Annotated in this window: 55 protein-coding genes, 1 tRNA gene and 1 riboswitch (1 of these 57 cut by a window edge); of the genes, 27 read left to right on the forward strand and 29 right to left on the reverse strand. The window is 74.1% G+C overall.

Translation table 11 applies throughout. From position 1 onward, the window contains the following. Positions 1–229 precede the first annotated feature (229 nt). The gene (locus tag ABD774_RS14335) at positions 230–1,615 is read right to left on the reverse strand and encodes an MBL fold metallo-hydrolase RNA specificity domain-containing protein (protein ID WP_345042494.1); all 1,386 of its coding nucleotides are present in this window, start codon (positions 1,613–1,615) and stop codon (positions 230–232) included. Positions 1,616–1,715: 100 nt separating this feature from the next. Then, positions 1,716–1,804 (reverse strand) — tRNA-Ser (locus ABD774_RS14340). A gap of 180 nt (positions 1,805–1,984) precedes the next feature. Here ABD774_RS14340 and ABD774_RS14345 point away from each other — a divergent pair. Continuing rightward, complete coding sequence (locus tag ABD774_RS14345) at positions 1,985–2,560, forward strand: protoglobin domain-containing protein (RefSeq protein WP_345042496.1); 576 nt, start codon at positions 1,985–1,987, stop codon at positions 2,558–2,560. Positions 2,561–2,593: 33 nt separating this feature from the next. Here ABD774_RS14345 and ABD774_RS14350 read toward each other — a convergent pair whose 3' ends face one another. Both ABD774_RS14350 and ABD774_RS14355 read right to left on the reverse strand, forming a co-directional pair. Then, positions 2,594–3,751: an NAD(P)/FAD-dependent oxidoreductase gene (locus tag ABD774_RS14350; RefSeq protein ID WP_345042498.1), complete on the reverse strand. Its 1,158-nt coding sequence runs from the start codon at positions 3,749–3,751 to the stop codon at positions 2,594–2,596. Between the two features lie 25 nt (positions 3,752–3,776). Next, positions 3,777–4,226 (reverse strand): beta/alpha barrel domain-containing protein, encoded by a 450-nt coding sequence (locus ABD774_RS14355; RefSeq protein WP_345042501.1) that lies wholly within the window; start codon positions 4,224–4,226, stop codon positions 3,777–3,779. Positions 4,227–4,486: 260 nt separating this feature from the next. Here ABD774_RS14355 and ABD774_RS14360 point away from each other — a divergent pair, with 260 nt between their 5' ends. Next, positions 4,487–5,302 carry a Sir2 family NAD-dependent protein deacetylase gene (locus ABD774_RS14360; RefSeq protein ID WP_486327323.1) on the forward strand — a complete coding sequence of 272 codons (816 nt, stop codon included), beginning with the start codon at positions 4,487–4,489 and terminating at the stop codon, positions 5,300–5,302. Between the two features lie 10 nt (positions 5,303–5,312). Here the strand turns inward: ABD774_RS14360 and ABD774_RS14365 are convergent, their stop codons facing one another. Genes ABD774_RS14365 through tadA form a run of 3 tightly spaced genes read right to left on the reverse strand, consistent with a single transcriptional unit; the run spans position 5,313 to position 7,367 of the window. Beyond that, a complete protein-coding gene (locus tag ABD774_RS14365; protein WP_486327322.1) occupies positions 5,313–6,506 on the reverse strand; it encodes a cytochrome P450 in 1,194 nt (397 codons plus the stop codon). A 47-nt stretch (positions 6,507–6,553) separates the two neighbouring features. After that, on the reverse strand, positions 6,554–6,820 hold the full coding sequence (locus ABD774_RS14370) for an acylphosphatase (protein WP_345042506.1): 267 nt from the start codon (positions 6,818–6,820) through the stop codon (positions 6,554–6,556). Between the two features lie 58 nt (positions 6,821–6,878). Then, positions 6,879–7,367, reverse strand: a complete 489-nt coding sequence (gene tadA / locus ABD774_RS14375; protein WP_425554561.1) for a tRNA adenosine(34) deaminase TadA — start codon at positions 7,365–7,367, stop codon at positions 6,879–6,881. Between the two features lie 59 nt (positions 7,368–7,426). Between tadA and upp the strand changes: the two genes are divergently transcribed. Then, the gene (upp, locus tag ABD774_RS14380) at positions 7,427–8,065 is read left to right on the forward strand and encodes a uracil phosphoribosyltransferase (RefSeq protein WP_345042508.1); all 639 of its coding nucleotides are present in this window, start codon (positions 7,427–7,429) and stop codon (positions 8,063–8,065) included. Positions 8,066–8,078: 13 nt separating this feature from the next. On the opposite strand, the gene ABD774_RS14385 is transcribed toward upp, so the two are convergent. Further along, positions 8,079–8,789: a trimeric intracellular cation channel family protein gene (locus ABD774_RS14385; RefSeq protein WP_345042511.1), complete on the reverse strand. Its 711-nt coding sequence runs from the start codon at positions 8,787–8,789 to the stop codon at positions 8,079–8,081. 63 nt (positions 8,790–8,852) lie between these two features. Then, complete coding sequence (locus ABD774_RS14390; protein ID WP_345042513.1) at positions 8,853–10,178, reverse strand: O-succinylhomoserine sulfhydrylase; 1,326 nt, start codon at positions 10,176–10,178, stop codon at positions 8,853–8,855. An 8-nt stretch (positions 10,179–10,186) separates the two neighbouring features. Continuing rightward, a riboswitch (SAM riboswitch) is annotated at positions 10,187–10,283 on the reverse strand. A 151-nt stretch (positions 10,284–10,434) separates the two neighbouring features. On the opposite strand from ABD774_RS14390, the gene ABD774_RS14395 reads away from it, so the two are divergent. After that, complete coding sequence (locus ABD774_RS14395) at positions 10,435–11,442, forward strand: alpha/beta hydrolase (RefSeq protein WP_345042516.1); 1,008 nt, start codon at positions 10,435–10,437, stop codon at positions 11,440–11,442. 11 nt (positions 11,443–11,453) lie between these two features. Here ABD774_RS14395 and ABD774_RS14400 read toward each other — a convergent pair whose 3' ends face one another. The 3 genes from ABD774_RS14400 to ABD774_RS14410 all read right to left on the reverse strand — a co-directional run bounded on the left by ABD774_RS14400 (position 11,454) and on the right by ABD774_RS14410 (position 14,441). Continuing rightward, complete coding sequence (locus ABD774_RS14400; protein WP_486327324.1) at positions 11,454–13,157, reverse strand: MFS transporter; 1,704 nt, start codon at positions 13,155–13,157, stop codon at positions 11,454–11,456. A 38-nt stretch (positions 13,158–13,195) separates the two neighbouring features. After that, positions 13,196–13,699, reverse strand: a complete 504-nt coding sequence (locus ABD774_RS14405; RefSeq protein WP_345042521.1) for a MarR family winged helix-turn-helix transcriptional regulator — start codon at positions 13,697–13,699, stop codon at positions 13,196–13,198. A 223-nt stretch (positions 13,700–13,922) separates the two neighbouring features. Then, the gene (locus ABD774_RS14410) at positions 13,923–14,441 is read right to left on the reverse strand and encodes a DinB family protein (protein ID WP_345042523.1); all 519 of its coding nucleotides are present in this window, start codon (positions 14,439–14,441) and stop codon (positions 13,923–13,925) included. A 63-nt stretch (positions 14,442–14,504) separates the two neighbouring features. On the opposite strand from ABD774_RS14410, the gene moeB reads away from it, so the two are divergent. Genes moeB through mobA form a run of 4 tightly spaced genes read left to right on the forward strand, consistent with a single transcriptional unit; the run spans position 14,505 to position 18,089 of the window. Continuing rightward, entirely contained in the window at positions 14,505–15,728 is a 1,224-nt protein-coding gene (gene moeB, locus ABD774_RS14415) for a molybdopterin-synthase adenylyltransferase MoeB (protein WP_345042526.1), read from the forward strand. 21 nt (positions 15,729–15,749) lie between these two features. After that, positions 15,750–17,033, forward strand: a complete 1,284-nt coding sequence (locus ABD774_RS14420; protein WP_345042528.1) for a molybdopterin molybdotransferase MoeA — start codon at positions 15,750–15,752, stop codon at positions 17,031–17,033. 5 nt (positions 17,034–17,038) lie between these two features. Continuing rightward, positions 17,039–17,509, forward strand: coding sequence for a cyclic pyranopterin monophosphate synthase MoaC (gene moaC, locus ABD774_RS14425; protein WP_345042746.1), 471 nt, complete (start codon positions 17,039–17,041; stop codon positions 17,507–17,509). Between the two features lie 4 nt (positions 17,510–17,513). Next, positions 17,514–18,089, forward strand: a complete 576-nt coding sequence (gene mobA / locus ABD774_RS14430) for a molybdenum cofactor guanylyltransferase (protein ID WP_345042531.1) — start codon at positions 17,514–17,516, stop codon at positions 18,087–18,089. A 33-nt stretch (positions 18,090–18,122) separates the two neighbouring features. Here mobA and ABD774_RS14435 read toward each other — a convergent pair whose 3' ends face one another. Beyond that, positions 18,123–18,599, reverse strand: a complete 477-nt coding sequence (locus ABD774_RS14435; protein ID WP_425554565.1) for a MogA/MoaB family molybdenum cofactor biosynthesis protein — start codon at positions 18,597–18,599, stop codon at positions 18,123–18,125. 665 nt (positions 18,600–19,264) lie between these two features. Between ABD774_RS14435 and ABD774_RS14440 the strand changes: the two genes are divergently transcribed. From ABD774_RS14440 to ABD774_RS14465, 6 genes are all read left to right on the forward strand, one after another. After that, positions 19,265–20,500: an MFS transporter gene (locus ABD774_RS14440; RefSeq protein ID WP_345042536.1), complete on the forward strand. Its 1,236-nt coding sequence runs from the start codon at positions 19,265–19,267 to the stop codon at positions 20,498–20,500. Between the two features lie 58 nt (positions 20,501–20,558). Next, positions 20,559–24,338 (forward strand): nitrate reductase subunit alpha, encoded by a 3,780-nt coding sequence (locus ABD774_RS14445; protein ID WP_345042538.1) that lies wholly within the window; start codon positions 20,559–20,561, stop codon positions 24,336–24,338. Between the two features lie 51 nt (positions 24,339–24,389). Further along, positions 24,390–26,210, forward strand: coding sequence for a nitrate reductase subunit beta (gene narH, locus ABD774_RS14450; protein ID WP_345042540.1), 1,821 nt, complete (start codon positions 24,390–24,392; stop codon positions 26,208–26,210). Continuing rightward, positions 26,207–26,905 carry a nitrate reductase molybdenum cofactor assembly chaperone gene (narJ, locus tag ABD774_RS14455; protein WP_345042543.1) on the forward strand — a complete coding sequence of 233 codons (699 nt, stop codon included), beginning with the start codon at positions 26,207–26,209 and terminating at the stop codon, positions 26,903–26,905. Before narH ends, narJ begins: the two co-directional genes overlap by 4 nt. Continuing rightward, positions 26,902–27,681: a respiratory nitrate reductase subunit gamma gene (narI, locus tag ABD774_RS14460; protein WP_345042545.1), complete on the forward strand. Its 780-nt coding sequence runs from the start codon at positions 26,902–26,904 to the stop codon at positions 27,679–27,681. The genes narJ and narI overlap by 4 nt, the downstream gene beginning before the upstream one ends. A 280-nt stretch (positions 27,682–27,961) precedes the next feature. Beyond that, a complete protein-coding gene (locus tag ABD774_RS14465) occupies positions 27,962–29,080 on the forward strand; it encodes a maleylacetate reductase (protein ID WP_345042548.1) in 1,119 nt (372 codons plus the stop codon). 66 nt (positions 29,081–29,146) lie between these two features. Here ABD774_RS14465 and ABD774_RS14470 read toward each other — a convergent pair whose 3' ends face one another. Together ABD774_RS14470 and ABD774_RS14475 are read right to left on the reverse strand one after the other, a co-directional pair. Further along, the gene (locus tag ABD774_RS14470; RefSeq protein WP_345042550.1) at positions 29,147–29,842 is read right to left on the reverse strand and encodes a hypothetical protein; all 696 of its coding nucleotides are present in this window, start codon (positions 29,840–29,842) and stop codon (positions 29,147–29,149) included. Next, positions 29,839–30,204: a PadR family transcriptional regulator gene (locus tag ABD774_RS14475; RefSeq protein ID WP_345042552.1), complete on the reverse strand. Its 366-nt coding sequence runs from the start codon at positions 30,202–30,204 to the stop codon at positions 29,839–29,841. The genes ABD774_RS14470 and ABD774_RS14475 overlap by 4 nt, the downstream gene beginning before the upstream one ends. Before the next feature lie 138 nt (positions 30,205–30,342). Between ABD774_RS14475 and ABD774_RS14480 the strand changes: the two genes are divergently transcribed. The 7 genes from ABD774_RS14480 to ABD774_RS14510 all read left to right on the forward strand — a co-directional run bounded on the left by ABD774_RS14480 (position 30,343) and on the right by ABD774_RS14510 (position 37,726). Then, on the forward strand, positions 30,343–30,771 hold the full coding sequence (locus tag ABD774_RS14480) for a TOBE domain-containing protein (protein ID WP_345042555.1): 429 nt from the start codon (positions 30,343–30,345) through the stop codon (positions 30,769–30,771). Continuing rightward, a complete protein-coding gene (locus tag ABD774_RS14485; protein ID WP_345042557.1) occupies positions 30,768–31,568 on the forward strand; it encodes an LLM class flavin-dependent oxidoreductase in 801 nt (266 codons plus the stop codon). Before ABD774_RS14480 ends, ABD774_RS14485 begins: the two co-directional genes overlap by 4 nt. Next, positions 31,565–32,419 (forward strand): molybdate ABC transporter substrate-binding protein, encoded by an 855-nt coding sequence (modA, locus tag ABD774_RS14490; protein WP_345042559.1) that lies wholly within the window; start codon positions 31,565–31,567, stop codon positions 32,417–32,419. Before ABD774_RS14485 ends, modA begins: the two co-directional genes overlap by 4 nt. Positions 32,420–32,466: 47 nt before the next feature. Beyond that, positions 32,467–33,243, forward strand: coding sequence for an ABC transporter permease (locus ABD774_RS14495; RefSeq protein WP_345042749.1), 777 nt, complete (start codon positions 32,467–32,469; stop codon positions 33,241–33,243). Continuing rightward, positions 33,240–34,349: a sulfate/molybdate ABC transporter ATP-binding protein gene (locus tag ABD774_RS14500; protein WP_345042562.1), complete on the forward strand. Its 1,110-nt coding sequence runs from the start codon at positions 33,240–33,242 to the stop codon at positions 34,347–34,349. Before ABD774_RS14495 ends, ABD774_RS14500 begins: the two co-directional genes overlap by 4 nt. Positions 34,350–34,478: 129 nt before the next feature. Then, on the forward strand, positions 34,479–36,281 hold the full coding sequence (gene ctaD / locus ABD774_RS14505; RefSeq protein ID WP_345042564.1) for an aa3-type cytochrome oxidase subunit I: 1,803 nt from the start codon (positions 34,479–34,481) through the stop codon (positions 36,279–36,281). Positions 36,282–36,355: 74 nt separating this feature from the next. Beyond that, entirely contained in the window at positions 36,356–37,726 is a 1,371-nt protein-coding gene (locus ABD774_RS14510) for a hypothetical protein (RefSeq protein WP_345042567.1), read from the forward strand. Here the strand turns inward: ABD774_RS14510 and ABD774_RS14515 are convergent. From ABD774_RS14515 to ABD774_RS14530, 4 genes are all read right to left on the reverse strand, one after another. Then, on the reverse strand, positions 37,643–38,179 hold the full coding sequence (locus tag ABD774_RS14515) for a hypothetical protein (RefSeq protein ID WP_345042569.1): 537 nt from the start codon (positions 38,177–38,179) through the stop codon (positions 37,643–37,645). The genes ABD774_RS14510 and ABD774_RS14515 overlap by 84 nt on opposite strands. After that, positions 38,176–38,721 (reverse strand): DUF4352 domain-containing protein, encoded by a 546-nt coding sequence (locus ABD774_RS14520; RefSeq protein ID WP_345042572.1) that lies wholly within the window; start codon positions 38,719–38,721, stop codon positions 38,176–38,178. The genes ABD774_RS14515 and ABD774_RS14520 overlap by 4 nt, the downstream gene beginning before the upstream one ends. Beyond that, positions 38,718–39,332 (reverse strand): hypothetical protein, encoded by a 615-nt coding sequence (locus ABD774_RS14525; protein WP_345042574.1) that lies wholly within the window; start codon positions 39,330–39,332, stop codon positions 38,718–38,720. Before ABD774_RS14525 ends, ABD774_RS14520 begins: the two co-directional genes overlap by 4 nt. Before the next feature lie 88 nt (positions 39,333–39,420). After that, positions 39,421–39,765: a DUF488 domain-containing protein gene (locus ABD774_RS14530; RefSeq protein WP_345042577.1), complete on the reverse strand. Its 345-nt coding sequence runs from the start codon at positions 39,763–39,765 to the stop codon at positions 39,421–39,423. Between the two features lie 384 nt (positions 39,766–40,149). On the opposite strand from ABD774_RS14530, the gene ABD774_RS14535 reads away from it, so the two are divergent. The 4 genes from ABD774_RS14535 (at position 40,150) to ABD774_RS14550 (ending at position 43,165) form a co-directional block, all read left to right on the forward strand. Further along, positions 40,150–40,635, forward strand: coding sequence for an OsmC family protein (locus ABD774_RS14535; RefSeq protein WP_345042579.1), 486 nt, complete (start codon positions 40,150–40,152; stop codon positions 40,633–40,635). Positions 40,636–40,826: 191 nt separating this feature from the next. Further along, entirely contained in the window at positions 40,827–41,531 is a 705-nt protein-coding gene (locus tag ABD774_RS14540; protein ID WP_345042581.1) for an ABC transporter ATP-binding protein, read from the forward strand. Next, positions 41,528–42,850: an FtsX-like permease family protein gene (locus ABD774_RS14545; protein WP_345042583.1), complete on the forward strand. Its 1,323-nt coding sequence runs from the start codon at positions 41,528–41,530 to the stop codon at positions 42,848–42,850. The genes ABD774_RS14540 and ABD774_RS14545 overlap by 4 nt, the downstream gene beginning before the upstream one ends. A gap of 78 nt (positions 42,851–42,928) precedes the next feature. Next, on the forward strand, positions 42,929–43,165 hold the full coding sequence (locus tag ABD774_RS14550; protein WP_345042586.1) for a hypothetical protein: 237 nt from the start codon (positions 42,929–42,931) through the stop codon (positions 43,163–43,165). A gap of 3 nt (positions 43,166–43,168) precedes the next feature. Here ABD774_RS14550 and ABD774_RS14555 read toward each other — a convergent pair whose 3' ends face one another. The 9 genes from ABD774_RS14555 to ABD774_RS14595 all read right to left on the reverse strand — a co-directional run bounded on the left by ABD774_RS14555 (position 43,169) and on the right by ABD774_RS14595 (position 52,997). Beyond that, positions 43,169–45,076, reverse strand: a complete 1,908-nt coding sequence (locus ABD774_RS14555) for a DUF429 domain-containing protein (RefSeq protein ID WP_345042588.1) — start codon at positions 45,074–45,076, stop codon at positions 43,169–43,171. A 95-nt stretch (positions 45,077–45,171) separates the two neighbouring features. After that, complete coding sequence (locus tag ABD774_RS14560) at positions 45,172–46,293, reverse strand: bifunctional 2-methylcitrate synthase/citrate synthase (RefSeq protein WP_345042590.1); 1,122 nt, start codon at positions 46,291–46,293, stop codon at positions 45,172–45,174. A gap of 53 nt (positions 46,294–46,346) precedes the next feature. Then, complete coding sequence (prpB, locus tag ABD774_RS14565; RefSeq protein WP_345042593.1) at positions 46,347–47,249, reverse strand: methylisocitrate lyase; 903 nt, start codon at positions 47,247–47,249, stop codon at positions 46,347–46,349. After that, positions 47,249–48,775: an MmgE/PrpD family protein gene (locus tag ABD774_RS14570; RefSeq protein ID WP_345042595.1), complete on the reverse strand. Its 1,527-nt coding sequence runs from the start codon at positions 48,773–48,775 to the stop codon at positions 47,249–47,251. The genes prpB and ABD774_RS14570 overlap by 1 nt, the downstream gene beginning before the upstream one ends. Further along, positions 48,772–49,467 (reverse strand): GntR family transcriptional regulator, encoded by a 696-nt coding sequence (locus tag ABD774_RS14575; RefSeq protein WP_345042597.1) that lies wholly within the window; start codon positions 49,465–49,467, stop codon positions 48,772–48,774. Before ABD774_RS14575 ends, ABD774_RS14570 begins: the two co-directional genes overlap by 4 nt. A 398-nt stretch (positions 49,468–49,865) precedes the next feature. Further along, entirely contained in the window at positions 49,866–50,894 is a 1,029-nt protein-coding gene (locus ABD774_RS14580) for a hypothetical protein (RefSeq protein WP_345042600.1), read from the reverse strand. Between the two features lie 84 nt (positions 50,895–50,978). Next, on the reverse strand, positions 50,979–51,350 hold the full coding sequence (locus ABD774_RS14585; RefSeq protein WP_345042602.1) for a cupin domain-containing protein: 372 nt from the start codon (positions 51,348–51,350) through the stop codon (positions 50,979–50,981). Positions 51,351–51,465: 115 nt separating this feature from the next. Further along, positions 51,466–52,482, reverse strand: coding sequence for a magnesium transporter (locus tag ABD774_RS14590; protein ID WP_345042605.1), 1,017 nt, complete (start codon positions 52,480–52,482; stop codon positions 51,466–51,468). After that, entirely contained in the window at positions 52,479–52,997 is a 519-nt protein-coding gene (locus ABD774_RS14595) for a flavodoxin domain-containing protein (RefSeq protein WP_345042607.1), read from the reverse strand. Before ABD774_RS14595 ends, ABD774_RS14590 begins: the two co-directional genes overlap by 4 nt. Before the next feature lie 238 nt (positions 52,998–53,235). Here ABD774_RS14595 and ABD774_RS14600 point away from each other — a divergent pair, with 238 nt between their 5' ends. Together ABD774_RS14600 and ABD774_RS14605 are read left to right on the forward strand one after the other, a co-directional pair. Beyond that, positions 53,236–53,931 (forward strand): hypothetical protein, encoded by a 696-nt coding sequence (locus ABD774_RS14600; RefSeq protein WP_345042611.1) that lies wholly within the window; start codon positions 53,236–53,238, stop codon positions 53,929–53,931. Beyond that, complete coding sequence (locus ABD774_RS14605) at positions 53,931–54,248, forward strand: hypothetical protein (protein ID WP_345042613.1); 318 nt, start codon at positions 53,931–53,933, stop codon at positions 54,246–54,248. The genes ABD774_RS14600 and ABD774_RS14605 overlap by 1 nt, the downstream gene beginning before the upstream one ends. On the opposite strand, the gene ABD774_RS14610 is transcribed toward ABD774_RS14605, so the two are convergent. Then, positions 54,245–55,267: the 3' portion of an FGGY family carbohydrate kinase gene (locus ABD774_RS14610; protein ID WP_345042615.1), read on the reverse strand. 543 nt of this gene lie beyond the right edge of the window; 1,023 of the gene's 1,566 nt are visible here — the last part of the coding sequence; its start codon lies off the right edge, out of view — the gene reads right to left on this strand; it ends in the stop codon at positions 54,245–54,247. The two genes, ABD774_RS14605 and ABD774_RS14610, sit on opposite strands and share 4 nt — an antisense overlap.

Consider the following 55,267-nt stretch of genomic DNA (forward strand, 5'->3'; position numbering starts at 1 on the left):
CACCCCCTCCGGGCACACCTACCGGCGCGAACCCAACGGCACCGTCACCCTCATCGCCGTCCACCACCCCCACCACGCCCAGCCCGAACCCCTCCACGACGAGAACGACGACCCACCACCCTTCTGAGTGCGGCCGGGCCGGCGAAGAGCCACCCGGACACCGTCCGAGCCGCAGGAACGTCAACCCGTCGCGGTAAGGCCGACGTTCAGCCGGCGGTGAGACTCACGTTCACCCCACTCGGACCCGCTCGCCGCGGCGCGGGACCACGACCGTCCAGTCAAGCTCGTCACGCACCCGCTGGGCCAGCGCCTCCGAGGCTTCCGGCTCTCCGTGCACGACGTACAACGTCTCCGGCGCCTCCGGCAGGGACCTGAGCCACTGCATCAGCTCGTCGGCGTCCGCGTGAACGGAGAACTCCTCGTCCTGGACGATCTCCGCCCGGACCGGCAGGTACCGACCGTGCATCTTGATCTCGTGCGCGCCGTCGATCAGCGCTCGGCCACGAGTGCCGGCCGCCTGGTAACCCGTGAGCACGACGGCGTTACGCCGGTCGGGAAGCAAGTGCCGCAGGTGGTGCACCACTCTCCCCCCGGTCGCCATGCCGGAGGCCGAGATGATGACGCAGGGCGTTCGCGGGTTGTTCAGGCGCATGGACTCCTCAGGGGTACGGGCTGCCTCCAGGTGCGGGAGGTGGACGAGCTCGGGGACGACGCCATCCCGCAGCTCGGACCGCATCTCCGGCATCCGGTAGACGTCGAGGGCCGCGAGCGCCATCGGGCTGTCGACGAACACCGGGACCTTGGGGATCCGCCCGTCCCGCATCAGCTCGGAGAGCACCAGCAGGACCAGCTCCGTGCGGTCCACCGCGAACGCCGGGATCAGCACCGAACCGCCGCGCCCCACCGTGCGGCGGACGACGTCCGCGAGGGCCTCGTGGGACTGACCCTCGGGCTCCTGATGGGCACGGTCGCCGTAGGTGGACTCCACGACGACGGTCGCAGCAGCCGGCGGCACCGCGCGCGGCCGGAGCAACGGGTGCGACGGCCGCCCGAGGTCACCGGAGAAGAGCGCCTCCGCGCCACCCATGCGCACGCTCACGCTCGCTGAACCCAGCACGTGACCGGCCCGCGTCAGTCGTACGCCCACGTCGCCGGCCAGCTCGGCGTCGTCGTCGAAGCGGAGCGTACGGAACTGCCGGATAGCCTGCTCTGCGTCCGCCACCGTGTAGAGCGGCAACGGCGGGTCGTGCCGCGAGTACCCGTCGCGACGGGCGTCCTCGGCGTCCCGCTCCTGCAGGAGCGCGCTGTCGCGGAGGACGATCTCGGTGAGTGCCTGAGTGCCCTCGCTCATCCAGATCGGGCCGTCGTAGCCCTGACGCACCAGCGCGGGCAGGTACCCGCAGTGGTCCAGGTGGCAGTGAGTGAGCATCACGTGTGCGAGGCCGGCCGGGTCGAGGTCCGGCGCCTCCCAGTTCTGGCGCCGCCACCGGCGCTCCCCCTGGAACAGCCCGCAGTCCACGAGCACCCGGGTGCCCTCGTGCTCGAGAAGGAACTTGCTGCCGGTGACCGTCTCGGTACCGCCGAGGAAGGTGAGGGTCGTGTGCCCGCCGCTCATGCCTTCACGGTGGGCCGCCGACCGCCCCTCGGCAAGAGCGGAAGGTCCCGATCACAATCGCAGGAATGACGAAGGGCCCCGGATCCCGGGGCCCTTCGGCTGGCGGTAGCGGTGGGATTTGAACCCACGGAGGCTGTTAACCTCACACGCTTTCGAGGCGTGCTCCTTAGGCCGCTCGGACACGCTACCTCGCCGGACGATGCTACCGGTCGGCGTCGTCACCGCCCAAACCGGCCGGAGTGCGACCCGTCACCCCGAGGCCGTCCGCGCTCCCGACCACCCGCCCTCCGCTCGCCCCCGGCCGGTCTTCCGTCGCCCACCCACCCGGCGTACCGTCCGACTCAAGGACGTCCTGCTCAAGGAGGAGACATGACGACCATCTCGGGTTACGACTACGAGACCGCCACCGCATCGCCGGTGTCCGTCGAGGAGCTCAACCTCCTCAAGGCGAGCGTGCTGTTCGGCCCCGAGGACGAGGCTGCGCTGCGCAAGGCCGGGGAGGTCCTCGCCGACCAGGTCGAGGACGTGCTCGACGTCTGGTACGGCTTCGTCGGGCGCCACCACCACCTGCTCGCGCAGTTCTCCGGGCCCGACGGCGAGCCGATCAGCAGGTACCTCACCGCGGTCCGAGGGCGGTTCGGGCAGTGGATCCGCGACACCTGTGAGCGCCCGTGGGACGAGCAGTGGCTCGCGTACCAGCACGAGATCGGGCTGCGGCACACGCCGTACAAGAAGAACCGCACCGACCGCGTGGAGTCGACGACGCATGTGCCGCTGCGCTACCTCATCGCCCTGATCTACCCGATCACGGCGACGGTGCGGCCGTTCCTGGAGAGCTCCGGACGTCCGGCCGAGGAGATCGACGCGATGCACGAGGCCTGGCGCAAGGCCGTGATCCTCCAGGTGGCGCTCTGGACCCGGCCGTACGCGCCCGGTCCCTGGTAAGTCGGTAGGCGGCGGGCCGCCTCGCCCCGCCGCTCAGCGCCCGAGCAAGTGCTCCCGCAGCTCCGCCCCGCCGGCGAAGCGCTCCAGCGAGAAGGACGCGACGTCGTCGTCCGGGGTCGCGCCCTCGGCCAGGTCGGCCAGCACGATCCCCATGAGGGCGGAGAACTTGAACCCCTCGCCGGAGTCGCCGCACGCCACGACGACGCCGCCGGGAAGCCGGTCGATCACGAACCGGCCGTCGGGCGACATCGTCCACGAGCACACCTGCGCGTCCAGCGCGCGCGGCGTCAGCGACGTCAGGTCCCGCTGCACGCGCTCGACGATCAGGCCCGTCAGCGTCTGGTCCGGCGTCCGGTCCTCGTCCCCGGGCAGCAGGTCGCGCACGGACCGGTCGAGACCGAGCTTGTAACCGACGCCGGGCGTGGGCATCGAGTACATCCCCGGCTCGTCCGCGCCGCCGCCAGCACCGGGCCGAGGCCCGTCGAACAGGCACGGCAGCTGGTCCGCCGCACCAGGCTCCGCCGGATCGCCCACGTGCACCACCTGCTCCAGCCGCGGCCGCAGCGCCAGCTCGACGCCGAGCGTGGCCAGCAGCGGCTGTGCGCCGGGCCCCGGCGCGAGGACGACGACGTCGCCCGAGAAGGTCCTCCCGTCGGCACAGACCACCTCGGCGCCGTGCGGGGTCGTGCGCACCTCCCGCACCTCAGCACCGGTCTCGACGACGCCCCCGCCCGCCTCGAGCAGCGCCGCCTGGGCCCGCATCGACGCCGCGGCCAGGACGGGTCCGGCGTCGTCCTGCCAGACCGCCCCTCGACCGTCGGGACGCAGCCCCGGGAAGTACCGTGCGACGTCGTCGGGCGCCACGACATCGTGCGGCACGCCCTCCGCCTCGAGCGCCGAGACCACGCCGGGCAGGCTGAGGTCGTCGCGCCAGAGCAGCCCACGCCGCAGGAACACCTCCGTCCCGGAGCGGCTCGCCAGCCGCTCCATCGCCTCGACGCTGCGTCGCGCGAGGCGCACGCGCACCGCATCCGGGTGCGTCAGCCGCCACAGGCGGGTCGGACCCGAGGACGAGGAGAGCGCGTTCGCGATCCCGTACCGGTCCAGCAGCACCACGTCGTGCCCCCGGCCGACCAGCTCCGCCGCCGCGGGCAGGCCCCACGCCCCCGCTCCCACCACGATGCACCGCATGCGGGCGAGGGTAGTCGCTGAACGTTCAGAAGCCCTGGGTCAGCTCTCGCCAGGACCGCAGCAGGGGGCGGAGGTCCTCGTCGAGCAGGCGGACCGCCTCGCCCTCGACCCGCTCGGCGTCGTCCTCGTCGAAGTCGTCGGCCGTCACGATCGAGTGCACCAGCTCGCGCACCTGGTTCTCGCGCGCCAGGTAGACCTGCGGCTGCCTCGCCGGGTCGGCGCTGAACCGGACGAACGCCCACCAGCCGTCGGGGAACACGGTCGGGGGACGGCGCGCGTACGCCCACGGCACCAGCCAGCCGGCCGAGTCGGTGACCGTCACCCGGATCCGCCGGTGCTCCCCCGCCTCGTTGAGGATCTCGATGAGGTCCTCGTCCTCGGCCATCCAGGTCACGTCCACACCGGCGAGGTAGGAGGTCACGACGTCACGTCCGCGTGCGTAGAGGTCCTCCGGCGCCTTGCGCTCCGTGTCCATGACAGGACGGTAAATCTCCGCGGGGTGGCGCACCAGCGCGCGCGCCGACGCGGGCCGCGCGGGTTGCCGGGCCGACGTAGCCTGGGCAGGTGGGCGAGCCCGAGGATCCCGTCCGCCTGCCGCGGCACGGCCACCACAGCGTGGCCGAGCTGTTCCCGCAGACCCACGCCCGGACGGCGCCGCGCCTGGTCATCAAGCCCGCCCCCGTCGCGCCGCCCGCGGCCGGCCAGGTCCCGGACCCGGACGACGTCGGAGCCGCCCTGGCACCCGTGGTCGAGGTTCTCGCCGGACGCCGGGTCGCGGCACTGACCGGCGCGGGTATGTCCACCGACTCGGGCATCCCCGACTACCGCTCCCCCGGGTCGCCGCCGCGCCACCCGATGACGCACCAGCAGTTCGTCTCCTCGCCCGCCTTCCGCCGGCACTACTGGGCGCGCAACCACCTGGGCTGGCGCCACCTCCTCGCGGCCCGCCCGAACGCCGGCCACGCCGCGCTGGCGAGCATGGAGCACGCCGGCGTCGTCACCGGGCTCGTCACGCAGAACATCGACCTGCTGCACCTGCGCGCGGGCTCCCGCCGACTCGTCCACCTGCACGGCCGTTACGACCGCGTGGTGTGCCTGAGCTGCGCGACGGTCGTTCCCCGGGCCGAGCACGACGCCGCGCTGGTGGCCCTGAACCCGCACTGGCGCGAACGCTTCCAGCACGTGGCCGACCTCGAGATCGCCCCGGACGCCGACGTCATCCTCGACTCCACCGCCGACTTCCGGGTCGCGGACTGCCCTCGCTGCGGCGGCATCCTGAAGCCCGACGTCGTGTTCTTCGGCGACAACACGCCCCGCGCACGGGTCGAGGAGGCGTACTCGATCGTGGACGACGCCGAGGCGCTGCTCGTCGCGGGCTCCTCCCTCGCCGTCATGAGCGGCCTGCGGTTCGTCCGCCGCGCGCACAAGGCGGGCAAGCCGGTCGCCGTGGTCAACCGGGGTCCGACGCGGGGGGACGACCTGGCCACGGTCCGCGTGCACGTGGGCACCAGCGAGGCGTTGCCCGTGCTGGCGCGAGAGCTCGGGGCCTAGCGCGACGGCGTCAGCGGATGCGGAGCGGCAGGCGCGAGAACCCGCTGCCCGGGTACTGCGCGCGCACCGGGCGGGCGCCCTCGGCCGGCTCGATCGCCGTCGTCCCGGCGAACAGCTCCTCCAGCACCAGGCGCAGCTCCAGGCGGGCGAGCGGGGCCCCCGGGCAGTAGTGGATCCCGGTGCCGTACAGCAGGTTCTGCGCCGGGTCGCGGTCGAGACGGAACTCGTCGGGGTTGCCGAAGACACGCTCGTCGCGGTTGGCCGAGGCCCACAGCACCATCACCCTCTCGCCGGCGGGGATCTCCTGGCCGCCGAGGGTGACGGCCCGCGTGGTGCGGCGCCGGTTCGCGATCAGCGGAGCGTTGATGCGCAGGATCTCGTCACTCGCACGCTCGAGGTCCGCCGGCTGCTCGCGGAGCTGCTGCTGGACGTGGGGGTGGGTGGCGAGGAACTCCGCCATGATGCCGACGCTGGCCGCGATGGTCCCCAGCTCGCCGACCGTCCAGTTGCGGACGATCGAGACGATCTCCTCGTCGGTGAGCGGCCGGCCGCCGACCGTCTCGCGCAGCAGCGCGGTCGTGGTGTCGGCGGGGGCGTCAGTGCCGGCGGCCCGACGCTCGTCGAGCTGCTCGCGGATGTACCCGTCGAACTCCAGCGCGACGGCGGACATCGCCTCGCGGTCCATGGCGAGGGTGGCCTCGTGGTTCTTCCTGGTCCACTGCCGCAGCGGATCGTGCAGCCGGTCGGGCCAGCCCATGAAAGCGCACTGGACACGGTTGGCGAAGGGCTCGGCCAGGTCGGACATGATCTCGACGTCATTCTCGCGGGGCAGGGCCGCGACAAGCTCCCGCGTGATCTGCCGGCAGACCGGCTCGAAGGCCGCCATGCGCTCCGGGGTGTAGTACCGGTCGACGATCTGCCGGTACCTCGTGTGCTCGGGCGGGTCCATCCCGTTGGGCACAGAGGCGTGGTGCGACACCACGTTGGAGTAGGTCTCGTGGTCCTCCAGGATCCCCACCACGTCCTCGTGCCGGAAGGCGGTCCAGTTCCCGTACGGGCTGTGGGCGACCGGGCATCTCGCGCGCATCTCGTCGTAGGCGGCGACCTGGTCGGACAGCACCTCAGGGGATCGCGGGTCCCACTCGGTGCGCTGCGTCTTCTTCACGAGCACTTCCTCCCCCGGCACGACCGGCGCTGCGTCCATCGTTTTTCACGGAACGCTCCGATATTACGCCCGTCATTCTCCCGGCATCAGTAGCTCACGAAGCCGCCCAGCCCCTCGGGCTCCTCCTCGTGCACCTCGACCCGGGCGACGTCGGCGTGCCGCGGTCCCTGCCGGCACCACTCGAGCAACGAGTCGACGGCGGAACGGTCGCCCTCTGCGACGACCTCGACCGTGCCGTCGTCCTTGTTGCGCACCCAGCCGCTCACCCCGAGACGTTCCGCGACCGCCTCGCAGGAGTAGCGGTACCCCACGCCCTGCACCCGGCCGTGGACGACGATGCGACGGCGGACCATGGGGCCAGTCTGGCGCGGGCACCGAGCCACGGCCACCGCGAGAGCGGCGGCTGCACGGTCAGCGGCGCTCGCCGAAGAACTCCCGCAGCAACCGGGCGCTCTCCTCCCCGCGCAGCCCGGCGACCACCTCGACCCGGTGGTTCAGGCGGGAGTCGCGCACGACGTCGCGCACGGACCCCGTCGCGCCGGCCTTGGGGTCCCAGGCACCGAGGACCACCCGCTCCACCCTCGCCAGCACGATCGCGCCCGCGCACATCGTGCACGGCTCGAGCGTGACCACCAGCGTGCAGCCCTCCAGCCGCCACGTCCCCAGGGCGGCGGCCGCCTCCCGCAGGGCGAGGATCTCGGCGTGGGCGGTGGGGTCGCCGTCGGCCTCACGCCGGTTCCGGCCCCGCCCGACGACGGAGCCGTCGGGCGCGAGGACGACGGCACCGACCGGGACGTCGCCGTCGCCGACCGCCTCGCGTGCCAGCTCCAGGGCGAGCCGCATCGCGTCGTCGAGCACCGCGTCGGTCGGCGGCGCGGCACCCGGGCCCGTGGCGGTCATGGGAGCCATGATGGCGCACGCCGTGCGGCGGGCCGGGCGACGGACGGTACGTTGGGCGCATGCGCCTGCACGTCGCGGACCACCCGCTGATCGCCCACAAGCTGACCGTCCTGCGCGACGAGACCACAGAGTCCCCGACGTTCCGGCTCCTCGTGGACGAGCTCGTCACCCTCCTGGCCTACGAGGCCACGCGCGACGTCCGGGTGACCCAGATCCAGGTGACCACCCCGGTGGCGACGACGACGGGCACGCACCTCGCCTCGCCGCGCCCGATCGTGGTGCCGATCCTGCGGGCGGGCCTGGGCATGCTCGAGGGCATGACGCGGCTGCTCCCGACGGCGGAGGTGGGCTTCCTCGGGCTGCAGCGCGACGAGAAGACCTACGAGGCGATCACCTACGCCAACCGCCTGCCCGACGACCTCTCGGGCCGCCAGTGCTTCGTGCTCGACCCGATGCTCGCCACCGGTCACACGCTCGTCGCGGCCATCGACTACCTCCTGGAGAAGGGCGCGCGGGACGTCACCGCCATCTGCCTGCTCGCGGCCCCGGAGGGCCTGCGCACGCTCGACGAGGCGATCGGTGAGCGCGGCGACGTCACCATCGTCACGGCCGCCGTCGACGAGCGGCTCAACGAGCACAAGTACATCGTCCCCGGCCTCGGCGACGCGGGCGACCGCCTCTACGGCGTCGTCGACTGACGCCGGGGTCGCCTCAGCCGGGCTCCCGCGGCAGGTGCCGCCGCCACCAGCGCTGCAGCCGGCTCGGGACGGGCAGCCGGACCGCCTCCGCGTCGGGGAGGACCCAGCGGCGCCAGTGCGCCAGGATGCTCACGCCGGCGCCCACCACGATCGCGGCGACCATCCCCGCCGTCTCGTACCCCCAGGAGTACAGGGCGGTCATCGCCAGGCAGGCGAACACGGCCGACGTCGCGTAGAGGGTGTTGCCGCCGAAGATGGACGGCACCTGCCCGACGACGACGTCGCGGATCATGCCGCCGCCGACGGCGGTGGTCACCCCGAGGAGGACCGCCGGGAGCGCACCGAGGCCGGCCGCGAGCGCCTTGGCCGTCCCGGTGGCGGCCCAGCAGCCCAGCACGACGCCGTCGGCCAGCAGGAACGTCCGGTTCCACCACCGCCCGCCCAGCGGGACGAAGAAGGCGACGACGGCGCCCGCCAGGGCGGTGCCGAGGTAGTACGGGTCCGTCAGGGCCACCGGCGGGCCCGCCTGCAGGAGGGTGTCGCGCAGCATGCCGCCGCCGAGCGCGGACACGATCGCGAGGATCGCGAAGCCCACGAGGTCGAAGCGGCGCTGACGCGCGATGGTCCCGCCCAGCACCCCGTTGAGGAGCACGCCGGTGAGGTCGATCGCGCGGAAGACGTCCGGCAGGAGGTCTCCGAGCTGTTCCGTCACGTCCGCGGCCACACCAGATCCTTGCGCCCGCCCCGGCGGCGGGCAACGGGAACCCGGCGCGCCGCCTCAGCCGCCTCAGCCGGCGACGGCCGGCACCCGCCCCTGCGCGCCCCGCACGCCACGGAAGACAGCGAGCGCCGCGTCCAGGTCCTCCCGGAGGTCCTCGACGTCCTCGAGCCCCACGGAGAACCGCACGGTGGTCGGGAGGATGCCGAGCGCGTCGCGGGTGCCCGGGTCGACCCGGCGGTGCGTCGTCGTCGCCGGGTGCGTGACCATCGACTTCGCGTCGCCGAGGTTGTTGGAGATGTCCACCACGCGCAGGGCGTCGAGGAAGGCGAACGTGCGCTCGACGTCGGCTCGGGCGGCCGGGTCCGCGCTGGCGAGCCCGGAGCCGTCGAGGGTGAACGTGACGACCGTCCCGCCCCCGCTCATCTGCGCCCGCGCGAGGTCGTGCTGCGGGTGGGAGGCGAGGAACGGGTAGCGCACCGAGGCCACGCCCGGCTGCTCCTGGAGCCACCGCGCCAGCTCCAGCGCCGTGGCGGTCTGCGCGCGCACCCGCAGCGGCAGCGTCTCCAGCCCCTTGGCGAGCACCCACGCGTTGAACGGCGCGAGGTTGGGGCCGGTGCTGCGGATCAGGGACTGCACGGGCCCGCGCACCAGCTCGCGCGCGCCGAGGATCGCGCCGCCCATGACCCGGCCCTGGCCGTCGATGTGCTTGGTCGCGGAGTAGACGACGACATCGGCGCCGAGCTCGAGCGGCCGCTGCAGCACCGGGGTGGCGAAGACGTTGTCCACGACGACCGTCGCGCCGGCGGCGTGGGCGAGGCGGGCGATCGCGGGCAGGTCGAGGACGTCCTGCATCGGGTTGGACGGCGACTCGAGGAAAACGACGTCGGCGGGGGTGGCGAGCGCCGCGGCCCACTGGTCGAGGTCGGTGCCGGTGACGTAGTCGGTCCGCACGCCCCACCGCGCCAGGACGTCGTCGAAGACGCACAGGGTGGAGCCGAACAGCTCCCGGGCCGCCACGATGCGCGAGCCGCTGCTCACCAGCGCCGCGAGGGCGGTGAAGACGGCTGACATGCCGGTCGACGTCGCGTAGCAGTCCTCGGCCCCCTCGATGAGGGCGAGCCGCTCCTCGAAGGTGGTGACGGTGGGGTTGGTGTAGCGCGAGTAGGTGTAGCGCTCGATCTCCTCGGCGAACGCCGCCTCGGCCTCGGCGGCGCGGTCGTAGACGAAGCCCTGGGTGAGGTAGAGCGCCTCGGAGGTCTCCTGGAACGCGCTGCGGTACTGCCCGCCGCGCACCGCGAGGGTGCCGGGGCGCAGGCCCGCGGGGTCGACCGCGGGCCGCGGCAGGTCCGGCGGACAGAAAGGCTCGGACGGACAGGCAGGCAGGTCGGACATGTCGCGCTCCTCCATCGGTCCTGGCGGAAGCACCCTTCCCCACACGCAGGTGGGAGGTTGCTGCAGCGTCGTCGAGCCAGATCTCTCGGCTGCTCTGGATGGTGTCCGGCGATCGTACGGTGCGGCCCGGGCGGGGCGGGGTCGCGCCCGGCCCAAGGCCGCATGCTGAGACCGGGCCCTGGCCGCGTCCACCTGCCGGACCGGTCCGCGCGGCCGCGGCTGACCGCACCGGCGGTCCTGCTGACATGATCGGGCCATGAGCTACGACGCCCAGCCCGCAGCCGCGCCCCCGCCCGTCGACGACGACCTGCTGGGTCCGCCGTGGGTGGCGCGCACGATCCCGCTCGGCGACCGTCTCGACGGCGGGGAGGAGCCCGGCGCCCCGGACGTCGCGACGCTCGTCCACCAGAGGGACGCCGGCTCCGCGACCCGAGCTGTGCTCTACCTGCCCGGGTTCGTCGACTACTTCTTCCAGGCCGAGCACGCCCAGGCGTGGATCGACGCCGGCTACGACTTCTACGGCCTGGACATGCGCCGCTCCGGCCGCTCCACGAACGGGCACCCGCGCCCGGACGACATCCGTGACCTGCGCGTGCAGGACGAGGAGATCGGCAAGGCCCTCGCGATCATCCGGGAGGGCGGCCCGCGCCCCGTGGTCCTCCTCGGGCACTCGACCGGCGGCCTGCAGGCAGTGCTCTGGGCGGCCGACCACCCCGGAAGCGTGGACGCCGTCGTCCTCAACTCCCCGTGGCTGGACCTCAACTCCGGCTGGTTCACCCGGGTCCCGGTCACCGAGATCGTCGACAAGCTCGGGGCCTGGCTGCCGAGCCTCCCGGTGGGCTCGCTCAGCCAGGCCTACGGCAGGTACCTGCACACCGGCACCGGCGGTGACTGGGAGTACGACCTGTCGCTGAAGCCCCACGAGGGCTTCCCCGCCCGCGCCGGGTTCGTCCGCACGGTCCGCCGCGCCCAGGCCGAGATCGGCCGAGGGCTCGAGGTCTCGGTGCCCGTGCTCCTGTGCTGCTCCACGCGGTCCGGGGACAGCAAGCACCCCGGGCCGGCGGACCTGTCGACCTCCGACGTGGTCCTCGACGTGCGCCAGATGATCAGCCGGGCGCCCATGATCGGGGAGGACGTCACGATCCTCCAGGTGCCGGGCGGCATCCACGACCTCGCGCTCTCCCCCCAGCCGGGCCGGGAGTACTACACCCGCAGCGCGATCGAGTGGGCGGACGCCCGTCTGGGCGTCGACGGCGGAGCCTGACCCTACGGATCTCAGCGACCGACCTGCTCCAGGTCCGGCGACGCCGGCCCGGTTCCGCCGTCGTCCGCGGTGCGTCCCGTCTCGCCGCTCCGGTCGACCATGGCTGTGGTGGCGGGCGTGACGTCCCCGGGTGCCGCCGTCGTCCCGGGGCCGGCGTCGGCCTCGATGACCTCGCGCGCGGCGGCGGGGACCTCCCAGGTGGAGCGCAGCTCGGTGCCACGCATGAAGGCGACGGCGACCAGGCCCACCGCCGCGATCAGCGCCGCCCCGGCGAAGACCATGCCGATGCCGTCGCCGTACGCCTCGCGAACCACCTCGGCCATGTCCGCCGGCAGCGCGGAGAGGTCGAGGGAGGAGGTGGAGGAGTCGAGCTCGGTCACGTCGATGCCGCGCTCCGCGTACCCGGCGAGGGTCAGCGAGGTGACCCGGGCGGCGTAGACCGCGCCGAGCACCTGGATGCCGACCGCGCCGCCGAGGCTGCGGAAGAACGTCACGGTCGAGGTGGCGGCGCCGACGTTGCCGACGTCCACGGTGTTCTGCACCGCCAGCACCAGGTTCTGCATGGACGCGCCGAGGCCGAGCCCGGCGAGGAGCAGGTACAGGCTCACCGCCCACAGCGGGGTGGTCGCGCCGACGGTGGCCATGAGCCCCATGCCTGCAGCCAGGAGCGCCACGCCGCCGACGACGTAGGGCTTCCACCGCCCGCTCCGCGTGACCAGGTTCCCGGACACCGTGGAGGAGATCAGCAGGCCACCCATGAGCGGCAGGCCCAGCCAGCCGGCGATCGTCGGGCTGTACCCGCGGCCGATCTGGAAGTACTGGCCCAGGAAGATCATCGTCCCGAACATCGCGGTGCCGACGGCGAGGCTCGCCACGACCGCCAGCGCCGTGGTCCGCTCGGTGAGGATGTGCAGCGGCACCACCGGCTCGCTGACGCGCCGCTCGACCAGGACGAACGCCAGCGCGGCGACCACGGCGCCGGTGAGCATCGCCGCCGTCTGCCAGGACATCCAGGCGAACTCGTGGTTGGCGAACGAGACCCAGATGAGCAGCAGCGTGGCGGACAGGGAGATGAGGGCCGCGCCGGCCCAGTCGACCTTCGCACCCGGACGGCCGCGGCCGGGCACGTGGAGGTTCTTCCAGAGCACGGCGAACGCGGCCGCCACGAAGGGGATCGCCACCCAGAAGCACCAGCGCCAGCCGAGCCACGGGAGGTCCACGATGAGGCCGCCGACGAGGGGCCCGGACACGGTCGCCAGGGCGATGACGGCGCCCATGTAGCCGTTGTACCGGCCGCGCTGCCGCGGCGGGATGATCGTGGCGATGATGATCTGGGTGAGCACCATGTTGGCGCCCATCCCGATGCCCTGGATCACCCGGACGGCGATGAGCATGCCCGCGGAGGTCGACATGCCGGCCACCAGCGAGCCGAGCGCGAAGAGCGCGAGCGAGCCGAGCAGCAGCTTCTTCTTGTCGAAGAGGTCGGCCAGCTTCCCGGCGATCGGGGTGATCGCCGTCGAGGCGAGGATCGTCGAGGTGACGATCCAGGTGTACTGCTGCTGGGTCCCCCCGATCTCGCCGACGATCACCGGAAGCGCGTTGCCCACGATGGTGCCGGAGAGGTTGGCGACGAACATCCCGAGCAGCAGGCCGGTGAGCACCTTGAGGATCTGCCGGTGCTCCTCGTGCGCGAGCGCCGCCTGCTCCGACGTCATGCCGGCGTAGGCCCGGCGGGAGGTCAGGTCCTTCTTCTTCACGCGTGATCCTTGGCTTCGGTGTCGGCCGGCGCGGTGCCGGAGAGCTTGGCGTAGACGACGGCGGAGGCGTCCGTGAGGTCCGCGAGGTCGTCGGCGAGGCGGCTGATCCGCTCGACCGGCCAGTCCTCCATGGAGCCGACGACCGCCTCGAGGTGCAGGCGGCGCACCTCGCGGAGCTTCTCGCGCCCCGCCTCCGTGAGGGAGACGAGCGAGGCGCGGCCGTCGTCCGGGTCCGACCGTCGGGCGACCAGGCCCAGCTTCTCCAGGGCCGCCACCTGGCGGCTGACCACCGAAGGATCGACCAGCTGGTGCGTGGCGAGCCCCGCGACGCGGCACTCCTGGGACCGGTGCAGCGCGAAGAGCAGCTGGACCTGGGCGCCCTGGAGCCCGCAGGCCTGCGCCACGAGCGCGGCGGAGGTGCGGCTGCGGCGGATCAAGGAGGTGAGCGCCTCGAGGACGCGCTCGGAGGCCTCGGGCCGCGCGAGGGAGGAATCGGACATGTCCCCCACGGTACATCTACATGCACCATGCATCTATCTAGTGGGCTGGTGTTGTCGGTCACCGGCGCGCTCGGCGGCTCGGCGGCTCGCTCGCGTGAGTCGTGTCAGCCCCGCACGGCCGAGGGACCTGGCCCGTGAGGACCTACATCTGCGTCGAGAACCGACTTCCCGACGTCGGTCCTCGGCTCGTTCTGCGGTCCTCAGAAAGGAGTCGCGTGCGCCGTCAGCCGCGCACGTCGTGCAGGTGGTGCAGCACGTCGTGGACGAAGTACTGGGCGAGCGTGCGCACGGTGAACGCCGACCCGTTGGACCGCAGCCCCGGACGCTCCCACGCGCTCTGGGGGACCGCCTCGAACGCGTCCGCGACGGCGGTGCCCGCGCCGGCGAGCTCCTCCGCGACCACCGCGGGGTCCTGGTCCCGGTACCGGCCGGCGACGGCCGCGGCGTCCTGGTCCCAGTCGGCGAAGGTGGGACCGTCCTCCGCGAGCATGAGCGCCAGGCGGGCCCGGAACACGCCGAAGACGTCGCGCACGTGCGCGGCGTACTCGAGCGGCGACCACGTGCCCTCGTCGGGCCGCTCCGCGACGCCGGGGCGCCGGAGCACCGCCTGCCAGCGCGGGACCGCCGCCCGCACCAGGGCGGCCACGGTGGCGGGCGTCTCCCCCGCGACCTCCGCGCCGCACTGCTCGCAGCGCCGCTGCAGCACCCAGGTCCAGTCCTTGGTGTCCGGCTCGATCGCCATAGCGCCTCCCGAGGGCGTCGGTCGTGGGACCGACGGTCCCGGCACGGACCCTACAGTGGGGCCATGCGCACGTCCGCCCTCGTGGAGCCGGGGCCACCGCTGACCCGGGAGCAGGTCCAGCGGTACTCGCGGCACCTGCTGCTCGGCCAGCTCGGCGACGCCGGCCAGCGCCGGCTGCTCGCCGCCCGGGTGCTCGTGATGGGCGCCGGCGGCCTCGGCTCGCCGGTGCTGCAGTACCTCGCCGCCGCCGGGGTCGGGCACCTGACCGTGGTCGACGACGACGTCGTGGACGCCTCCAACCTCCAGCGTCAGGTCATCCACTCCACGGCCGACGTGGGCCGGCCCAAGGTCGAGTCCGCGGCCGAGCACATCGGGGCGCTCAACCCGGACGTCGAGGTCACCGGTCGGCACGTCCGCCTGGACGCCGCCAATGCCCGCGACCTCCTCGCCGGGCACGACCTCGTCATCGACGGCACGGACAACTTCCCCACCCGCTACCTCGTCAACGACGTCTGCGCCGAGCTCGGGATCCCGCTCGTCTGGGGGTCGATCCTGCGCTTCGACGCCCAGGTCTCCGTCTTCTGGTCCCGGCCCGACGGCGAGACCCCCGGGGTGACGCTCCGCGACCTCTTCCCCACCCCGCCCCCGGAGGGCACGACGCCCTCGTGCGGCCAGGCCGGCGTGCTCGGCGCGATGTGCGGCCAGGTGGGGTCGATCATGGCGGCCGAGGCCGTCAAGCTGATCACCGGCGCCGGCGAGCCGCTGCTGGGCCGGGTGCTCGTGCTCGACGTGCTCGGCGCCCGCTGGAGCGAGCTGCCGGTGCGCCCACGTCCGGGCACGCCCGCCCCGCCGACCACGCCCGAGGAGCTGGGGTACGACCCGGCGCCGGGGACGGCTCCGGGCGGGCCTACCGACGGCGGAGGCGCGCCGCTGCCGGCCATCTCGGTCCGGGCCCTGGCCGAGCGGCTGGGCGCCCGCGCGCGCGGCGCGGACGACTTCATCCTCCTCGACGTCCGCGAGGTGCCCGAGCGCGGCATCGTGACGATCCCGGGGGCGGTGAGCGTGCCGCTCGCGGAGGTCCTCGCCGACCCGGAGGGCGTGGTGCACCGCCTCGACCTGGGCCGCCCGGGCGGCGTGGCCCGTGAGCTGCTCGTGCACTGCCGCAGCGGGCAGCGCTCGGCGCAGGCCGTCCACGCGCTGTCCGATGCCGGCGCGCGCGCCGTGAACGTCGAGGGCGGCGTCCTGGCCTGGGTCGCGGACGTGGACCCGACGCTGCCCACGTACTGACCAGAACGAAGGAGAAGCAGGATGATCACCGTCGAGGAGCACCGCGACGCGGTCCTGGCCGCCGTCCCGCGCCTCCCCGCGCGCGACGTCCCGCTCGCCGACGCGCTCGGCTGCGTCCTGGCCGAGGACGTCATCGCCGACCTTGCGGTCCCACCCTTCGACAACTCGGCGATGGACGGCTACGCGGTGCGTGCCGCCGACGTCGCCGCGGCCTCGCGGGAGTCGCCGGTGCGGCTGCGGGTCGTCGCCGACCTGCCCGCCGGGTCGGGCGACCGCCCCGAGGTGCACCCGGGCACCGCGGTGCGGATCATGACCGGCGCCCCCGTGCCGCCCGGCGCGGACGCCGTGGTCCCGGTCGAGCAGACGGACCAGCGGGCCGGGCCCGGCTCGGGCAGCGCCCTGCCCGAGGTCGTGGAGATCCGCTCCCCCGCCGTACCCGGCGCCCACGTCCGCCGGGCCGGTGACGACGTCACCCCGGGCGCCGTCGTCGTCCCGGCCAGGATCGAGCTGCGCCCGCGCGACCTCTCGACCGCCGCGTCCACCGGGCACGGCACCCTCCCCGTCCAGCCCCGCGTGCGGCTGGGCGTCCTCTCCACCGGGACCGAGCTGGTGCCCCCGGGCGCGCCGCTGGCCCACGGGCAGATCCCGGACTCCAACTCCGTCCTGGTCGCGGCGCTGGCGGAGACGCTCGGCGCGACCGCCGTCCCGCTGGAGACTGTCGACGACGACCCGGCCACCCTGCGCCGTCGCCTCCAGGAGTCCCTGGGCCGGGTCGACGCGATCGTCACCACCGGAGGCGTCAGCGCCGGCGCCTACGACGTGGTCAAGGAGGTCCTCGCCCCGCTCGGCGAGGTGGCCTTCACCGCCGTCGCGATGCAGCCGGGCAAGCCCCAGGGCTTCGGGGTGCTGGACGACGACGGCCGCGGGGTGCCGATCTTCTGCCTGCCCGGCAACCCGGTCAGCGTCTTCGTCAGCTTCGTCGTCTTCGTCGAGCCGGCGCTGCGGGTCATGGCCGGGCGGGGGACGACGGCGGAGCCGCAGACGCTCCAGCCCCTCCTGGTCGAGGCGACGGTGGCCGCGGGCTGGCGCTGCCCGGCCGGAAGGCGCCAGTACATGCCCGTCGTCCTCGACGACCGCACCGACGACGACGGCACGCTCGTCCTGCTCGCGCGTCCCGCCTCCGCGGGCGGCTCGGGCTCCCACCTCGTGGCCTCGCTGGCGGAGGCGGACGGCCTGGCGATCGTCGAGTCCGACGTCGAGGCCGTCGCGGAGGGGGACGTCGTGACCGTCATGATGGTGCCGTGAGCGAGATCCGCCTGACCCACCTGGACGACGCCGGGCACGCCCGGATGGTCGACGTCACCGGCAAGCAGCCGACCGTGCGGGAGGCCGTCGCGCGCGGCGAGGTTCGCTGCAGCGAGACGGTGATGACCGCGCTGCGCGAGGGCACCGTCCCCAAGGGGGACGTGCTCGCCGTCGCGCGCATCGCCGGGATCGCGGCCGCCAAGCGCACGCCCGAGCTGCTGCCGCTGGCCCACACCATCGGCGTCCACGGCGCCGTGGTGGACCTCGAGCTCGCCGAGGACCGGGTGGTCATCACCGCGACCGTGCGCACCGCCGACCGCACCGGCGTGGAGATGGAGGCGCTCACTGCGGTCTCCGTCGCCGCCCTGGCCGTGGTGGACATGGTCAAGGGCGTGGACCGCTCGGCCGAGATCACCGGCGTGAAGGTGATCGCCAAGTCCGGCGGCCGCTCCGGTGACTGGCGCCGGCCGGACTGACGCCGTGACCTTCGACGCCGTCGTGCTGGCCGGCGGCACCGGGCGCCGGCTCGGCGGCGCGTCCAAGCCGGACGTGCTGCTCGCGGGCCGTCGCCTGCTCGACCACGCGCTCGCGGCGACCGCGGGGGCCGGCCGGGTGGTCGTCGTCGCCCCGGAGGACGTCCAGGTGCCGCCCGGCGTCGTGCGCACCCTCGAGGACCCGCCGCTCGGCGGGCCGGTCGCCGGGGTCTCCGCGGGACTGACGGCGCTGGACGCGGCGCCGGGCCCGTCGGCACCGCTGCTGCTCGTGCTGGCGTGCGACGTCCCGCGCGCGGCCAGCGCCGTGCCGCGGCTGCTGCGGGCCGCGATCGAGGCACGGGGCGACGGCGCGGCCCTGACCGACGCCGGCGGTCGCCCGCAGTGGCTCACCGCGGTCTACCGCACCGCCGCCCTGCGCGCGCGGCTGCGGGCGCTGCCGCCCGCCGGGGCCTCGGTGCGCGAGCTGGTGTCCGGCCTGGACCTCGCCGCGGTCGCCGCCGCGGACGAGGAGGCCGCCGACGTCGACACCTGGCAGGACCTCGCCGCGCTCGAGGAGGGCTGACCCCCAGCCCGACAGGTCGGCGGGGCGGAGCGGTCACACCGGCAGGGCGCGCCCATGGTCGCCGCCGGCGAGCTGGTCGAGCACGTGCGGGAGCAGCGGGCCGAGCACCGCCAGCGCGTCGCGGACCGCACCCGGCGAGCCGGGCGCGTTGACCACCAGTGCCTCCCCGTCCCGGCCCGCGGCGATGCCGGCGAGGCCGCGGGAGAGGACGGCGGCCGGCACGGCGACGGCGCCGCGGGCGCGGATCGCCTCGGCGAGGCCGGGCAGCTCGCGGGCGAGCAGGTCACGGGTGCCCTCCGGGGTGAGGTCGCGCGGCGAGATCCCCGTCCCGCCGGTCGTCAGCACCACGCGCGCTCCGTCCGCGAGCGCGGCCCGCAGCGCGCCGCGCACGGACTCGACCCCGTCGGGCACCACGACGACGTCCGCGCGCACCCCCGCGCCGGCCAGCAGCTCCACGGCCAGCGGGCCGGAGACGTCCTCCGCGTCGCCACGGGCGCACCGGTCCGACACGGTGACGACCGCTCCGGCGACGAACGCCCTCCCGGCGGGCGCGACGTTCTCGGCGACGGCGCCGTGCCGACCGGGCGGATGGGAGTGGCTCACCACGTCACCGTAGCGCCGACCGCCGACCGGTCCGTGACGCTCGAGCCAGCTCGAACGGGCGACAGACGGCACGCACCGGGCGGAGGAGGGCGCGCACTCCCCCGATGAGAGAGCATTCAATACTTTGATGTCGAGATTCCGCCTCGCGCGAGAAGCCGTCGGGCACGGTCCGAGAAAACAGCACGGGCGAATCGTCGCGAGCACGAGCGGAACGGCGATGATCGCCGACAATGTGCCGGCCCTGACGCGGTCGGCCGCGGCGCGGCAAAGCGGCCGACGGCGTCCCGAGGTCGGCAGCAGCCACCCTAGGACCTAGGTCCTACCTCGGTGACCTGCGGTGATATCGACTCGCCGAGCCCGGAAGCCTCTCGGTCGGGACGCCACGATCGTGCCAATACCGTGAAAACCGGAAATCCGCACGCTGGTGCGGAATGATTTAGGTCAGCCCCCTCTTGCCTATTTTCCCGACATTCCCGACGCCTTTCTCCGGCACTGTTGCAGACGGTTCCTTCCGTGCATAATCGGCCGCACCGGGCCCTGCCCAGGGCACCAGTCGAGCTGGGAGTCGCCGCATGACGTCGCAACAGCCGGACGACCGCACCGCACCCGCATCGGCGCGCGCGGGGGGCGGCCCGCAGAACCGCATGCTCCTCCTGGCGACGATCGGCTTCCTCGTCAACTTCTGGGCCTGGGCGCTCATCGGCCCGCTCGGTGCCACCTACGGGGAGGACCTCTCGCTCAGCGCCTTCCAGGTCTCGGTCATCGTTGCGGTGCCGGTCATCGTCGGCTCGCTCGGTCGCATCCCGGTCGGCGCCCTGACCGACCGCTTCGGAGCCCGGGTGATGTTCCCGGCGGTGAGCCTCCTGACGATCGTCCCGGTGCTGTTCACCGGCCTGGTGGCCTCCAGCTTCGCCATGCTGATCCTGGGCGGGTTCTTCCTCGGGCTGGGCGGCACCGCGTTCGCGATCGGCGTGCCGTTCGTCAACCGCTGGTTCGCCCCGGAGAACCGCGGGACCGCGCTCGGCATCTTCGGGATGGGAACCGCGGGAACCGCCGTCGCCTCCTTCACCACGGTCGGCATCGCGGAGGCCTTCGGCCGTCCCGCACCGTTCGTCCTCGTCGCGGTGCTGCTCGCGCTCTACGCAGTCCTGGCGCGCGCCCTCGTGCGGGACGCGCCCGGCCTGACCCCTCCCACGGGCTCCCTGCTGGCCCGCACCATGGCCACTCTGAAGGTGCGCGCCACGGTGCAGCTCGCCCTCATCTACGCGCTGGGCTTCGGCGGCTTCGTCGCCTTCAGCGTGTATCTGCCCGCCTACCTGGTCAACGCCTACGGCCTCGACCGCGCCGACGCCGCCCTGCGCACCGCCGGGTTCGTGGTGCTCGCCGTCCTCGCCCGGCCGGTCGGCGGCTGGCTCTCGGACCGGTTCCACCCGATCCCGGTCCTGGTCGTCAACTTCGTCGTGACCGCCGCGATGGCCGTCCTCGCCGCCCTCGAGCTCGAGCTGCTGCCCGCCGGCACGGTGGCGTTCCTGACCATGGCGATCATGCTCGGCTCGGCCTCCGGAGCGTGCTTCGCGCTCGTGGCCCGGCTCGCCCCGGCCGACAAGGTCGGCTCCGTCACCGGCATCGTCGGCGCCGCCGGCGGTCTGGGCGGGTTCTTCCCCCCGCTGGTCATGGGCGCCTTCTACACCCAGACCGGGAGCTACTTCTTCGGCCTGATGCTGCTCGCCCTCACGGCCCTCGCCGTCGCCGCGTTCTGCTGGTGGCCCGTCCGCCGCGCCGCGGCGGCCCGGCCGGCCGCCGCCTGACAGCACCGCCACGACCCTGCCCGACCAGCTCGCACCGCCCTCCACGGAAGGACCCGCCATGACGGCCACCCGGCCCGACGGAACGCCCGCCACCCGCGAGAGCTCGCCGGAGGACACCCTGCTCCGGCTGGGCACCTTCCTCCGCCGGGGCACGGCCTCGCCGGACCTGCGCCAGCTCTTCCTCACCGGCGGCCGCGAGGGCGACGCGTTCTACCGCGACCGGTGGTCGCACGACAAGGTGGTCCGCTCCACCCACGGGGTCAACTGCACCGGCTCGTGCTCGTGGAAGGTCTACGTCAAGGACGGGATCATCACCTGGGAGACCCAGCAGACCGACTACCCCTCCACCGGCCCGCACTCCCCGGAGTACGAGCCCCGCGGCTGCCCGCGCGGCGCGGCGTTCTCCTGGTACACCTACTCCCCCACCCGCATCCGCTACCCCTACGTGCGGGCCACGCTGCTCAACCTCTACCGCGAGGCGAAGGCCCGCCTCGGCGACCCGGTCGAGGCCTGGGCCGACGTCGTCGAGGACCCCGAGCGGGCCCGGCAGTACAAGGCGGCCCGCGGCAAGGGCGGCCTGGTGCGCACCACCTGGGAGGAGACCGAGGAGCTCATCGCGGCGGCCCACGTCTACACCACGCAGCAGTACGGGCCGGACCGGCTGGCGGGCTTCACGCCCATCCCGGCGATGTCGCAGGTCTCCTACGGCGCGGGCGCCCGGTTCTACTCCCTCATGGGCGGCCACATGCTGTCCTTCTACGACTGGTACGCGGACCTGCCGGTCGCCTCCCCGCAGGTCTTCGGCGACCAGACCGACGTCCCGGAGTCGGCCGACTGGTTCAACGCCGGCTACCTGATCATGTGGGGCTCGAACATCCCGGTCACCCGCACCCCGGACGCGCACTTCATGACCGAGGCCCGCTACCACGGGCAGAAGGTCGTCGCGATCTCGCCCGACTACGCCGACAACACGAAGTTCGCCGACGAGTGGCTCTCCGTCCACCCCGGCACGGACGGCGCCCTGGCGATGGCCATGGGCCACGTGATCCTCTCCGAGTTCCACGTCCGCGACCGCACCCCGCGCTTCCTCGAGTACATGAAGCGCTACACCGACTCTCCGTTCCTGGTGGGCCTGGAGGAGCGCGACGGCGCGTACGTGCCCGGCAAGTTCCTCACCGCCGCCGACCTCGCCGACGACCCGCAGCACGGCCACCTCGCCCGCGGCGAGAACCCGGCCTTCCGCACCGTCCTCCTGGACGACGCCGGCACCCCGGTGGTCCCCAACGGCACCCTGGGCGACCGGTTCGGGCCCGAGGGCGCCGGGCGGTGGAACCTCGACCTCGGCGAGACGGACCCGGTCCTGACCCTGGCGGACCTGGCCGGCTCCGAGGCGGTCGCGGTGGACCTGCCCCGCTTCGACGTCCCCCCGACCGCGGACGACGGCGAGGCGGGCGCGCACACCGGCGGCTCCGGCGTCGTCCGCCGCGGCGTCCCGGCCCGCCGGGTGGGCGGCCACCTCGTCACCACCGTCTACGACCTCCTGCTCGCCCGCTACGGCGTGGCCCGGGAGGGCCTGCCGGGCAGCTGGCCGGCCGGCTACGAGGACGCCACCGCACCCGGCACCCCGGCGTGGCAGGAGGAGCTCACCGGCGTCCCGGCCGCGGCGGCCATCCGCATCGGGCGGGAGTTCGCGCACAACGCCGTCGTCTCGGGCGGCCGGTCGATGATCATCATGGGCGCGGGCGTGAACCACTACTTCCACGCCGACACCATCTACCGGGCCATGCTCGCGCTGACCACGATGACCGGGTGCCAGGGCGTCAACGGCGGCGGCTGGGCGCACTACGTGGGCCAGGAGAAGGTCCGGCCCATCACCGGCTTCCAGCAGTACGCCTTCGCTCTGGACTGGCAGCGCCCCGCCCGGCAGATGACGGCGACGTCGTTCTGGTACCTGGCCACGGACCAGTGGCGCTACGACGGGCTGCCGGCCGACACCCTCGCCTCGCCGCTCGCCCGCGGCGACTTCGCCGGCCGGACGACGGCGGACACGCTCGTCGAGGCGGTCAAGCGGGGCTGGACGCCGAGCTTCCCGACGTTCAACCGCAACCCGCTGCTCATCACGCAGGAGGCGGCGCAGGCGGGCAAGGAGGTTCCGCAGCACATCGTCGACGAGCTCGGTGCCGGGAGGCTGCGCTACGCCGTCGAGGACCCGGACGCCCCCGAGAACTTCCCCCGGGTGCTCACCGTGTGGCGCTCGAACCTCCTCGGCTCCTCCGCCAAGGGGAACGAGTACTTCCTCAAGCACCTGCTCGGCACGGAGGCCTCGGTCCGCGCGCCGGAGTCCCCGCCCGGGCGGCGGCCGCGCGACATGGTCTGGCGGGAGGAGGCCCCGGAGGGCAAGCTCGACCTGCTGACGACCATCGACTTCCGGATGACGTCGACGACGCTGTTCTCCGACGTCGTCCTGCCGGCCGCCACCTGGTACGAGAAGTACGACCTGTCCAGCACGGACATGCACCCCTTCGTGCACGCCTTCACCCCGGCGATCGACCCGCCGTGGCAGACCCGGTCGGACTTCACGATCTTCCAGGGCCTGGCCAGGCGGGTCGCCGAGCTCAGCGCCGGCCACCTCGGGGTCCACCGCGACGTCGTCGCCGCGCCGCTCGCCCACGACACCCCGGACGAGCTGGCCACCCCGCACGGCGCCGTGGCGGCGATGGACCAGCTGCCGCCCACGCCCGGGGTCACGATGCCCAAGCTGGTCGTGATCGAGCGGGACTACCCGAACCTGGCGGCGAAGTTCGACGCCCTCGGACCGCTGCCCGACACGCTGGGCATGATCACCAAGGGCGTGAAGTTCGACCCCACCGAGGAGGTCCAGGCTCTCGGCGAGCGGAACGGCCGGGCACGCTCCGGCGTCGCCGGCGGCCGACCGCTGCTGGACAAGGACACCAAGGCCTGCGAGATGATCCTGGCCTTCTCCGGCACCACGAACGGCCGGCTGGCCACCCAGGGCTTCGAGTTCCTCGAGAAGCGCACCGGCACCGAGCTTGCGGACCTCTCCCGCGACCACGCCGGCACCCGCATCACCTTCGCGGACACCCAGCACCAGCCGCAGCCGGTGGTGACGTCGCCGGAGTGGTCCGGCTCGGAGCACGGCGGGCGACGGTACTCGGCCTTCGTGGTCAACGTCGAGCGGCTCAAGCCCTGGCACACCCTCACCGGGCGCCAGCACTTCTACCTCGACCACGACTGGATGAGCGAGCTCGGTGAGAACCTGCCGGTCTTCCGGCCCCCGCTGGACATGCACCGCCTCTTCGGCGACGCGATCCCCGGGGACACCTCCCCCACCGGCGCGCCGGGCTCCCAGGGCCACGCGGAGGTCGCCGTGCGCTACCTGACCCCGCACTCGAAGTGGTCCATCCACTCCGAGTACCAGGACAACCTCTTCATGCTCTCGCTCTCCCGCGGCGGCCCGAACATCTGGATGTCCGTCGAGGACGCCGCGAAGATCGGCGTGCGGGACAACGAGTGGATCGAGGCCTACAACCGCAACGGCGTGGTGGTGGCCCGGGCGGTGGTCTCGCACCGCATGCCGGAGGGCACGGTGTACATGCATCACGCCACCGACCGGGTCATCGACGTCCCCGTCGCCGAGACCTCCGGGAACCGCGGCGGCATCCACAACTCCCTGACCCGGGTGCTGCTCAAGCCGAGCCACCTCGTGGGCGGCTACGCGCAGCTGTCCTACGCGTTCAACTACATCGGCCCGACGGGCAACCAGCGTGACGAGGTCACCGTCATCCGCCGCCGCAGCCAGGAGGTGCAGTACCGATGACCGAACGGCGAACTCCGCAGCGAGGTACGAGCGAAGGGGGAGCGTGACCCTATGAAGGTCATGGCGCAGATGTCGATGGTGATGAACCTCGACAAGTGCATCGGGTGCCACACGTGCTCGGTCACGTGCAAGCAGGCGTGGACCAACCGCACCGGCATGGAGTACGTGTGGTTCAACAACGTCGAGACCCGCCCCGGGCTCGGCTACCCGCGCACGTACGAGGACCAGGAGACGTGGGGCGGCGGCTGGGTCCGCACCAGGCGCGGCAAGCTCAAGCTTCGCGCGGGCGGGCGGCTCAAGAAGCTGGCCACGATCTTCTCGAACCCCAAGCTGCCCACGATCCACGACTACTACGAGCCGTGGACCTACGACTACGACATGCTGCTCTCCGCCCCGGCGGACACCCGGCACACCCCGGTCGCACGGCCGAAGTCGCTGCTGACGGGCGAGGACACGAAGATCACCTGGTCGGCGAACTGGGACGACGACCTCGGCGGCTCCCAGGAGATCGCCGCGCAGGACCCGCTCCTGAAGCACATGAGCGAGCACGTGGCCATGGAGTTCGAGAAGACCTTCATGTTCTACCTGCCGCGCATCTGCGAGCACTGCCTCAACCCCTCCTGCGTGGCCTCCTGCCCGTCCGGCGCGATGTACAAGCGCGTCGAGGACGGCATCGTGCTCGTGGACCAGGACCAGTGCCGTGGATGGCGCATGTGCGTCACCGGGTGCCCGTACAAGAAGGTCTACTTCAACCACAAGACCGGCAAGGCCGAGAAGTGCACGCTGTGCTACCCGCGCATCGAGGTGGGCCTGCCCACCGTGTGCTCGGAGACGTGCGTCGGGCGGCTGCGCTACCTCGGCCTCGTGCTCTACGACGCGGACCGCGTGGGCGAGGCCGCCGCCGTCGAGGACGAGCACGACCTCCTCGCCGCCCAGCGGTCCGTCTTCCTGGACCCGCACGACCCGGCCGTCATCGAGGCGGCGCGCCGCGACGGCATCGCGGAGGACTGGATCGCCGCCGCGCAGGCCAGCCCGATCTGGAAGCTCATCAGCGAGTACGAGGTGGCCCTGCCGCTGCACCCCGAGTACCGCACGCTGCCGATGGTCTGGTACATCCCGCCGCTGAGCCCGGTGGTCGACGTCGTCACCTCCTCGGGCAACGACGGCGAGGACGCCAGGACGCTCTACACGGCCATCTCGACGATGCGGATCCCGCTGGAGTACCTCGCCGAGCTCTTCTCCGCCGGCGACACCCGCCCCGTGGAGAAGACCCTGCGGCGCCTGGCGGCGATGCGCTCGTACATGCGCGACATCAACCTCGGCCACGAGCCGCAGGAGGAGATCGCCGCCGCCGTCGGCATGACCGGCACCGAGGTGCGCGAGATGTACCGGCTGCTGGCGATCGCGAAGTACGAGGAGCGCTACGTCATCCCCTCCGCGCACGCCGAGACGGCGGCCGGGCTCGAGGAGATGGCCTGCTCGCTGGACTACGAGGGCGGCCCCGGCATGGGCGGGGCCGGACCGTTCGGCTCCTCGTCCGGCCACCCCGCGCCGGCCAGCGTGGAGACGTTCCACGCGCTGAAGTCGCGCCAGACGGCCGACGACCCGCACGTGCCCACCGGGCCGTCGCGGGTGAACCTGCTCAACTGGGACGGGCGCGGGGCGGCCGGGCTGTTCCCGCCGGCGGAGGAGAAGCCCCCGGGCGCCGTCGCGGTGGCCGACCCCGACGCCGCACCCGGCACCTTCGCCGACGACCCGAACCCGGGCGGCTTCCCCGGGGTGGCGCACGGCGACGGACCCATGTCGCCCGCCGACGCGGGCGGCCCGGCCGAGGACGGCGCCGCCGGCGCGGGCGAGGAGGGACGGCGATGAGCGGCTTCCTCCGCGTGCCCGGCCTCGAGCCGCTCGCGCCCGTGAGGGTCACCGACCGCGAGCGCGCGCTGGCCTGCATGGCCGCGTCCGTCCTCCTCGACTACCCGGACCCGGACCAGGCCGGGCGGCTGGAGGCGGTGCGCTCCGGCGTCGCGGGCCTGCCCGAGCCGGTCCGGTCCCGGCTCGAGGGTTTCGTCGACCACGCCCGCTCGCAGGACCCCCAGGCGCTGGCCCGGGCGTACGTCGACACGTTCGACCTGAAGCGCAAGTGCTCGATGTACCTGTCCTACTTCGTCACCGGCGACACCCGCCGCCGGGGCACGGCCCTCGTGCGGTTCGTCGAGGCCTACCGGGCGGCGGGGTGGGAGGTCGGCCGCAACGAGCTGCCCGACTTCCTCCCGATCGTCCTGGAGTTCACCGCGGTGGGCGACGCCGAGCTCGGCACCGCGCTGCTCGCCGCGCACCGCGAGGGCGTGGAGGTGCTGCGCTCGGCGCTGACGTCCCTGCACAGCCCGTGGGCGGCGGTGGTCGAGGCGGTGTGCCTGGTGCTGCCGCGGCCGAGCGCCGACGTCGAGGACCGTCTGCTGCAGCTGATCACGGCCGGTCCCCCGACCGAGATGGTGGGCCTGAACGCGCTCGGCCCGCTGGAGCCCTACGCCCCCGGCGGGGCCCGGAACGAGGAGGTGCGGGCATGAGTGCGACCACCACGCTGCTGTGGGTCGTCTTTCCCTACGTGTCGATGGCGGTGTTCGTCGTCGGCCTGGTGTGGCGGTACCGGTACGACAAGTTCGGCTGGACCACGCGCTCGTCCGAGCTCTACGAGAAGACGCTGCTGCGCCTGGGCTCGCCCCTGTTCCACTTCGGGATCATCTTCGTCGCGCTCGGCCACTTCATGGGCCTGCTCATCCCCAAGGACTGGACCGAGGCGGTGGGCTTCCGCGAGGTGGCCTACCACTTCATCGCCACGTACATGGGCTCGGTGGCCGGCCTCATGACGCTCGTGGGACTGGTGCTGCTCATCTACCGCAGACGCGTGACCGGGCCGGTCTTCCTGGCCACCACCCGCGTGGACAAGTTCATGTACGTCATGCTGGCGATCCCGATCCTGCTGGGCATGTGGGCGACCGTGCAGACGCAGATCCTCGGCGAGGCCCACGGGTACGACTACCGGGAGACGATCTCGCCCTGGCTGCGCTCGCTGTTCTACTTCCAGCCCATGCCGGAGCTCATGGCTGACGTGCCGCTGCCGTTCAAGCTGCACATCGCCGCGGCGTTCCTGCTCTTCATGATCTGGCCGTTCACGCGGCTGGTGCACGCGTTCTCGGCGCCGGTGCAGTACTCGACCCGGCCGTACATCGTCTACCGCTCCCGGGAGGAGTCGCACGCGACCGGCTCGCGCGATCCGCGCCGCGGCTGGGAGCCGAGCGTGGCACCGCGGGAGCGCCGTCGCCGCACCAGCACGAACACGTAAGCCCTCCAGCCGCCCGCCCCCCGGCCCCAGGCCCAGCCCCAGCCCCAGCCCCAGCCCCAGCCCCAGCCCCAGCCCCAGCCGAGAACGCCCTAAGTGCTCATCGGTCCGCATGGACCAGCACTTAGGGCATTCTCGGCGCGGTGGCGCGGTGGCGCGGCGACGCGGCGGGGCGCGGGCGCGTCGGCTGCGTCCCACCTCGGCACCGTTCGGGCCATGATGGGAGGAGCGGCGGCCGCACGTGGGCCGGTGGCTGCCGAGGCCGAGCACGAGGAGGTACCCGGTGGAGTTCACCTACGAGACGTCACCCGCACGCGTCGTCTTCGGGCGCGGCACCGTGCGCACCGCGCTCCCGGACGAGATCGCCCGGCTCGGCGCGGACCGCGTCATGGTGGTCACCGGCGCGTCCCACCAGGCGCTCGCGCACGCCTCGGTGGAACCGTTCGCCGACGCGGTGGTCTCGTTCTTCACCGAGGTCGAGGAGCACGTACCGGTGGCGGTCGCTCAACGCGCCGTGGCCCGCGCCCGGGAGGCCCGCGCGGACCTGCTCCTCAGCATCGGCGGCGGCTCGACCACCGGCACCGCCAAGGTGGTAGCGCGCGAGCTAAGGGTGCCGATCCTCGCCGTGCCGACGACGTACTCGGGCTCGGAGGCGACGCCGGTGTGGGGCACCACCCGGGAGGGGCGCAAGGAGACGGGCACCGACCCGGCGGTCCGGCCGCGCACGGTCGTGCTGGACCCCGACCTGACCGACCGGCTCCCCCGCGACCTCGCCGTCGGCTCCGGGCTCAACGCGCTCGCCCACGTGGTGGAGGCCCACTGGGCGCCCGGCGCCAACCCGATCAGCTCGGCCATGGCCGACGAGGCGATGCGCTCCCTCGCCTCCGGCCTGCGCGGGATCGGCCCCGAGAGCCTCGCCCGGGCACAGGCCCCCGAGAAGGCCCTGACGGACCCCGTCTCGGTGTGGGCGGGCAGCCCGACCGCGGCCGGCGAGCTCCTGCTGTACGGCGCCTACCTCGCCGGTGCGACCTTCGCCTCCACCGGCTCGGGCCTTCACCACAAGATCTGCCACGTCCTCGGGGGCGCGTTCCGCCTCCCGCACGCGGCCCTGCACGCCGTCCTCCTGCCGCAGGTCCTCGCCTTCAACGCCCCGGCCGTGCCCCGCGTGGCGGCCCGGATCGCCCGCGCGCTCGAGGCCGAGGAGGCCGTCTCCGGGCTGCGCGGGCTCGCCGCCTCGATCGGCGCACCGCGGACCCTCGCCCAGATCGGCCTGCTCTACCGGCAGCTGGACGAGGCGATCGACCGCGTCAGCGCCGCGCTGCCGGTCGACAACCCGCGCCCGGTCGGCAAGAACGAGATCCGCGCCATCCTCACCGCCGCCTACGGTGAGGACGCCGGCTGAGCGGAGGCGGGCGCCCGCTCGCAAACTGCGCAGGACCCCGCGCCGGCCGAGCGGAGGCGGGCGTCGTCACGTCAGCGATGCAAGCGCCCAGGCCAGCCCCATCAGGGCGACGGTGCCGACCGGCAGCAGCCACGTCGTCGCCGCGAAGCGACCGGTCCGCCGGCCCTCCGCCACCGGGCTGACGACCGGGTCGGCCGGCACCCCGCCGAGGTGCTCCCACAGGGCCGTCCCGATCACCAGGACGAGGCCGGCCCCGGTCACCACCAGCGCCGGGAGGTGCGCGAGCGTCACGGTGAGCACGAGAGGCGCGGCCACCACGCCCGCGAGCCCCAGCGCCGCGACCCCTCCCGCGAGCCACGGACGCTCCAGCACCGTGCGCAGGTGCCGCAGCAGCAGCGGGGCGACGAGCACGAGCGCGACGGCGGCAACGACCCGGCCGACCGTGATGGCGACGGTCTCACCGTCGAGCCAGGACGTGAAGCCCCACAGCGCCAGGAACATGCCCACCAGACCGCCCCCGGTGGCGAGCAGCATCCCGGCGAGCCGCACGTCCTGGGCGGGCAGCCCGAGGCTGCGCGCGTACTCCGCCGGGTCCCCGAAGGCGGTGCGGGCGTCCTCCCCGGACTCGGCGCAGTGCGACCGCACCTGCTCGAGCGCGTCGCCGATGTCCCGCCCGGAGACGTCGAGGAGGCGCAGCTCCACGACGAGGTCCGTCTCCCACTCGGTACCAACCTGGCGCCCGCTCGTCCGCCTGCTGCTCATGCTCGTGCCCCTCCTGGGGTGTTGGGACGGGACATGCCCGTCAGGTGCCGTTCGACCGCCGTGCTGAACGCCGACCAGCGGGTCACGAGCGCGGCGTGCTCCGCCCGGCCCGCCGCGGTCAGCTGGTAGTACTTCCGTGCCGGGCCGCCCTCACCGGTGCGCCAGCTCGTCTCCACGAGCCCGGCCTTCTCGAACCGCGTGAGCAGCGGATAGAGGGTGCCGCCCTTGATGGTCCCCAGGCCGGCCTCCTCGAGCTGGGACGCGATGGCGTACCCGTAGCTCGGCCCCTGCGTGAGCGTCTCGAGCACGCACACCTCCAGGAAGCCGCGCAGCCACTCGCCGGGCCAGTTCTCTCCGCTCACGAGTAGACAGTGGCACTACTTAGTCAGTCTGTCTACCTAGCACCCCGGGCCCGGCCTGCCGGGGCGTCGGCTGGCAATCGACGTCGCGCGCGACGATTCGGCGCCGTAAACCGCATCTGCGGGTCTACGATTCCTTGCGTGCCGCACTATCGGATCAGCGAGGCAGCGGAGCTGCTCGGCGTCAGCGACGACACCGTCCGCCGCTGGGTCGACGACGGGCAGCTGAAGGCCGTCCCGGACCCCGTCGGTCGCAAGGTGGTCGACGGCGCCGCCCTCGCCCGCCACGCCCAGGCCCTCGCCGCCCGCTCCGCGACCCAGGGGCGGGACGACGGCGTGGGCCGGTCGGCACGGAACCGCTTCACCGGCCTGGTCACGCGCGTGGTCGCCGACGGCGTCATGGCGCAGGTCGAGCTCCAGTGCGGCCCCTACCGGGTGGTCTCGCTGATGAGCAGCGAGGCGGCCACGGAGCTCGGGCTCGAGCCCGGGTCCCTGGCCACCGCCGTCGTCAAGGCCACGAACGTCATCGTGGAGACGCCGCCGGCCCGCCCCCGCGGGGGCAAGGCATGAGCCTCGACCCGGCGCGCCTCGGGTACGGCATCACGGGCGACCTCGACGCGGACGTGGTGCGCGGCCTCGCGCCGGCGGTGGAGCGGGCGGGCCTGCGCACCCTGTGGGTCAACCACCCCGCCCGCGGTGACGCGCTCGCCACCATGGCCGTGGCCGCGGGGGCCACGACCACCCTCCGGATCGCGTCGGGCGTGCTGCCGGTGGACCACCTGCCGCCCGGGGAAATCGTGCGGCGGGTGCGCGAGCTCGAGCTGCCGACGGACCGGGTGGTCCTCGGCGTCGGCGCGAGCGCGCGGCCCAGCCCGCTCACGACCGTGCGCGAGGCCGTCAGGACGCTCACCGACGGGCTCGGCGTCCCGGTGGTGGTCGGGGCCCTCGGGCCGCGGATGCGGCGCCTCGCCGCGCGGGAGAGCGCGGGCCTGCTGCTCAACTGGCTCACGCCGTCCGCCGCCCGGGGCGCCGTGGCGGACAAGGACCGCGACGTCGCCGGTCTCGGCACGGACGCCGCGGTCGCGCTGTACGTCCGCTGCGCCCTCGGGGACCGGGCGCACGCCGTCGCACGCCGCGAGGCCGACCGCTACGCCGGCATCCCGTCCTACGCGGCGAACTTCGCCCGCCTCGGGTTCGACGCGCTCGACGCCGCCGTCCTCGCCGACACGGCTGCGGAGCTGCGCGCCCGGCTCACCCCGTACGCGGAGGTCCTCGACGAGACGGTGGTCCGTGCGGTCACCGCCACCGGCTCCCTCGAGGAGCACCTCGCGCTGGTGGAGGCCGTGGCAGCCGGGGCGCCGTCGTGACGGGCAGGACGGCAGCCCGGACCCGGCGCCGGACCTGGATCGGCGGACGGGTCTCCCGGGCTCTCGGCGTCGCCCTCGCCGCCGCGGCGACGGCGGCCCTCGCCGCCTGCACCGCCGTGGACTCCGCACCCGAGTCCGGCTCGGCCGACGGCACCGGGCCCGGCGGGAGCGGCGCGGGCGTGGAGACCGAGCTCACCGTCTTCGCGGCCGCCTCCCTGGTGGACGTCGCCGAGCGGGTGACCCAGGCGGTCCAGACGCAGCACCCGGACCTCACCGTGGTCATCTCGGTGGCCGGCTCCTCCGACCTCGTCTCCCAGGTCGTCTCCGGGGCCCCGGCCGACGTCCTGGTGACGGCGGACGAAGCCACCATGGCCCGCGCCGTCGAGGCGGACGCCGTGGAGCAGCCGGCGGTCGTGGCGCTGAACCATCCCGCCCTGGTCGTCCCGTCCGGCAACCCGGCGCAGGTCACGGGGCTGGACGGCTCGCTCGAGGACGCCGTCCTCGTCGTGTGCGCGCCGCAGGTGCCGTGCGGGTCCGCGGCCACCGAGCTGGCGAAGCTCGCCGGCACCACCCTGGCCCCCGCGAGCGAGGAGCTCAGCGTCACCGACGTGCTCGGCAAGGTCACCTCCGGGCAGGCCGACGCGGGCATCGTCTACGCGACCGACGCCCGCCGGGCCGGGGACGCCGTCGAGCTGGTTCCGGTCCCCGGGGCCGCGGACGTCACCAACCGGTACCCGGCCGCCGTCGTCGCCGGGACGGACGCGCCCGCGGCGGCCCGGGCCTGGCTGGCGGTCCTCACGGGCGAGACCGGCCGGCAGATCCTCGCCGACGCCGGGTTCGGGCTGCCGTGACGACGGCGACCTCACGGACCGGGCACCTGCCCCGCACCGTCCTCGTCATGGCGGCCGCGGCCGTGCTCGTGGTCGTCGTGCCGGTGCTGGGGCTGCTCTGGCGGGTCCCGTGGTCGCGCTTCCCGGAGCTCGTCACCTCCGAGGCGTCGCTCGCGGCGCTCGGGCTCAGTCTGCGCACCTCCGCGGCGGCCACCGCGCTGTGCGTGCTCCTCGGCGTGCCGCTCGCGCTGGTGCTCGCCCGCTCGAGCCTGCCGGGGCTGCGCACGCTGCGCACCGTGGTGCTGCTCCCGCTGGTCCTGCCGCCGGTCGTCTCGGGACTGGCGCTGCTGACGACGCTCGGCCGCACCGGACTCCTCGGCGCTCGGCTCGAGGCGGCCGGCATCTCGGTCGCGTTCTCCACCACCGCGGTCGTCTTCGCGCAGACCTTCGTCTCCCTGCCCTTCCTCGTGCTCTCGCTCGAGGGCGCCGCCCGGACCGCGGGCACCCGGTACGAGGCCGTGGCGGCCACCCTGGGCGCCCGGCCCGGCACGGTGCTCCGGCGCGTGACGCTGCCGCTGCTCCTGCCGGCGCTCGGCACCGGCACCGCGCTTGCCTTCGCCCGCTCGCTGGGCGAGTTCGGCGCCACCCTGACCTTCGCCGGCTCGCTGCAGGGCGTGACCCGCACGCTGCCGCTGGAGATCTACCTCCAGCGGGAGACCGACCCCGACGCCGCGGTGGCGCTGGCCGTGGTGCTCCTCGCCGTCGCCGCCCTGATGGTCCTGCTCACCCAGGGCGGCGCCGGGCGGCGGAGCGTGGCGCGTCGGCGGGACGGAGTCCCGCGATGACGCCGTCGCCCGGCCGGGCGCGGGCGGACGCAGCGCCTGCGCTGGCCGTGCGCGCCGCGGTGCCCGAGCGGGACGTGGACCTCGACGTCGAGGTGCCGCCCGGCGAGGTGGTCGCGGTGCTCGGCGCGAACGGCGCGGGCAAGTCCACCCTCCTCGCCCTGGCCGCGGGCATCATCCGGCCCGGGTCGGGCACCGTCCACGTCGGCGGCCGGGCGGTGGCCGACGGCGCCCGCTGGGTTCCCCCGCACGCCCGCCGGGTGGCGCTCCTCGCGCAGGAGCCCCTGCTCTTCCCGCACCTGGACGCCCTGGGCAACGTCGCGTTCGGGCCCCGCGCCGCGGGCACCCCGCGGCGGGAGGCTTCACGGCGGGCCCTCGAGCTGCTCGAGCAGGTGGGGGCCGGGCACCTGGCCGGACGCCGCCCCGCGGAGCTCTCGGGCGGGCAGGCGCAGCGGGTCGCCCTCGCCCGGGCGCTGGCCCCCGGGCCCGACGTCGTGCTGCTGGACGAGCCGCTCTCGGCCCTGGACGTCGGGGCCGCCGCCGAGCTGCGGCAGGTGCTGCGCCACGTGCTGCGGGAGGCCGGGCGCGCCGCGGCGCTGGTGACCCACGACCTCCTGGACGTCCTCGCCGTGGCCGACTCCGTCGTCGTGCTCGAGGCGGGCAGGGTCGTGGAGCGCGGCCCCGCGCTGGAGGTCCTCAGCCGGCCGCGCTCGGCGTTCGCCGCCCGGCTCGCCGGGGTCAACCTCGTCGCCGGGACGCTGGCCGGGGCCGGCGGGGAGGCGGTGGTGCGCACCGGCGACGGGCTGGAGCTGCACGGACTGCCCGACCCGGCCTGCGAGCCCGGTACCGCCGTCGCCGCCACGTTCTCCCCGCGCGCCGTCTCGGTCCACCGCGCCCCGCCCGGCGGCAGCCCGCGCAACACCGTGCCGGTCACGCTCGACGCGCTGGAGCTGCAGGGGGAGCTCGTCCGGGTGCGCGGGGCGACGCCGGGGGGTCACCGGCTCGCGGCAGACATCACTCCCGGCTCGGTCGCCGCGCTGGACCTCGCCCCCGGCGCCCGGGTGCTGTTCACCGTCAAGGCGGCGGAGGTCTCCATCTACCCGGCATGAGCGCCGGCGCCGGCAGGGCGGCGCGGACGGTCCGGCCGACGGGCAGTCGGGGCCGGCGAACCGTTGCACACGCCGTCGATCAGGGGCACCCTGGGCGGAACGGGTTTCCGGCTCCTTCTGGAGGGCACCATGGCCCTGACGACGTCGTCACGAACCAAGCGCGCCGCTCCCCTGCCCGGCCTGCGCCCGGACCGGCAGAGCTGGGGCAAGACCCTCGTCACGTGGATCACCTCCACCGACCACAAGGTCATCGGGTACATGTACCTGACGTCGTCGTTCGTCTTCTTCATGATCGGCGGCGTCCTCGCGATGCTCGTCCGCACCGAGCTGTTCACGCCCGCCCTTGACCTCGTGCAGTCCAACGAGCAGTACAACCAGCTCTTCACCATGCACGGCACGATCATGATGTTCCTGTTCGCGACCTCGCTGTTCACCGGGTTCGCGAACGTCATGGTGCCGATCCAGATCGGTGCGCCGGACGTGGCGTTCCCGCGGCTGAACATGGTGTCGTACTGGCTCTACCTCTTCGGCGGGCTGATGGTGGTCTCCGGCTTCCTCACGCCCAAGGGGGCTGCGAGCTTCGGCTGGACCGCGTACACCCCCCTGTCGAACCCGATGTTCTCCCCCGGGCTCGGCGGTGACCTGTGGGTCCTCGGCCTCGCGATGACCGGCTTCGCGACCATCTTCGGCGCCGTCAACTTCATCGCCACGATCATCACGCTGCGCGCCCCCGGCATGACGATGTTCCGGATGCCGATCTTCACCTGGAACACCCTCATCACCTCGCTGCTGGTGCTCATGGCGTTCCCGGTGCTCGCGTCCGCGCTGTTCGGACTGGGGATCGACCGGATCCTCGGAGGGCAGATCTACAACCCCGACTTCGGCGGCGCACTGCTGTGGCAGCACCTGTTCTGGTTCTTCGGCCACCCCGAGGTCTACGTCATCGCCCTGCCGTTCTTCGGCATCATCTCCGAGATCATCCCCGTCTTCTCGCGCAAGCCCATCTTCGGGTACAAGGGCCTAGTCTTTGCCACCATCGCCATCGCGGCGCTGTCGATGACCGTGTGGGCGCACCACATGTTCACCACCGGCGGCGTGATGCTGCCGTTCTTCTCGCTGATGACCATGCTCATCGCGGTGCCCACGGGCGTGAAGTTCTTCAACTGGATCGGCACGATGTGGCGCGGGCAGCTCACGTTCGACGCCGGCATGCTCTTCACCCTCGGCTTCCTGGTGACCTTCCTCTTCGGCGGCCTGACGGGCATCGTCCTGTCCAGCCCGGCGATGGACTTCCAGGTCCACGACACCTACTTCGTCGTCGCCCACTTCCACTACGTCGTCTTCGGCACCGTGGTCTTCGCGATGTACGCGGGCTTCCACTTCTGGTGGCCGAAGTGGACCGGGCGGATGCTGGACGAGCCGCTGGGCAAGATCAGCTTCTGGATGCTGTTCATCGGGTTCCACACCACGTTCCTCGTCCAGCACTGGCTCGGGGCGCAGGGGATGCCGCGCCGCTACGCCGAGTACATGCCGGAGGACGGGTTCCAGCTGTACAACCAGATCTCCACGGTGGGCGCCTTCCTCATCGCCCTGTCCACGCTGCCGTTCCTGTGGAACGTCTACATCACCCAGCGCGGGCCGCGCACCGTCTTCGTGGACGACCCCTGGGGCTTCGGCAACTCCCTCGAGTGGGCCACCGGGTGCCCGGTGCCGCGGCACAACTTCACCGTGCTGCCGCGGATCCGCTCCGAGCGCCCGGCCTTCGACCTCCACCACCCGGAGGTCGCGATGATGGACGTCTCCGAGCCCAACCGTGACGTCCTCGACTCGATGTACGCAGGCCCCGAGGTCCGCGGCCGCGAGGACCTGCTCGACCGGCTCGGCGGCCCCCAGACGCCGCACCCGCCGAAGCGGGGCGAGGAGATCCCCTGACCCGCGCGACGCAGGGAGCTCCCACCTCCGGACCCTCGGCGTCCTGAACGCGGACCGCGGGATAGCCTGACCCCGTGCAGGAGCCGACCGACCCGCGCGAGGAGCCCGACGGCGGCGTCCGCCTCCGCCCGGACGTGCTGCGCGCCGGCGGAGCCGTCGTCGCCGACGCCGGGCGCCTGCTCCGGGTGCACTGGCCGGCGCTGCTGCTGCTCGCAGTCGTGGGCGTGCTCGCGCGTGAGCTTCTCCTCGAGGCCGCCGTGGTCGTCTCGCGCGCCTCGTCCGTGCTCAGTCAGCTCGTCCTGGCGCTGGCGCCCTTCGCGCAGCTGCTCACCGTGGTCGGGATGCTGCTCGTCATGCGCCGGCGCGGCGCCGGCGAACGGCCGGTGCTCGCGCTGGTCACGGGCGCCGCCGCGGTCATGCTGCCGTTCCTCGTCATCTACGAGCACTACGGCAACCTGGCCGACGACGTCGTCACCTTCGGCGCCGGGACCGCGGACGACCTCGTCGCCACGATCACGGCGCCCGGCGCCGGCGACGGCGAGATCGCCAGCCGCCTGCCCGCCGGGACGTCCCTGACCGTCCTCACGTCGGTGGCGGTCGCGCTCGTCCTGCGCCGCCTCCTCGACCGGCTCGCCTCCCGCGCGGGCTCGGACGGACGCCGCTCGTCGCTGCGGCTGGCCGCCGGGTACTGCGAGGTGGTGTGGCTGGTGCTCGGCGCCTACGTCGTCACCGTGCTGGCCGACGGCGCGAGCACCTGGTGGAGCACCCGCCGCGTGGGGGCCGGCCTCGCCACCTGGTGGGAGTCGGTCACCATCACCTGGCCCACCCTGGGGACGGTGGCGGAGACCGCCGCGTCGGGCGCCGGCCTGCTGCTCGCGGCGGCGGCGACGGCGTTCCTCGTGCCGCTGGCCTGGCTCGCCCTGGCCGCGATCATCTACGGCGTGCAGGCCGCACGCGTCCTGACCGCCCGCGACCTGCACGGTGCCCGCGTGGCGGGCCGCGCCGTCGGCCTGCTCGGGGACGTGCGCACCGACCGCGCGCTGCGCCTGGCCACCGACCCCGGGCGCCGCTACGGCGCGGTCCTCGGCGCCACGGTGCTCGTGGTCCGGGCCGGGTGGCAGCCCATCCTGATGTTCTGCCTCGCGTTCCTGCTCGCCGACAACGCCGCGGTCGTCGTCACCGAGCTGGCCCGGGCCGTCGTCGGGCCGCAGACGCTGCTGGCGTGGTCGGCGCTGCTGCCGGTGGTCGACACGGCCGGCACGGTGCTCGCGCGCGTCCTCACCCTCGCCCTGGTGGCCTCGGCGGTCGACTCCCTGCTGCGCAACCTCGGCCTGCCGGGCGGGCTGCGCCTGCCGCCCCGGTCAGAGGGGCAGGGCGAAGAGCTCCGGCCCCAGCCCGAGCTCGCCGGTGCGCGAGCTCGTCAGGTCGAGGCGGGCCGGCTCTGACCCCTCCGGCAGGACGAACCAGGCCTCCGTCGACGGCTCGGTGCCCTCCTCGGCGCCGCCGCAGGAGAGCGACGACATCACCGGCGCGCCGGGGATGTCCGGCACCTGGCCGGGCGTGGTGAAGACCCGACCCTCGCCGTCGAGCAGGCGCACGTCGCAGTACCGCACCTCCTCCAGGTCAGAGCGCACCTCGATGCTGATTCGCCACACGTCGTAGCCCTCCGGCGGGTGCCAGGGCTCGCCGGTGAACGAGTCGGTGAGCTCCTCCACCCGGGACAGCTCGACCAGCCGCACTGCCGTTCCCTCGATGGCGGCCCAGCCCTCCGCGCCGGGCAGGACGGCCCGGTGCGGCTCGCGGACCCACCAGCCGTCGCGGGCCTCGGCCGAGACCGTCCAGCCCAGGGCGGCGAGGGCGGGGACGAGCAGGACGAGGGCGGCGCGGTGGGCTCTCACGGCGTCTCCAGCGTGGTCGGCCGGGGCTCGAGCTCCGCGCCGACGGCGCCCGCCAATCTCACGGGCACCTCCGCGACCGCGGAGAGCTGCGGGACGGCGAGGGTGGAGGCGCGCAGCGTCAGGGCGCCGAGCGTGCTCTCGGGCACCTCGAAGATCACCTCGGCACGCACCGGTGAGGACGGTTGCGCAGTGCCCGGCGCGTTGGGGCTGAGGCGCCGGGTGGCGTCGTAGCTGCGACCCTCGCCGTCGACCAGCTGGAACGCGCCGACGTCGAGCGGGCGGTCCCCGCCGGTGACGGAGAGGTCGACGGCGACCCAGACGCCGCCGGTGGTGAGGCTCCCGCCGTACCCGTCGGCCAGGCCGCGGGCCGCGCGGGCGGAGTGCACGGTGACGCTGCCGGGCCACAGGGCGGCGGGCCGCCCCTGCTCGCCCGCCGTGACGAACGGGCGGGTGGCGGGCCAGGCGCGGTCGGCGTGGTTGACGAGCAGACCGCCGGCGACGACGAGGACCGCGAGCGCCGCCACCGTCAAGCGGTCCCTCACCACGGCTCCTCCACGAGCACCTCGGGGATCTCGGCGCCCGCGGGCACGACCGTGCGGGCGACGGGCTCGGGGCCGGCCCACACGTCCCGCAGGTAGATGGGGCTGTAGTACGACTCGGACCCGAGCAGCGTGATCGGCAGCGGGTCGGGGACGTCCGCGGGGTCACGCACCGCCCACAGGAACGCGACCTCCTCGGGCAGGCCGGGGTGGGCCTGGGGCAGCTGCGTGCCGTCGCGGAGCAGGACCTCCATGTCGGGCTCGGCGGCGAGCGTGGTGCCGGGCGGCGGCTGCATCATGCTCGGCAGCACCTCCACGGTCTCGTCGCCCGCGGCCTCGACCCGCGCGCGCACCACCAGCCAGGCGGCGGCGCCGGCCGACTCGAGCCGCACCGTCTCGACCTGGTCGGTGACGAGGTGGTCGATCACCGTGACCTCGACCCGACCGAGATCCACGGGCCGGCCGGCGGGGAGGTCGGGCAGGTCCGTGGTGCCGGCCGCGCGGAACCCGCCCGCCGCGGCGGTGAGCGCGAGCGCGACGACGACGACGCCCGCGGCCACCAGCGTCGCGCGTCCCCGGCGGGTACCGAGCAGCCGTCGGTGCAGCGGATGCATGGTTTCGGTCGTCCTCCCTCGTCAGGAGGTTAGCGCCGAAGGCGGACGGAGGGCGTCCGTGTCCGGCGGCGGTGGCGACGCCCGGGCGTCAGCGCAGGAGCTCGGCCAGCACGACCGCCTGGTTGTGCTCGGCGTCCCGCGCCCCGTAGAGCAGGGTCACCCGCGGGTGCTCGCGCACCGCCGCGCGCAGCTCCTCGGCCGCCGGGTTGCCGGCCAGCTCGGCCCGGTAGCGGCGCGCGAACTCCTCGAACCGCTCGGGGTCGTGCCCGAACCAGCGGCGCAGCTCGGTGGAGGGGCCGACCTCCCGCAGCCAGAGGTCGACGTGGGCGTCGGCCTTGCGGATCCCCCGCGGCCACACGCGGTCCACGAGCACCCGGAAGCCGTCGTCGTCGCCGGGCGGGTCGTAGACCCGCGCGAGGAGCACGGTACTCATGGGCCGAGTGTGCCGCGGAAGGGCACCGTGGTCACGCGACCGGGTCGGCCGCGCCCGGCGCCCGGCCCGCGCAGCGGCTACCGCCACCGCCGGTGCGGCGCAAGTGGTCGGGGGGACGCGTCCGACCGGTGGGACCGCCCGAGGGTGCCGTCTCGCCCTGCCGCCCACCCCTTCCCGCGCGGTGACCGCCGTCGCTAGCGTCCCACGCAACCCGTCCGGGACGACCAGGAGAGGAGCGGACCGATGAGCGAGCGAACCGTCCGCCGGGTCGCAGGGCGCCGAATGCTCGGCCGCGCGCCACGCCGCTGACGCGACGCAGGCGCGCGGTGCCCCGGCCCCCGGCGCGGACCTCGCGCCGCCGAACCTCCTCGAACGGAACCCACGATGACCACCACGACCACCATCACGACCGACCCGACGCCGCGCCTCGCCGACTTCACGGCGACCGGCTCCTGGCGCGGCAGCTTCTCCACCGACGTCGCCGCACGCCACTTCGCCTTCACCGTCGCCGAGCCCGAGTCCCTGGGCGGCACCGACGAGTCCGCCAACCCGATCGAGTACCTGCTCGGCTCCCTCAACGGGTGCGTGAGCGTCGTCGTCGAGACGGTGGCCAAGGAGCTCGGCATCACCGTCGGGGCGCTCTCCACCCACGCGACCGGCTCGATCGACCTGCGCGGGTTCCTCGGGACCGCCGACGTCTCGCCGCACTTCCAGCAGCTCACCCTCACGCTCACGCTCACCTCCGACGCCCCGGCCGAGGCGCTGGACGAGCTGCGCGCCCAGGTGCTGCGCCGGTGCCCGGTGCTGAACCTGATCAAGGACGCCGGTGTCGACCTGCGCGAGGAGTGGGAGTTCCTGCCCGCCTCCTGATCCACGGAACCTCTCCCCCGCGCCCCCGGTGAGATGACATCTCACCGGGGGCGCTCGAGGCGCGACGCCGGGAGGACGCCCCTCCACGACCGGAGGTGGACGGGGAGGGGCGACGGCGGACGGAGGGTCCGCGGGGACGTCGCGACCGGAGGCCGACGCGGGGCCGCCCGCCGCGGCGGCAGCCTGGTGACATGTCACGACCACGCGACCTCGTCGCCCACGCCCTCACCAAGATCTACGGGTCGGCCTCCTCCGCCACGACCGCCCTCGCCGGCGTCGACCTCGTCGTCCGGGCCGGCGAGTCGGTCGCCGTCATGGGGCCCTCCGGCTCCGGCAAGAGCACGCTGCTGCACTGCCTCGCCGGGGTCGTGCGTCCCACGTCCGGCGAGGTCGTCTGGGACGGCCGGCCGATCGGGTCCCTGCCCGACGCGCCCCGGACCGCCCTGCGCCGCACCGACTTCGGCTTCGTCTTCCAGTCCGGTCAGCTCCTCCCCGAGCTGCCCGCCGAGGAGAACGCCGCGCTGCCCCTGATGCTTCGCGGCGTGCCGCGCGCCGAGGCGGTGACGGCCGCGCGCGAGTGGCTGGCCTGGCTCGGCCTGCGCGGGATGGAGACCCGCCGCCCCGGAGAGCTCTCCGGCGGCCAGGCGCAGCGCGTCGCCGTCGCCCGGGCGATGGTGGCCTCGCCCGGCGTCATCTTCGCCGACGAGCCCACCGGGGCCCTGGACCAGGCCTCCGGTCACGGGGTGCTCGAGGTCCTGACCACCGCGGCCCGCCGCACGGGCGCCTCGCTGGTGGTCGTCACCCACGACGAGTCGGTCGCCGCGTGGTGCGGCCGGGTCCTTCACATGCGCGACGGCCGCGTCGTCTCCGAGCGTCGCCCGGCGGTGGCCCCGTGAGGGCGGCGGCGCGCCTGTGGTGGCTGCTGCGCCGCCGGGACGCGGGACGCTCCGACCCGCAGCGGCTGACGGCGGTGCTCGCCGTCGTCGCGTTCGCGGTCACCACCGCCCTCCTGCTGGTGGTCCTCGGCGGCCTCGGGGCCTTCCTCGCCCGCGCGGAGCACGCCCTGCCCGGCGACCCCGACGGTTTCTACGCGCTGCTCGCCGGCACGGCCAGCGCCCTGCTCGCCGTACCTCTGGTCACCCTCGGCGGCGCGGCGTCCCGCCTGGCCGTCGCCCGCCGGGACGCACGCCTCGCCGCGCTGCGTCTGGCCGGTGCCACCACGGGGCAGGTGGGGCTCCTCACCGTCCTGGACGCCACCGCGCAGGCCCTCGCCGGCGCGGTGCTCGGCGTGGTGGGGTACGGGGCGCTGCTGCCCGCGGTCGCTCTCCTGCGGTTCCAGGGCCGCACCTTCCGCCTCGCCGAGCTCGTCGTGCCCTGGTGGCTGGTCCTGGCGGCGGTCGTGGGCATCGCGCTCGTGGCGCTCGTCTCGGCGGTGACGAGCCTGCGCGGCGTGGCCATCGACCCGCTGGGGGTGGCCGCCCGCACGACCCCCGGGCGCCTGCACTGGTCGCGGGCCCTGCCGCTGGTGCTCATCGCGGCGGCCTTCGCGGTGATGGTGCTCCTCGGTCTCGCGCAGCTCGCCGTGCTCGTGGGCGTCCTGGTCGCCGGGTTCGCCACGCTGAACCTCGTCGGCCCGTGGGTGATGTCCGTCGCGGGCCGGCTGGCGCTGCGCCGCGCGCGGTCCGCGGCCTCGCTCGTCGCGGCTCGCCGGGTGATCGACTCACCCCGGACGGCCTGGCGCAGCGTCGGCGGTGTGGCGCTGGCCACGTTCGTGGCCGGGCTCGCCTCGACCGTCGCCATGTTCGACGCCGACGGGCCGGACGCCGCGGACCAGACAGTCCTGCTCGCGGACCTGGCCACCGGCGGCTTCCTCACCCTCGCCATCGCGGGCGTGCTCGCCGCGGTCTCGACCGCCGTGATGCAGGCCGGCCGGGTGATCGACCAGCGCGGCCAGTACCGTGCGCTCCACCTGGCGGGGACGGACCTGCGCGTCCTCGACGCCGCACGGCGGCGCGAGACGACGATCCCGCTGATGGCCGCCGTCGGGCTCGCCGCGGGCGCCGCCGCGGTGTTCATGCTGCCGGTGGCCGGGATGAGCCTCTTCTCGTCGGCGCCGCTGGTGCTGCGGTTCACCGGCGGGGTGGCCGGGGCGTCGGCGCTGGTGCTCCTGGGGACCGCCGCCAGCCGGCGGGTGGTCCGCACAGTGCTGGCGTGACCGGGCAGACCCACGCGCCGCGGGCACGACCGGTTCACCCGGTGTTCACATATCGGTCGGGGGGCGCATGATGGAGGCATGGCCTCTTCCTCCTCCCGTGCCGGATCGCGTCCCCACCTCCCGAACAGCCCCTTCAACGCCTCACGGGTCGTGCCCGCCGCGGAGCCGATCCCGGTGGGTGCGCAGCTGTGCCACGACCGGCACGGTCTGGGCCGCGTCATCGCGCTCGACGGCGCGACCTCGGTCATCGTCGACTTCGGCAACGGCGACCGGCGCCGGGTCGACATCAACAGCCCCCGGATCGAGCGCCTCTGACGCTCAGCCGCGCAGCTTCTCCAGCCTCGCCCGGAGCGCCTCGGCGCGCCGGGCGTTGCCGTGCAGGGCCACGTACCGGTCGCCGAACACCTCGAGCAGGGCGTCGTCGAGGCGACGCACCGCGCCGGGCGGGTACCGGTAGCCCATCCGCCGGCTGATCGCCGCACTGTCCACGGTGCCCAGCACCTCGCCCAGCTCCTGCAGCGACGCGATGCCCAGCTCGAGGAGCAGGCCCGACACCCAGGCGTAGTGGTCGGTGCGCGACCAGCCCGCCCCCGGGAACCGGCCGGCCAGGAAGGCCGCGAGGTCTTGCGCGCTGATCCGCGGGTCGCCGGCGTCGCCGCGGAGCTGGTGGCCGGTCATGCTCTCCTGGAGCCGGTCCCGGATGGCGGAGAACTCTCGGTCCGCGAGGTCCAGCAGCCCCGCGGCCAGCGTGAAGCGCCGGTCCAGGTCGGGGGCGTACTCCTCGGGCACGGTGCCCTTGTAGCGGATGTCGTGCTCGAACTCGGCCCAGGCGTGCTGCAGCACCGTGCGCACCTGGACCGACGCCGGCCGTCCCGCCAGCCCGGCGTACTGAGGGTCGTGCGAGCGGGCGTCGTCGAGCTGGACGAGGACGTGCTGGCTGGAGTAGCCGAACCGCCCCTCCTGCGCCGTCTCGAGCCCCATGTCGCGGTGGAGCAGGACGGTGAGCTGGTCCCCGAGCAGGTCGACGACGGCCTGGACGTCGCTGACCAGGTAGGTGATCACGCGCACGCCCACCTGGTCGGTGATCTGGTGCAGCGGGTCGGTGTAGACCGGCCGACCGTCGGCGGTGCGCGCGGCCTTGCCCGCGAAGGACGCGACGGACTTCGCGCGGCCCGTGACGGTGAGGTAGTTGATGCCCGCCTCGTCCAGCAGCGAGGTGACGAGCGCGACGTACTTCTCCGTGGCGCGCTCGAGGCTCGGGTACTGCGCGACGTAGGCCTGCACCGCCTCCCGGACGGGGTCGGCGGCGAAGACGTGGGCAGGCACCGCGGCAGCGACCTCGGCCGGCACCGCGGCGGCAACCTCGGCCGGTCCGGCGGCGGTCGCGGCGGGTTCTGCCGCGACGCGCGCGGCGGGCCTCTCGGCGTCGTTCGCGACGTCGGCCGCTGGCTGGTCGCCCGCGGCGGCCCGCGAGACCCGCGGCGCGGGCACGAGCCCCTCGGGGAGGGTGGGCGTGACGATGTAGCCCGTCGCCAGGTCACCGTAGGTGGTCGTGCGCTCGGGGTGGGCGACGGCGAACCGGGCGATGTACGCGCACACGACGGCGTCGATCTGGTCTTCCGCACGGCGCAGCTCGCTCTTGCGCGTCGCTCCCTGGACCTGCGCCACGAGCCGGCGCCAGCCCTCGTGCTCGGTCACCACCATGGGGGTCTCGGCGTCGGCGAGGCCCTCGAGGTGCCCGATCAGCTCGAGCATCGCCGCGCGCAGCTGGGGCACGGTCCGGCCCGGGCGCTGCTTGTACTTCAGCACCCGGCCGAGGCGGAACAGGGCGATCGTCGCCGGGTGCGGGTAGACCTCGATGGCCCGGCGGGGACGGCGGGAGGCGGGGTTGATGTCGAGACCCAGCGCCTTCGCCAGGCGCGCCCCGCGGGGCGTCTGCGCGAACTCCGGCTTGCCGGTGTTGGCGGGGTGCGCGCCGGCGTCGAAGCGGGCGAAGTCCCGGTTGAGCGCCGCCTCGCACGGGCGGTTGCCCGTGGCGTTGACGACGACGAGCGGGGCGTCGATCGCCACGAGGACGGGCGTCTCCCGGTGGTCCGCGAGGGCGGCGACGATCGACTCGTCGGTGTCGTGCGCCGAGAGGTGGACCAGGCGTCCGCCGTCGTCCACGACGGCGAGGCCGGTGGGGCGGACCTCGCCCCAGGCGAGGTCGATGCCGATGTAGTGCATGGTGACACTCTGCCCTGCCGCACGGCGTGCGGGTGACGGCGGCCCGCCGGGCCGTCGCGCCAGGCGCGGACGGGCCGGGGAGGGCCGCCGCCGGGTCAGAGGTGGCGCTCGTCCGGCCCGTGGTAGGCGCTGAGCGGGCGGATGAGGGCGTTGGACGCCAGCTGCTCCATGATGTGCGCGGTCCAGCCGGTGATCCGGGCCGCCACGAAGAGCGGGGTGAAGGTCTCCGTGTCGAAGCCCATCAGGTGGTAGGCGGGGCCGGAGGGGTAGTCCAGGTTGGGCTGGATGTTCTTCCGCTCGACCATCGCCCGCTCGAGGGTGTCGTACAGCGCGGCGAGGTCGGGCCGGTCGTAGTGCGCGACCAGGGTGTCCAGGGCGGCCTTCATGGTGGGGACCCGGGAGTCGCCGTGCTTGTAGACGCGGTGCCCGAAGCCCATGATCTTGCGCTTCTCCGCCAGCGCGCGGTCCAGCCAGGCCTCGGCGTTCTCGGCGGTGCCGATCTCGTCGAAGACGTGCATGACGGCCTCGTTCGCCCCGCCGTGCAGCGGGCCCTTGAGCGCGCCGATCGCGCCGACGACGGCGGAGTAGAGGTCCGAGAGCGTCGAGGTGATCACCCGCGCGGTGAAGGTCGAGGCGTTGAAGGAGTGCTCCGCGTAGAGGATCAGGGAGACCCGGAAGGCGTCGACGACGACGTCGGCGGGCACCTCCCCGAACGTCATGTGCAGGAAGTTCTCGGTGTACCCCAGGTCCTCACGCGGCTCGACGAGCTCCTGCCCGCGGCGACGCCGCTGGTCGTAGGCGACGACGGCGGGGATCTGGGCGAGCAGCCGCACGGACTTGGCGTAGTTGGCCTCCGGGGAGGCGTCCTCGGCCGCGGGGTCGGTGGCCCCGATGACCGACACGGCCGTGCGGAGCACGTCCATCGGGTGCGCGGTGGTGGGCACGAGGTCGATCGCGGCGCGCACCTCGGGGGCGAGGGCACGCTGGGTGCGGCCGGCCTCCTCGAGGGCGGCGAGCTGCTCGGGGGTGGGCAGCTCCCCGTGCCAGAGCAGGTAGGCGACCTCCTCGAAGGTGCACCGCGCGGCGAGCTCCTGGACGGGGTAGCCGCGGTAGAGCAGGGAGTTGGTGTCGGGGTTGACCTTGGAGATGGCGGTCGTGTCGGCGACGACGCCGACCAGCCCCTTGCGGATCTCGGGCTCGGTCTGGGTCTGGCTCATGTCTCGCTCCTTCGCGGGCAGTGGCTGCAGAAACGGGTTCGGTCGGCGGGCTGTCAGTCGGTGCGGACGGTGAAGTTGAAGATGCCGGTGTCGAAGTGGTTGTACGCCTCGTAGTCGAGGAGCTCGTAGAGCCGCGCGCGGTGCTGCATGTTCCCCAGCTCCGAGCTCAGGGATCCCTCGCGGCGGATGGTCTCCAGGCCCCGTTCGGCGGCCCCCATCGCCAGGCGCAGGAGCGAGACCGGGAAGATGACGATGGCGACGCCGGCGTCGGCCAGCTGCTCGGTGGTGAACAGCTCGGACTTGCCGAACTCGGTCATGTTGGCCAGCACGGGCACGTCGACGGCGGACGCGATGGCCTCGAACTCGGCCAGGTCACGCATGGCCTCCGGGAAGATCGCGTCCGCCCCGGCGTCCACCAGCGCCCGGGCACGGTCGGCCGCGGCGTCGAAGCCCTCGACCCCCCGGACGTCCGTGCGGGCCATGATGAGCAGGTTGGGGTCGCGGCGGGCGTCGGCGGCGGCCCGGATGCGCTTGACGGCGGTGCCGGTGTCGACCACCTGCTTGCCGTCGAGGTGGCCGCACCGCTTGGGGTTGACCTGGTCCTCGATGTGCAGGCCGGCCACCCCGGCGTCCTCGAGCGCCTGGACGGTGCGGGCGACGTTCATCGGCTCGCCGAAGCCGGTGTCCGCGTCCACCAGGGCCGGCAGGTCGGTCACCCGCGCGATCTGCTGGGACCGGCCGGCCACCTCGGTCAGGGTGGTCAGCCCGATGTCGGGCAAACCCAGGTCGGCGGAGAGCACGGCGCCGGAGATGTAGACGCCGTCGAACCCCTTGTCCTGGATCAGCTTCGCCGAGAGGGGGTTGAAGGCGCCGGGGAAGAGCAGGGTGTCGCCGGAGGCGAGCCGCTCGCGGAGGCGGGCGCGCTTGTCGGCGGCGGTGGTGGCGGAGTACAGCATCAGAAGATCCCCTCGGGAACGGTCACGGTGTCGAGGTAGCCCTCCGGGGCCACCACGGTCAGCTCGGCGAGCTCGGCCGCACCGAGCTCGGGCAGGCGCTGGGCGACGTCGAGGAACCGCTCGATCTCCGCCGGCTCCAGCACGCCGTCGGCCAGGGTGCGGAACTTGGCCACGTACTGCTCGCGGCCGAAGGGCCGGGCCCCCAGCGGGTGCGCGTCGGCCACGGCGATCTCCTCCACGATCCGCCCGCCGTCGGCCAGGGTGATCTCCAGCCGGCCGCCGAAGGCCTTCTCCGCGGGGTCCGCCGAGTGGTAGCGGCGGGTCCACTCCGGGTCCTCCGCCGTCGTGATCTTGCGCCACAGGGCCACGGTGTCCGGGCGGGCGGCCCGCTCGGGGGCGTAGGAGCGGACGTGGTGCCAGGCGCCGTCCTGCAGGGCGACGGCGAGGATGTAGGGGATCGAGTGGTCCAGAGTCTCGCGGGAGGCGGTCGGGTCGTACTTCTGCGGGTCGTTCGCGCCCGAGCCGATCACGAAGTGGGTGTGGTGCGAGGTGTGCAGCACGATCGAGGTGACGTTGTCGGCGTCGCGCAGGAACGGGTAGTGGGTGCCGATCCGGCGGGCCAGGTCGATGAGCGCCTGGGCCTGGTACTCCGCGGAGTGCTCCTTGGTGTAGGTGTCCAGGATCGCGGTGCGCGGCTCTCCGGGCCCGGGCAGGACCACGTCGTAGGCGGCGTCGGGGCCGTCGAGCAGCCAGGCGACGACGCCGTCCTCGCCCTCGTAGATCGGCGTCGGGGAGGTCTGGCCGCGCATGGCCCGGTCCACGGCCTCGACCGCCACCTTGCCGGCGAACGCCGGGGCGTAGGCCTTCCAGGTGGAGATCTGACCCTTGCGGGACTGCCGGGTGGCGGTCGTGGTGTGCAGGGCCTGCCCGATCGCGTGGAACACCACCTCGGTGTCGAGCCCGAGCAGCGTGCCGATCCCCGCGGCCGCCGAGGGGCCGAGGTGGGCCACGTGGTCGATCTTGTGCTGGTGCAGGCTGATGGCCTTGACCAGGTCCACCTGGATCTCGTAGCCGGTGACGATGCCGCGCACCAGCTCGCGCCCGGTCAGGCCCCGCCGCTGGGCCAGGTGCTGGGCGACGGCGAGGATCGGCGGGATGTTGTCGCCGGGGTGGGAGTACTCCGCGGCGAGGAAGGTGTCGTGGTAGTCCAGCTCGCGCACCGCCACCCCGTTGGCCCACGCCGCCCACTCGGGGCTGACCCGGGTGGCGAGCGGGGCGCCGAAGACGGTCGAGCCGGGGCTGTAGGGGTGGGCCAGCGCCTGGGCGCGGGCCGCCGCCGGGGGCGTGCGCACCAGCGACGCCGTGGCCACCGCCGCGTTGTCGATGACCCGGTTGACCACCATCTCGGTCACCGCGTCGGTGACCTCGACCGGGTCGGTGGCGAGCTCGGCCAGCTTCCAGGCGAGCTGCTCCTCGCGGGGAAGGTTGTCGGCGCTGGGGTGGACACGGAGGTGGTGGGTGATCACCGGGATGCTCCAAGGGTGAGGGCGGGTTCGGGTCGTGACGGGTCGGGCGCCCGGCCGTCGGCCAGGCTGGTGAGGATCGTGGTCAGGCTCGCGCGCAGGTGGACGGCGGTGGCCTGGGCGGCCAGGGTCTCGTTGCCGTCGGCGATCGCCTCGACGATGAGCAGGTGCTCGTGGGCGGCACGCACGAGCCGGTCGGGGTTGTCCCGGGAGAGCCGCCGGGCCCGCGCCACGTGGGTGCGCAGCGAGGCGAGCGAGCGCAGCAGGTACGGGCTGGCGGCCGCCTCGTCGATCGCGGCGTCGAGCTCGGCGACGAGCGCGTAGTAGGCGCGCCGGTCCGGGTCCTCGGTGCTCAGCAGCGCGGGCGCCTCGGCGAAGCGGTCCCGCAGGGCGGCGAAGGTGGCACCGCTGCGCCGGCGCGCGGCGAGCCGGGCGGCCTGGGTCTCGAGGGCCTCCCGCAGCTCGAAGAGGTGCTCGACGTCGGCCGCGCGCAGGTCCGAGACGACGAGGGTGCGTCCCTTCCCGACGACGGCGAGCCCGTCGGCCGCCAGCCGGCCGAGGGCCTCCCGCAGGGGTGTGCGGGAGACGCCGAGCCGGTCCGCCTGCTCGACCTCGGACAGTACCGCGCCCGGGAGCAGGCGCCACGAGACGATGTCCTCCCGGAGGGACTCATAGACCCGCTCGCTCGCGCGCACAGGCTCACCGTAGCCCCACGACGACGGTTTGTATACAAAGTGCGGGCCTGACCGGGGATGCGACGACGTTTCGGGTCTTTCTGCACACAAGCGCTTGCTCGACTGCAGTGCCGGGCGCGTGCTGTGCACGGGGGGCGGCGCGGGTGCACGGGGCCGGGTGCGGGTGCACGGGGCCGGGTGCGGGTGCACGGGGCCGGGTGCGGGTGCACGGGGCCGGGTGCGGGTGCACGGGGCCGGGTGCGGGCGCACGGAGCGCGATCGCCCCGCCCCCAACGTCAGCGCCGTCGAGTGCGACGTTTTTCACCTTACGGCGCCGTTATTACGCGGATTACGTCGCACTCGACGCGAAGAGAGGGAGTCGGCCAGCGTCGGGAGTGCTGGTAGGCGTCGAGACGCGCTCAGGGGCCGCGCCGGGGTCCGCCGTCCGCCGGTGGACCGCCCTGCGCCCCTCGGCCGTCCGCCGGTGGACCACCCTGCGCCCCTCGGCCGTCCGCCGGTGGACCACCCTGCGCCGGAGGCTCGGCGCCCCAGGGACGACCCGTACCCGGCGCACCCGGGCCGGTGCCGCTGGAGCGGCCGGGGTCACCGGGCGCACCCGCCAGGGCCGACGGCCCGTACGCCACGGCCGGCGGACGGTCGCGGCTCGCGCCCCGCGCGGCGGCGACGATGAGCGCCACGGCGCCGGCGAGCGCGAGCAGCCCGATCACCAGGGCCGCGACCGCCACCCAGGGCAGCCACGGCAGCGTGGCGCCGACGTCGACCCGGGCGTCGACGCCGGGCTCGGCGTCGGGCGACATGACGACGAGCGCCCACTGCCCCGTCGCCAGCTCGTCGACCTCGAGCGTCTGGACACCGGGGCCGGCAGCCTGCTCGCGCCAGAAGTCCTCCTCCTGCGGCGGTACGGCGGGCGCGCCGCCGTCGTGCTCGACGCTCCACCGGGGCGAGTCCCCCACCTCGTCGTGGTGCACACCGTCGAGGTAGCGCCGCGCCTCGGACGCCGGGGCGATGCCGACGAAGATCTCGCCGCCGTCGAGCGACTGCGCGCGGACGCGCACGTCCCCGAAGAGACGCTGGGGCCAGTCGACCGGCATGCCGACGGTGTTCACCTCGGCATCGCCGAGCAGGACGGCGTACCCCTCGCTCGTGACGTGCTCGCCGGGGCTGGTGACGTAGCCGTCGTCCCGCGCGACGACGTGCAGGAAGCCCATGCCGAGACCGGAGCCGAACGCGCCGAGACCGAAGATGGCGAGCAGGATCCCCAGCAGGACGGCGACGATGCGTGCCCCGCTCCACGCTGACGGGCGCGGCGGCTGGCCCCGATAGGCCTCCGGGCCGTAGCGGACGGCCGACGGCGGAGCGGCGCTACCGGGTGGCCACGGGGTCCCGGACTGGCGGGGCGGTGGAGGGACTGGGCCTGCCGTCGTCATGACGCCACCTCTCGATCGGCCTACGACCACCGTTCACCCGTCACGGCGCTCCCGCCAGGGACCTTCGGCTGCGCCGGCGGAGGCTCAGCCGCCGCCCGCCTGCTTGGTCGCGTGGTCGATGGTGCGCTGGAGCTCCTCCGTCGGGCTGAACTCGACGACCTCGGTGCCCGCGTAGAGCATCGGCGTGTGACCGGGCGGGACGTAGTAGGCGTCGCCGGCCTCGAAGGTCTCGTCGCCCGCGCGCGAGCGGTACGTCACCCTGCCGGAGATGACGTAGCCCCAGTGGGGGCTCTGGCACTGGTCGTCAGGGAGGCCCACCAGGAGCGGGGCGAGGTCCGCGTCGGCGGTGTACCTCTCGAACGCCGCCGTGTAGCCGCCCTCGAGCTTCTCCATGTGACCCTCGTAGCCCTCGACCTCGACGGTCTCCGAGGCAGTCGCCCTCGACGTGTGGGGCATGATTCCTCCTTCGCCCCCGTCGCTGAAGATCCGGCGTCGTTGCCGGAGACTCAATCGTCCGCCCGCGCCGCAGCGCTGACAAGGTCGACCAGCTCGACACATCTCGCTCGTGCGCTCACAGCACGACGGCGGTGGCCACGAGCAGGTAGATGGCGACGGTCAGGACGTCCTGGATCACCGTGGCGAGCGGCCCGGACCCGAAGGCCGGGTCCTTGCCGAACCGGTGGAACAGCCAGGGCAGGGCCAGGGCGATGAGCGAGGCGATCGACGAGGCGGCGAGCAGGGCCAGCGCGACGGCCACCGCAACGTCGGCACGCCCCCACAACGCCCACACCAGCGGGAGCGCCAGCCCGCCCAGGAACGCGCCGAGCAGCACGCCGGTGACGACCTCGCGCACCGCGATGCGCCGCACCCCGATGCCGAGCGACAGCCCCCGGATCACCAGCGCCTCGGTCTGGGTGCCGACCGCGTCGGCCATGTAGACCACGCCCGGGACGAAGTACGCGATCAGCACCTCCTGGCCGAGCTGCTCCTCGAAGCTCCCGACGATGACCGCCGCCAGCAGCGCCCCGGCCAGCCCCAGCAGCAGCCAGGGCAGGCGGTGCGAGAGCCGCCGGAGCACCGGCTCCGTCGTGGAGCTGCGCGCCGTCGCCGCCGTCCCGAGGAACCCGCCGAGCCGCGCCATGTCCTCGTCATGCTCCTCGAGGAGGACGCCGAGCAGCGTCGGCGCCGCCACCAGCCCGGCGAAGCGGCCGGCGTCGTCCACGACGGCGAGGGTCGGCTCCGCGTGCTGGACGGCGAGCCAGGCCGCCCGCTCCTGCGCGGTGGAGGGCGCGACGACTGGCGGCGCGTCGTCCATGATCTCGCCGAGGGGCGTGGCCGCCGGCGCGGCGAGCAGGCGCTCGAGGGTGACGAGACCACGGAGCCGGTCGCCGTCGAGGACGGCGACGACGGCGGCGCTGTCGAAGGCGCGCCCGCGCATCCCCTCCAGCACCTGCCCGGCGGTGTCCGTGGCGACGGCGACCGGGACGTTGCCCGAGGCGTGCTGGGCGGCGGTCCGGAGCTCCGCTCTCAGCGCGGTGTCCGGACCGGCCAACCGGGGCTCTCCCCGGTCCCAGACCGTGCCGGTCATCGCACGGCCGCGGCGACCTTCCCCGCCAGGGCGGCGCCCCATTCGCGGGCGCGATCCTCCTCACCGGCGCGAAGCGGCCCCTCGGCCTCCTCGACGACGAAGCCCTCGGGATCGGCGATCAGCTCGAAGCCGTGCCTGCGCAGGGCCCGTGCTACGCCGTGCGCGGCACCGCCGGCCAGGGCGGAGGGCAGGCGCGTGTCGAACGCGGCCGCCCGCTGGCCCCCGCCCGCCGCGGGCAGGCCCTCGAGCCACTCGCGCACGCCGTCGTCGATCTCACCGCCCGTGCCGATCTCCTGGGGGTGCGCCTTGCCGCGCGACCAGGGCCGGCTCATGCCCAGCATGTGCGTGGGCCCGCCGACCACGAGCAGGTCCGCCGCGTCGACCTGCCGCGCCGTCGCCTCCTCGACCCCGACGACGGTGACGTCCGCGCCGGCCTCGCGTGCGCCGTCGGCGATCGCCGAGGCGATCTCGCGGGTCTGGCCGTAGTGCGTCTCGTACACCACAACGACATCCATGATGTCTCCACCTCCGTACGGGACGTCGTCGTCCCGGCCACCATGGTGCCCACGCCGCCCCCGCAGGCACCAGGGGCCAAGGGCCCGGTGCGTGGGTCTTCCGTCCCTGGATCTCCACGGCGCGGCAGGTCCGGACGGGACGTTGTGCCCTTCCGTGCGGCCCGTCCGCGCCAGACGATGGAAGCGCCCTCGCATGCCAGGCCCGTACTCCGGGCCCCGATGAGAGGAAGTGGTGGCGATGGGGCTGCACGATGTCGGACCGACGTACGAGACGGACCGGCGCCGCGTGCCGTCGAGCGCGGTATGGGGCGTTCTCCTCCTGCTGGCGGGGGTCATGCTCCTGCTGGACTACCTCGAGGTGCTGCCCGGCGAGTGGATCTTCTGGACCGTGGCGCTCACGGCCGGCTCGGGTGCGTTCCTCTACGTCTTCCTCACCCAGCGCGAGAAGTGGTGGGCGGCCATCCCCGCGGGGTGGCTCCTGGGGGCCGCGTCCGTGACGGTGTGGGAGGAGCTGGTCGCGAACGACGACCGGGGCGCCGCGCTCCTGCTCGGGTTCGGCGGCCTGGGGTTCTGGGCCGTCTACGCCCGCAACCGGGCGGCCTGGTGGGCGATCATTCCCGGCGGGGTGCTCGTCACGCTCGCCCTGATGATCGCGCTCGAGGCCACGGTCAGCGCCGCGACGGCCGGGTCCGTGCTGTTCTTCGGCATGGCGGTGACGTTCGCGCTGCTGGCGGTCCTGCCGGGCACCAGGATGCGCTGGCCGCTGATCCCGGCGGCCGGGCTCACGCTGCTCGGCGTGCTGACCGCGCTGGAGGCGACCGGGGCGCTGGAGCTGGCGAACCTGGTCTGGCCGGTGGCGCTCATCGGTGCCGGCGGCTACGTCATCTGGAAGGCCGTCCGGCCGCGCCGTCCGCACGGGCCGGCCGGCGCCTGATGCGCCACGAGGAGGCCGTGCCGGCGCGCGCACGACGGTGGACCGCCGTGCTCGCGCTGGCCGGCGTCGCCGTCGTCCTCGCCGCCTGCGCGGCCGGGCCCAACCCGGCGGCCGGCCCGGACGAGGCGGGATTCTGGTGGGGGCTCTGGCACGGCCTGATCCTGCCGATCACGTTCGTCGTCTCCCTGTTCAACGACGACGTGTCCATCTACGAGGTCGCCAACAACGGCAACTGGTACGACCTCGGGTTCTGCGTCGGGCTGTCGATGTTCTTCTCCGCCGGCCCGGCGGCCGGTATGGCGGGCCGGCGCCGTTAACGGGCGTGCGGGGACGCGACGTGCCGGTGCCGCACCTCCGCGTAGCGTTCCCGCACGTGGCGCGCGGGCTCGCCGTCGTAGGTGCGCGAGGGTGCCGGCCTCCACGACGGCGGGTCGACCGTGCCGGCGAGCGCCCAGGCGGCCTGGCGGGCCGCGCCGTCGGCGGCGTACTCCCCCGGTTCCGGTACCTGCACGGGCCGGCCGAGGACGGTCGGCGCGATGCGGCGCACCGCCTCGGACCGCGCCCCTCCGCCGATGACCCGGACCCGCTCCACCGGTGCCCCGACGTCCTCCAGCGCGGCCAGCCCGTCGGCCAGCCCGCACAGCACCGCCTCGACGGCCGCGCGGGCGAGGTTCTCCCGCGTCGCCGAGGCGAGCGTGAGGCCGAGGAGCGAGCCGGTGGCGCCCGGCAGGTTCGGGGTCCGCTCACCCTCGAGGTAGGGCACCAGGGTCAGGCCGGCCGCCCCCGGGGCGGCGGCGAGCGCGAGGGCGGACAGCTCGCCATGGTCGACGCCGAGGAGCCTGCCCACCACGTCGAGGACGCGGGACGCGTTGAGCGTGACCGCCATGGGGAGAAAGGCGCCGGTGGCGTCGGCGAAGCCGGCGACCATCCCGGAGTCGTCCGCCACCGGGTGCGGGGAGACGGCGGAGACGACGCCGGAGGTTCCGATCGAGATCGCGACGTCGCCCGGGCCCATGCCGAGGCCGAGCGCGGCGGCCGCGTTGTCGCCGGCGCCGGGCCCCAGCACGAGGTGCCCCAGCCCGAGGCCCGGGTCGCCGGTGCCCGCGGCCTCGCCCGCCCTCAGCACGCGGGGCAGGACGATCCTGGCGGCGTCGTCGCGGCGCAGCGCCAGGCCGAGCAGGTCGCGGCGGTAGGTGCCGCGAGCCGTGTCGAAGTACCCCGTGCCCGAGGCCTCGGACCGGTCCGTGACGAGCCGGTCGAGGCCCGGCGACCCCGCTAGCCGCCAGGTGAGCCAGTCGTGCGGCAGGGCGACCGCGGCCACGCGGGCGGCGTTCCC

It is taken from the genome of Georgenia daeguensis, assembly GCF_039537705.1.
In the GTDB taxonomy this organism is placed as follows: Bacteria; Actinomycetota; Actinomycetes; order Actinomycetales; family Actinomycetaceae; genus Georgenia; species Georgenia daeguensis.

Excerpts from the sequence above, each read along its gene's own strand:
- ABD774_RS14335 (WP_345042494.1), bottom strand. The coding sequence starts at position 1,615 with ATGAGCGGCGGGCACACGACCCTCACCTTCCTCGGCGGTACCGAGACG.
- ABD774_RS14345 (WP_345042496.1), top strand. The coding sequence starts at position 1,985 with ATGACGACCATCTCGGGTTACGACTACGAGACCGCCACCGCATCGCCG.
- ABD774_RS14350 (WP_345042498.1), bottom strand. The coding sequence starts at position 3,751 with ATGCGGTGCATCGTGGTGGGAGCGGGGGCGTGGGGCCTGCCCGCGGCG.
- ABD774_RS14355 (WP_345042501.1), bottom strand. The coding sequence starts at position 4,226 with ATGGACACGGAGCGCAAGGCGCCGGAGGACCTCTACGCACGCGGACGT.
- ABD774_RS14365 (WP_486327322.1), bottom strand. The coding sequence starts at position 6,506 with ATGGACGCAGCGCCGGTCGTGCCGGGGGAGGAAGTGCTCGTGAAGAAG.
- ABD774_RS14370 (WP_345042506.1), bottom strand. The coding sequence starts at position 6,820 with ATGGTCCGCCGTCGCATCGTCGTCCACGGCCGGGTGCAGGGCGTGGGG.
- tadA (WP_425554561.1), bottom strand. The coding sequence starts at position 7,367 with ATGACCGCCACGGGCCCGGGTGCCGCGCCGCCGACCGACGCGGTGCTC.
- upp (WP_345042508.1), top strand. The coding sequence starts at position 7,427 with ATGCGCCTGCACGTCGCGGACCACCCGCTGATCGCCCACAAGCTGACC.
- ABD774_RS14390 (WP_345042513.1), bottom strand. The coding sequence starts at position 10,178 with ATGTCCGACCTGCCTGCCTGTCCGTCCGAGCCTTTCTGTCCGCCGGAC.
- ABD774_RS14395 (WP_345042516.1), top strand. The coding sequence starts at position 10,435 with ATGAGCTACGACGCCCAGCCCGCAGCCGCGCCCCCGCCCGTCGACGAC.
- ABD774_RS14400 (WP_486327324.1), bottom strand. The coding sequence starts at position 13,157 with ATGACGTCGGAGCAGGCGGCGCTCGCGCACGAGGAGCACCGGCAGATC.
- ABD774_RS14405 (WP_345042521.1), bottom strand. The coding sequence starts at position 13,699 with ATGTCCGATTCCTCCCTCGCGCGGCCCGAGGCCTCCGAGCGCGTCCTC.
- ABD774_RS14410 (WP_345042523.1), bottom strand. The coding sequence starts at position 14,441 with ATGGCGATCGAGCCGGACACCAAGGACTGGACCTGGGTGCTGCAGCGG.
- moeB (WP_345042526.1), top strand. The coding sequence starts at position 14,505 with ATGCGCACGTCCGCCCTCGTGGAGCCGGGGCCACCGCTGACCCGGGAG.
- ABD774_RS14420 (WP_345042528.1), top strand. The coding sequence starts at position 15,750 with ATGATCACCGTCGAGGAGCACCGCGACGCGGTCCTGGCCGCCGTCCCG.
- ABD774_RS14440 (WP_345042536.1), top strand. The coding sequence starts at position 19,265 with ATGACGTCGCAACAGCCGGACGACCGCACCGCACCCGCATCGGCGCGC.
- ABD774_RS14445 (WP_345042538.1), top strand. The coding sequence starts at position 20,559 with ATGACGGCCACCCGGCCCGACGGAACGCCCGCCACCCGCGAGAGCTCG.
- narH (WP_345042540.1), top strand. The coding sequence starts at position 24,390 with ATGAAGGTCATGGCGCAGATGTCGATGGTGATGAACCTCGACAAGTGC.
- narJ (WP_345042543.1), top strand. The coding sequence starts at position 26,207 with ATGAGCGGCTTCCTCCGCGTGCCCGGCCTCGAGCCGCTCGCGCCCGTG.
- narI (WP_345042545.1), top strand. The coding sequence starts at position 26,902 with ATGAGTGCGACCACCACGCTGCTGTGGGTCGTCTTTCCCTACGTGTCG.
- ABD774_RS14470 (WP_345042550.1), bottom strand. The coding sequence starts at position 29,842 with ATGAGCAGCAGGCGGACGAGCGGGCGCCAGGTTGGTACCGAGTGGGAG.
- ABD774_RS14485 (WP_345042557.1), top strand. The coding sequence starts at position 30,768 with ATGAGCCTCGACCCGGCGCGCCTCGGGTACGGCATCACGGGCGACCTC.
- ABD774_RS14495 (WP_345042749.1), top strand. The coding sequence starts at position 32,467 with ATGGCGGCCGCGGCCGTGCTCGTGGTCGTCGTGCCGGTGCTGGGGCTG.
- ABD774_RS14500 (WP_345042562.1), top strand. The coding sequence starts at position 33,240 with ATGACGCCGTCGCCCGGCCGGGCGCGGGCGGACGCAGCGCCTGCGCTG.
- ctaD (WP_345042564.1), top strand. The coding sequence starts at position 34,479 with ATGGCCCTGACGACGTCGTCACGAACCAAGCGCGCCGCTCCCCTGCCC.
- ABD774_RS14525 (WP_345042574.1), bottom strand. The coding sequence starts at position 39,332 with ATGCATCCGCTGCACCGACGGCTGCTCGGTACCCGCCGGGGACGCGCG.
- ABD774_RS14530 (WP_345042577.1), bottom strand. The coding sequence starts at position 39,765 with ATGAGTACCGTGCTCCTCGCGCGGGTCTACGACCCGCCCGGCGACGAC.
- ABD774_RS14535 (WP_345042579.1), top strand. The coding sequence starts at position 40,150 with ATGACCACCACGACCACCATCACGACCGACCCGACGCCGCGCCTCGCC.
- ABD774_RS14540 (WP_345042581.1), top strand. The coding sequence starts at position 40,827 with ATGTCACGACCACGCGACCTCGTCGCCCACGCCCTCACCAAGATCTAC.
- ABD774_RS14550 (WP_345042586.1), top strand. The coding sequence starts at position 42,929 with ATGGCCTCTTCCTCCTCCCGTGCCGGATCGCGTCCCCACCTCCCGAAC.
- ABD774_RS14555 (WP_345042588.1), bottom strand. The coding sequence starts at position 45,076 with ATGCACTACATCGGCATCGACCTCGCCTGGGGCGAGGTCCGCCCCACC.
- ABD774_RS14560 (WP_345042590.1), bottom strand. The coding sequence starts at position 46,293 with ATGAGCCAGACCCAGACCGAGCCCGAGATCCGCAAGGGGCTGGTCGGC.
- prpB (WP_345042593.1), bottom strand. The coding sequence starts at position 47,249 with ATGCTGTACTCCGCCACCACCGCCGCCGACAAGCGCGCCCGCCTCCGC.
- ABD774_RS14580 (WP_345042600.1), bottom strand. The coding sequence starts at position 50,894 with ATGACGACGGCAGGCCCAGTCCCTCCACCGCCCCGCCAGTCCGGGACC.
- ABD774_RS14585 (WP_345042602.1), bottom strand. The coding sequence starts at position 51,350 with ATGCCCCACACGTCGAGGGCGACTGCCTCGGAGACCGTCGAGGTCGAG.
- ABD774_RS14590 (WP_345042605.1), bottom strand. The coding sequence starts at position 52,482 with ATGACCGGCACGGTCTGGGACCGGGGAGAGCCCCGGTTGGCCGGTCCG.
- ABD774_RS14595 (WP_345042607.1), bottom strand. The coding sequence starts at position 52,997 with ATGGATGTCGTTGTGGTGTACGAGACGCACTACGGCCAGACCCGCGAG.
- ABD774_RS14600 (WP_345042611.1), top strand. The coding sequence starts at position 53,236 with ATGGGGCTGCACGATGTCGGACCGACGTACGAGACGGACCGGCGCCGC.
- ABD774_RS14605 (WP_345042613.1), top strand. The coding sequence starts at position 53,931 with ATGCGCCACGAGGAGGCCGTGCCGGCGCGCGCACGACGGTGGACCGCC.